This is a genomic window from Mesoflavibacter zeaxanthinifaciens DSM 18436, assembly GCF_000422365.1.
GTDB lineage: Bacteria > Bacteroidota > Bacteroidia > Flavobacteriales > Flavobacteriaceae > Mesoflavibacter > Mesoflavibacter zeaxanthinifaciens.
Window position 1 is genome coordinate 173015 of sequence record NZ_AULQ01000007.1, and the last position, 51488, is coordinate 224502.

The 51488-nt window shown below is 30.4% G+C and carries 42 protein-coding genes (1 of these 42 cut by a window edge); 29 read left to right on the forward strand and 13 right to left on the reverse strand.

All coding sequences use genetic code 11. The annotated features are described in order from the left end of the window. The 10 genes from H574_RS0108215 to H574_RS0108260 all read left to right on the forward strand — a co-directional run. Positions 1-1962, forward strand: the 3' portion of a protein-coding gene (locus H574_RS0108215; RefSeq protein ID WP_027880117.1) for a RelA/SpoT family protein. Its footprint begins 252 nt before the window's first position; the window shows 1962 of its 2214 coding nt (coding positions 253-2214); its start codon lies off the left edge, out of view; its stop codon occupies positions 1960-1962. 95 nt (positions 1963-2057) lie between these two features. After that, entirely contained in the window at positions 2058-2516 is a 459-nt protein-coding gene (locus H574_RS0108220) for a Fur family transcriptional regulator (protein ID WP_027880118.1), read from the forward strand. 5 nt (positions 2517-2521) lie between these two features. Then, complete coding sequence (locus tag H574_RS0108225; protein ID WP_027880119.1) at positions 2522-3793, forward strand: adenylosuccinate synthase; 1272 nt, start codon at positions 2522-2524, stop codon at positions 3791-3793. A gap of 128 nt (positions 3794-3921) precedes the next feature. Beyond that, a complete protein-coding gene (locus H574_RS14075) occupies positions 3922-5745 on the forward strand; it encodes an OstA-like protein (protein WP_155912622.1) in 1824 nt (607 codons plus the stop codon). Positions 5746-5749: 4 nt separating this feature from the next. Further along, on the forward strand, positions 5750-6931 hold the full coding sequence (locus H574_RS0108235; protein WP_027880120.1) for an aspartate aminotransferase family protein: 1182 nt from the start codon (positions 5750-5752) through the stop codon (positions 6929-6931). 203 nt (positions 6932-7134) lie between these two features. Then, entirely contained in the window at positions 7135-8469 is a 1335-nt protein-coding gene (locus H574_RS0108240) for a tetratricopeptide repeat protein (protein WP_420864510.1), read from the forward strand. A gap of 51 nt (positions 8470-8520) precedes the next feature. After that, positions 8521-9528 (forward strand): DUF368 domain-containing protein, encoded by a 1008-nt coding sequence (locus H574_RS0108245; RefSeq protein WP_027880122.1) that lies wholly within the window; start codon positions 8521-8523, stop codon positions 9526-9528. Beyond that, the gene (locus H574_RS0108250) at positions 9528-10544 is read left to right on the forward strand and encodes a DUF368 domain-containing protein (RefSeq protein WP_027880123.1); all 1017 of its coding nucleotides are present in this window, start codon (positions 9528-9530) and stop codon (positions 10542-10544) included. Before H574_RS0108245 ends, H574_RS0108250 begins: the two co-directional genes overlap by 1 nt. Next, positions 10537-11271 (forward strand): shikimate dehydrogenase family protein, encoded by a 735-nt coding sequence (locus tag H574_RS0108255; RefSeq protein WP_027880124.1) that lies wholly within the window; start codon positions 10537-10539, stop codon positions 11269-11271. The genes H574_RS0108250 and H574_RS0108255 overlap by 8 nt, the downstream gene beginning before the upstream one ends. A 77-nt stretch (positions 11272-11348) precedes the next feature. Continuing rightward, positions 11349-13241: a DUF349 domain-containing protein gene (locus H574_RS0108260; protein WP_027880125.1), complete on the forward strand. Its 1893-nt coding sequence runs from the start codon at positions 11349-11351 to the stop codon at positions 13239-13241. A gap of 453 nt (positions 13242-13694) precedes the next feature. Here H574_RS0108260 and mazG read toward each other — a convergent pair whose 3' ends face one another. From mazG to ruvX, 4 genes are all read right to left on the reverse strand, one after another. Beyond that, on the reverse strand, positions 13695-14468 hold the full coding sequence (mazG, locus tag H574_RS0108265; protein ID WP_027880126.1) for a nucleoside triphosphate pyrophosphohydrolase: 774 nt from the start codon (positions 14466-14468) through the stop codon (positions 13695-13697). A 112-nt stretch (positions 14469-14580) separates the two neighbouring features. Further along, entirely contained in the window at positions 14581-14997 is a 417-nt protein-coding gene (locus tag H574_RS0108270) for a DUF5606 family protein (protein ID WP_027880127.1), read from the reverse strand. A 55-nt stretch (positions 14998-15052) separates the two neighbouring features. Then, positions 15053-15643: a peptide deformylase gene (gene def, locus H574_RS0108275; protein WP_027880128.1), complete on the reverse strand. Its 591-nt coding sequence runs from the start codon at positions 15641-15643 to the stop codon at positions 15053-15055. A gap of 6 nt (positions 15644-15649) precedes the next feature. Then, positions 15650-16060: a Holliday junction resolvase RuvX gene (ruvX, locus tag H574_RS0108280; RefSeq protein ID WP_027880129.1), complete on the reverse strand. Its 411-nt coding sequence runs from the start codon at positions 16058-16060 to the stop codon at positions 15650-15652. Between the two features lie 191 nt (positions 16061-16251). Between ruvX and H574_RS0108285 the strand changes: the two genes are divergently transcribed. Next, entirely contained in the window at positions 16252-17067 is an 816-nt protein-coding gene (locus H574_RS0108285; protein WP_027880130.1) for a 2,3,4,5-tetrahydropyridine-2,6-dicarboxylate N-succinyltransferase, read from the forward strand. Positions 17068-17131: 64 nt separating this feature from the next. On the opposite strand, the gene H574_RS14080 is transcribed toward H574_RS0108285, so the two are convergent. Further along, positions 17132-17896, reverse strand: a complete 765-nt coding sequence (locus H574_RS14080) for a lipopolysaccharide kinase InaA family protein (protein WP_036227386.1) — start codon at positions 17894-17896, stop codon at positions 17132-17134. A gap of 90 nt (positions 17897-17986) precedes the next feature. Here H574_RS14080 and H574_RS0108295 point away from each other — a divergent pair, with 90 nt between their 5' ends. After that, positions 17987-19045 (forward strand): glycosyltransferase family 9 protein, encoded by a 1059-nt coding sequence (locus tag H574_RS0108295; RefSeq protein WP_027880132.1) that lies wholly within the window; start codon positions 17987-17989, stop codon positions 19043-19045. Positions 19046-19061: 16 nt separating this feature from the next. Beyond that, complete coding sequence (locus H574_RS0108300) at positions 19062-19652, forward strand: class I SAM-dependent methyltransferase (protein ID WP_036227388.1); 591 nt, start codon at positions 19062-19064, stop codon at positions 19650-19652. Here H574_RS0108300 and H574_RS0108305 read toward each other — a convergent pair. Both H574_RS0108305 and H574_RS0108310 read right to left on the reverse strand, forming a co-directional pair. After that, complete coding sequence (locus H574_RS0108305) at positions 19645-20463, reverse strand: glycosyltransferase family 2 protein (RefSeq protein WP_027880134.1); 819 nt, start codon at positions 20461-20463, stop codon at positions 19645-19647. The two genes, H574_RS0108300 and H574_RS0108305, sit on opposite strands and share 8 nt — an antisense overlap. Before the next feature lies 1 nt (position 20464). Beyond that, positions 20465-21286, reverse strand: coding sequence for a glycosyltransferase family 2 protein (locus tag H574_RS0108310; RefSeq protein ID WP_027880135.1), 822 nt, complete (start codon positions 21284-21286; stop codon positions 20465-20467). A 115-nt stretch (positions 21287-21401) separates the two neighbouring features. Between H574_RS0108310 and H574_RS0108315 the strand changes: the two genes are divergently transcribed. Beyond that, a complete protein-coding gene (locus H574_RS0108315) occupies positions 21402-22139 on the forward strand; it encodes a glycosyltransferase family 2 protein (RefSeq protein WP_027880136.1) in 738 nt (245 codons plus the stop codon). A 1-nt stretch (position 22140) separates the two neighbouring features. On the opposite strand, the gene H574_RS0108320 is transcribed toward H574_RS0108315, so the two are convergent. After that, on the reverse strand, positions 22141-22857 hold the full coding sequence (locus H574_RS0108320; RefSeq protein WP_027880137.1) for a polysaccharide deacetylase family protein: 717 nt from the start codon (positions 22855-22857) through the stop codon (positions 22141-22143). A 78-nt stretch (positions 22858-22935) separates the two neighbouring features. Between H574_RS0108320 and H574_RS0108325 the strand changes: the two genes are divergently transcribed. Together H574_RS0108325 and H574_RS0108330 are read left to right on the forward strand one after the other, a co-directional pair. Further along, positions 22936-23682, forward strand: a complete 747-nt coding sequence (locus H574_RS0108325; protein WP_027880138.1) for a glycosyltransferase family 2 protein — start codon at positions 22936-22938, stop codon at positions 23680-23682. Continuing rightward, complete coding sequence (locus tag H574_RS0108330) at positions 23683-24747, forward strand: glycosyltransferase family 4 protein (protein ID WP_027880139.1); 1065 nt, start codon at positions 23683-23685, stop codon at positions 24745-24747. It abuts the gene before it with no gap. Here the strand turns inward: H574_RS0108330 and H574_RS0108335 are convergent. The 3 genes from H574_RS0108335 to H574_RS0108345 are packed head-to-tail and all read right to left on the reverse strand — an operon-like array spanning position 24739 to position 27725. After that, positions 24739-25665, reverse strand: coding sequence for a glycosyltransferase family 2 protein (locus H574_RS0108335; protein ID WP_027880140.1), 927 nt, complete (start codon positions 25663-25665; stop codon positions 24739-24741). The two genes, H574_RS0108330 and H574_RS0108335, sit on opposite strands and share 9 nt — an antisense overlap. A 9-nt stretch (positions 25666-25674) precedes the next feature. Beyond that, entirely contained in the window at positions 25675-26589 is a 915-nt protein-coding gene (locus tag H574_RS0108340) for a hypothetical protein (RefSeq protein ID WP_027880141.1), read from the reverse strand. An 11-nt stretch (positions 26590-26600) separates the two neighbouring features. Further along, positions 26601-27725 carry a glycosyltransferase gene (locus H574_RS0108345; protein WP_027880142.1) on the reverse strand — a complete coding sequence of 375 codons (1125 nt, stop codon included), beginning with the start codon at positions 27723-27725 and terminating at the stop codon, positions 26601-26603. 108 nt (positions 27726-27833) lie between these two features. Here H574_RS0108345 and H574_RS0108350 point away from each other — a divergent pair, with 108 nt between their 5' ends. Continuing rightward, complete coding sequence (locus H574_RS0108350; protein WP_027880143.1) at positions 27834-28901, forward strand: glycosyltransferase family 2 protein; 1068 nt, start codon at positions 27834-27836, stop codon at positions 28899-28901. Here H574_RS0108350 and H574_RS14405 read toward each other — a convergent pair. Further along, positions 28898-29680, reverse strand: coding sequence for a glycosyltransferase (locus H574_RS14405; RefSeq protein WP_027880144.1), 783 nt, complete (start codon positions 29678-29680; stop codon positions 28898-28900). The genes H574_RS0108350 and H574_RS14405 overlap by 4 nt on opposite strands. A 124-nt stretch (positions 29681-29804) precedes the next feature. Here H574_RS14405 and H574_RS14090 point away from each other — a divergent pair, with 124 nt between their 5' ends. From H574_RS14090 to H574_RS0108380, 5 genes are read left to right on the forward strand one after another with little or no spacing between them, the layout of a single operon-like run. Then, on the forward strand, positions 29805-30779 hold the full coding sequence (locus H574_RS14090) for a polysaccharide pyruvyl transferase family protein (protein WP_036227391.1): 975 nt from the start codon (positions 29805-29807) through the stop codon (positions 30777-30779). 1 nt (position 30780) lies between these two features. Beyond that, positions 30781-31341 carry an L-threonylcarbamoyladenylate synthase gene (locus tag H574_RS0108365; RefSeq protein WP_027880145.1) on the forward strand — a complete coding sequence of 187 codons (561 nt, stop codon included), beginning with the start codon at positions 30781-30783 and terminating at the stop codon, positions 31339-31341. Between the two features lie 9 nt (positions 31342-31350). Beyond that, positions 31351-32766 carry a CCA tRNA nucleotidyltransferase gene (locus H574_RS0108370; RefSeq protein WP_027880146.1) on the forward strand — a complete coding sequence of 472 codons (1416 nt, stop codon included), beginning with the start codon at positions 31351-31353 and terminating at the stop codon, positions 32764-32766. A gap of 2 nt (positions 32767-32768) precedes the next feature. Then, positions 32769-33788 (forward strand): COX15/CtaA family protein, encoded by a 1020-nt coding sequence (locus H574_RS0108375; protein ID WP_027880147.1) that lies wholly within the window; start codon positions 32769-32771, stop codon positions 33786-33788. Positions 33789-33827: 39 nt separating this feature from the next. Further along, positions 33828-34343 (forward strand): IS1096 element passenger TnpR family protein, encoded by a 516-nt coding sequence (locus H574_RS0108380; protein WP_027880148.1) that lies wholly within the window; start codon positions 33828-33830, stop codon positions 34341-34343. Here H574_RS0108380 and H574_RS0108385 read toward each other — a convergent pair. Then, positions 34340-35398 (reverse strand): hypothetical protein, encoded by a 1059-nt coding sequence (locus H574_RS0108385; protein WP_027880149.1) that lies wholly within the window; start codon positions 35396-35398, stop codon positions 34340-34342. The two genes, H574_RS0108380 and H574_RS0108385, sit on opposite strands and share 4 nt — an antisense overlap. A 98-nt stretch (positions 35399-35496) precedes the next feature. Between H574_RS0108385 and H574_RS0108390 the strand changes: the two genes are divergently transcribed. The 7 genes from H574_RS0108390 to H574_RS0108420 all read left to right on the forward strand — a co-directional run. After that, the gene (locus tag H574_RS0108390) at positions 35497-36396 is read left to right on the forward strand and encodes an ABC transporter ATP-binding protein (protein ID WP_027880150.1); all 900 of its coding nucleotides are present in this window, start codon (positions 35497-35499) and stop codon (positions 36394-36396) included. Positions 36397-36423: 27 nt separating this feature from the next. Continuing rightward, a complete protein-coding gene (locus H574_RS0108395; protein ID WP_027880151.1) occupies positions 36424-37260 on the forward strand; it encodes an ABC transporter permease in 837 nt (278 codons plus the stop codon). Positions 37261-37330: 70 nt separating this feature from the next. Beyond that, positions 37331-40654: a T9SS type B sorting domain-containing protein gene (locus tag H574_RS0108400; protein ID WP_027880152.1), complete on the forward strand. Its 3324-nt coding sequence runs from the start codon at positions 37331-37333 to the stop codon at positions 40652-40654. A 33-nt stretch (positions 40655-40687) separates the two neighbouring features. Further along, on the forward strand, positions 40688-42529 hold the full coding sequence (locus H574_RS0108405) for a T9SS C-terminal target domain-containing protein (protein WP_036227398.1): 1842 nt from the start codon (positions 40688-40690) through the stop codon (positions 42527-42529). A gap of 104 nt (positions 42530-42633) precedes the next feature. Further along, complete coding sequence (locus H574_RS0108410; RefSeq protein WP_081653196.1) at positions 42634-47472, forward strand: T9SS type B sorting domain-containing protein; 4839 nt, start codon at positions 42634-42636, stop codon at positions 47470-47472. 60 nt (positions 47473-47532) lie between these two features. Next, positions 47533-49860 carry a T9SS type B sorting domain-containing protein gene (locus tag H574_RS0108415; RefSeq protein WP_027880155.1) on the forward strand — a complete coding sequence of 776 codons (2328 nt, stop codon included), beginning with the start codon at positions 47533-47535 and terminating at the stop codon, positions 49858-49860. 66 nt (positions 49861-49926) lie between these two features. Next, positions 49927-51488 (forward strand): IPT/TIG domain-containing protein (locus H574_RS0108420; protein WP_027880156.1); only part of this gene is annotated, 1562 nt, incomplete at its 3' end.

The following is a 51488-nucleotide window of genomic DNA, read 5'->3' on the forward strand; positions in this document are numbered from 1 at the left end:
CTTCATGATGTCGTAGAAGATAACGAAAACTATAGCATAAAAGATATAGAAAATCTGTTTGGAGAAACAGTTGCTAGAATTGTTGATGGATTAACCAAAATTTCGTCTTTAAAAAAAGACATGAATGTTTCTCTGCAAGCAGAAAACTTCAGAAAAATGTTACTTACTCTTAATGATGATGTTAGGGTAATTATCATAAAAATTGCAGACCGTTTGCATAATATGCAAACTATGGACTCTATGCGTCCAGACAAGCAAGAAAAAATTGCTAGCGAAACACTTTACATTTATGCACCTCTAGCGCATAGAATTGGACTTTATAACATCAAAACAGAACTTGAAGACCTTGGCTTAAAGTATACAGAACCAGAAGTATACAACAGCATCTTATTAAAGATGAAAGAAAGCAAAGAAGAGCAAGATGCATACATAAACGAATTTAGTGATCTATTAAAAAAATCTTTAGATAAAGAAGGTTTAAACTATATTATAAAAGGTCGACCTAAATCTATTTTTTCAATAAAGAAAAAAATGGATAAACAAGGTGTTTCTTTTGACGAGGTTTATGACAAATTTGCCATAAGAATAATCTATAAATCAGACCGTGATAACGAAAAATTCTTAGCTTGGAAAATATATTCGATTGTAACAGATCACTTTAGACCAAACCCAACACGCTTACGCGATTGGATATCTTCACCAAAATCTACAGGATACGAAGCCTTACACATAACCGTTGTTGGACCAAAAAGCAGATGGGTAGAAGTACAAATTCGTAGTGAACGTATGAACGAAATAGCCGAAAAAGGTTACGCCGCTCATTACAAATACAAAAACGTAGATGATAACGACGATAATCTTGATATGTGGATTAACCGTCTACAAGATGCTTTAGAAAACGCGTCTACAAATGCAGTAGACTTTGTAGAACAATTCAAACTAAACTTATACTCTAAAGAAATATTTGTTTTTACACCTAAAGGCGAATTAAAATCACTTCCAAAAGGCGCAACACCTTTAGACTTTGCTTTTAGCATTCACACCGAAGTAGGCAGCAAAACAAGAGGCGCAAAAGTTAACGGAAAATTAGTCCCACTAAGCCACGTTTTAAACAGTGGTGATCGTGTAGAAATTATCACTTCAGAAAATGCTAAACCAAATCCAAACTGGCTAGATTACGCTACTACAGGTAAAGCAAGAAGTAAAATTAAATCACTTCTAAAAGAAGACACTAAGATAATTGGTGAAGAAGGTAAAGAAATTTTAAGAAGAAAATTAAAACAACTTAAAATTGAGCTAAACGAAAAATCGGTTAACGAAATGGTTAATCATTTTAAACTAAAAACAAGTTTAGACCTTTTTTATCGCGTTGGTACAGGAAACATAGATAGTAAAGCATTAAAAGAATATGCTGCATCACGTAGTAATGCTTTAGTTAGTTTTATAAAAAATAAAATTAACAGAAAACAAACCGTTAATCAAGAAGACATTAATAAAGACGAAATCACACACAAATATGATTTATTAGTCTTTGGTAAAGAAGAAGAAAAACTTGATTACAAATTTGCAAACTGCTGCAATCCTATTCCTGGCGATCCTGTTTTTGGTTTTGTAACCATAAACGATGGTATTAAAGTACACAAAAAATCATGTCCTAACGCTGTTAGTCTTCAGGCTAATTATGCGTATAGAATTATGCAAGCCAAGTGGATAGACTCTTCTCAACGCGAATTTGCAGCTCAAATAAAGCTTTCAGGAATCGATAATTTAGGATTAGTTAACGAGATTACTAAAGTCATTTCATCAAACATGCACGTTAATATGAAAAGCATTAACTTTAGTAGTGATGATGGCGTGTTTTCAGGAAAAATAAATGTAGTGGTTCGTAACAATACACTACTAAAAAAGTTAATGGAAAACCTAAAAAAAATTAACGGTATAGATAAGGTATCAAGAATTTAATCTTCAAGTTGTTAATAACTATTAATAACACATCTTTTAATCCAACAAAAAATAGCATTTAACCACAAAAAAAAATGTAAATTTGTCGGATAATTATGAGTGCAAATACGGACATAAAAAATCAAGAAATCGTTAAAAATGTGTTTACAGCTTTTTTAGAAGAAAAAGGACACCGTAAAACACCAGAACGTTATGCTATACTTCAAGAAATATATTCTAGTAATGAGCATTTTGATATCGAATCTTTATATCTAAATATGAAGAACAAAAAATATCGTGTTAGTCGTGCAACACTTTACAACACTATAGATCTTTTGTTAGATTGTGGTTTGGTTAGAAAACATCAGTTTGGAAAAAATCAAGCACACTACGAAAAATCATATTTTGATAAACAACACGACCACGTTATTTTACAAGACACAGGAGAAGTTATAGAATTTTGCGATCCACGCATTCAAGCAATCAAAAAAACCATAGAAGAAGTGTTTGATATAGAAATTAATAAACACTCTTTATACTTTTACGGTAACCGAAAAAAATCACAAAACAACTAAATATAATGGCAGTAGATTTACTACTTGGTTTACAATGGGGCGACGAAGGCAAAGGAAAAATTGTTGACGTTTTAACCTCTAAATATAATATTATTGCGCGTTTTCAAGGAGGACCAAACGCTGGTCACACATTAGTATTTAATGGTAAAAAGCACGTATTACACACAATCCCTTCAGGTATTTTTCATGAAAACGCTACTAACTTAGTTGGTAACGGTGTTGTAATAGATCCTGTTATTTTTAAAAAGGAATTGGACAAGTTAGCAGAGCAAGACGTAGATTATAAAAAGTCATTATTAATTTCGCGTAAAGCGCACATCATTTTACCTACGCATCGCTTACTAGATGCCGCTAGTGAAGCCTCTAAAGGAAAAGCAAAAATAGGTTCTACTTTAAAAGGAATTGGACCAACTTACATGGATAAAACAGGTCGTAATGGTTTACGTGTAGGAGATTTAGAATTAGATAATTGGCAAGAAAAATACCGTAGCTTAGCAGACAAGCACGAATCTATGATAGATTTTTATGACGCTAAAATAGAATACGATTTAAAAGAATTAGAAAACGAGTTTTTTGAAGCTGTAAACGTTTTAAAAAGCTTAACATTTATAGATTCTGAAGAGTACGTTTTTCAAGCTCAAAAATCTGGGAAAAGTATTTTAGCAGAAGGTGCTCAAGGATCATTATTAGATATCGATTTTGGAACATATCCATTTGTAACCTCAAGTAATACCACTGCTGCAGGTGCTTGTACTGGATTAGGTGTAGCACCAAACAAAATAAAAGAAGTGTTTGGTATATTTAAAGCTTACACAACACGTGTTGGTTCTGGACCTTTCCCAACAGAATTATTTGACGAAGATGGAGCAACTATGGCTCGCGTTGGACATGAGTTTGGAGCAACAACAGGTAGACCAAGACGTTGTGGTTGGTTAGACCTAGTAGCATTAAAATACGCTTGTCAAGTTAATGGCGTTACACAATTAATGATGATGAAAGCAGATGTTTTATCTGGTTTTAAAACTTTAAAAGTAGCTACAGCATATAAGTATAAAGGTGAAGAGATTAAGCATTTACCATACAATATTGAACCTGAAAATGTAGAACCAGTTTACACAGAGTTTAAAGGTTGGGCAGAAGATTTAACTGAGATGTCTGAAGCCTCTACATTACCTAAAGAACTAAATGAATACATTGCATTTTTAGAAAAAGAATTAGAAATTCCTATCACAATAGTTTCTGTTGGACCAGATAGAAAACAAACTATTTTTAGATAAAAATTTCTTTTAAAAAAGATTTAAAAACCTGCTAACAATTTAATTAGCAGGTTTTTCAGTCTTAAATAAATACTAATAGATAATACTAAGTAAGTTAAATCGTTATTTTTGCATCAAACACATTAAAATTGAAGTCAATAAAAACAAAATATCTCCTACTCTTTCTAATAGTTTTTATATCTTATTTTGCATCTGCACAACGCAAAACTATCGAGATTAAATACGCTGGTTTTGGAGAAAAAGACGAAGAAAAATTTCCTGGTGCACAAATATTAACCAGAAATGATGCACAACAAATTCATATTTTTCATGATGGTATAGACATGTATTGTGACAAAGCCATTTTTTACGGAAAAGAAGATTTTGTTGAAGCCTACGGAAATGTAAAAATGGTTCAAGGCGACACCATAAACCTGAATTCAAAATACGCAGAATATTCAGGAAAAACCCAATTAGCATTTGCTTCTGGAGATGTTATTTTAACCGAACCACAATCTATTCTAACTACAGACACTTTATACTTTAACCGTGCTAAACAAGAAGCTTATTATAAAACAGGCGGTAAAGTTGTAAGAGATTCTTCTGGAACTATTACCAGTAAAATTGGACGTTATTTTATGCCAAGAAAAAAGTATAGATTTCAAGATAGCGTTAAGCTTGTTAATCCAGAATATACTTTAAAAACAAAAATTTTAGATTACTATACAGATACAGGTCATGCATATATGTACGGACCATCAACTATTGAAGATGCTGCAAGTAAAATTTATTGCGAACGCGGTTTTTACGACACCGAATCTGACACTGGTTACTTTGTAAAGAAATCAAGAATAGATTATGACAACCGTGTTTTTGAAGGCGATAGCATGTATTTTGACCGTAATAAAAACTTCGCTTCTGCAACAAACAATATTAAAGTCACAGATACATTAAACAATAGTATTGTTAAAGGTCACTATGCCGAAGTCTACCGTGCAAAAGACTCTGTTTTTATTACAAAGCGCGCATTAGCCATTACACTTCAAGAAAAGGATAGCATATTTATGCATGCAGATACGTTGATGGTAACTGGTAAACCAGAACACCGTATTACCAGAGCTTATTATAATGCCAAGATTTACAAATCAGATATTAGCGGTAAAGCAGATTCGGTACACGTAGATCAAAAAACAGGATTAACACAGCTAATCAATTTAGCAAGAATGAATAAAGGCGATGCGTTTTCAGCAGCAAGAAAGCCTATTCTTTGGAATGTAAAAAACCAAATGACTGGAGATACTATTCATCTTAAATCCAACCCAAAAACCGAAAAACTAGACTCTTTAATTGTATTTTATAATGCATTTGTTATCAGTAAAGACACATTAAGTGACGATGGTTACAACCAAATTTCTGGAAAGCGATTAATTGGTCTTTTTGATGATGAAAATAATCTGAAGCAAGTTGATATTCTTAAAAATGCTGAATCTATCAATTATAGTAGAAATGAAAATGGCGAATTAATTGGTATTGAAAAGTCAAAATCTGCAGATATTGAAATGTATTTTGAGAATAAAGAATTGACAGAACTAAGAAAACTTCGTCAATTTGACGGAAAACTTTACACCGAAGAAGATTTTCCTGCAAACGCAAGAAAGTTAAGAGGATTTGATTGGCGTGAAGACGAGCGACCTGCATCTGTAGAAGACCTTTTTGTAGATGATCCTACTTTAAACCTACCAATAATAAAAGGTTTAGAGCCATACAATGACGAAGAAGAATTTTTTAACGACGATTTAATTGGTCGTGTAAAAAAAGCAGATCAAGAAGCCGAAGATAAAAACTTGATTAAAAAAGACGAAAAACCAAAAGCGTCAAGAAACGTACCTAATAAGTTTTTAAACAAAAAGAACACTTCAAAAGAAAAAACTGGCAAAAAACTAAATAAAATACCTGATTTAAAAAAGGATTAAACTATTGAAAGATTTATTCTTTAAATATCAAGCGCAAACGTCGCCATTTCCTTTAGGTATGGAAGTTTCTTATGCCAAAGGAAGTTATATATATGATACCAACAACAATGCACATCTAGACTTTGTTGCTGGTGTATCTGCATGTACTTTAGGGCATTGTCACCCAAAGGTTATAGAAGCAATAAAACAGCAAGCAGATCAATATTTACATGTCATGGTTTATGGCGAGTATGCTCAAGGTCCTGCAGTAGATTTATGTCAATTTATAGCAGACCATTTACCTGATCCGTTAGAACAAACTTATTTAGTAAATTCTGGTACAGAAGCTATTGAAGGTGCACTAAAACTAGCACGTCGCGTTACTGGAAGAAGTCAAATTATTGCTATGAAAAATGCATATCATGGTAATACAATGGGTTCTTTAAGTTTAATGAATTATGAAGAAAGAAAAGCACCTTTTAGACCATTAATACCTGATGTGCATCATATTAACTTTAATAGTGAAACGGACTTAGATTTTATTACTAAAAAAACTGCTGCTGTTATAGCAGAAACTATTCAAGGTGGTGCAGGTTTTATAGAGCCAACTAATAATTACTTAGCTAAATTAAAAGCAAAATGCCAAAGCGTTGGCGCTTTATTAATTTTAGACGAAATCCAACCAGGTATTGGTAGAACAGGTAAACTTTTTGGTTTCGAAAACTATAATGTTATCCCAGATATTGTCGTTACCGGTAAAGGTCTTGGTGGCGGATTACCCATTGGTGCTTTTACAGCTTCAAAAAAGCATATGTCACTATTACAAGACAACCCAAAAATGGGACACATCACTACTTTTGGTGGTAATCCTTTAATTGCAGCTTCTGCTTTAGCAACATTAAAAGAAGTAATTAACAGCAATTTAATGCAAGAAACTTTAGAAAAAGAAAAATTGATAAAAGACCTTCTTTTACAACATCCTTTAATTAAAGAAGTGCGTGGTCGTGGTTTAATGTTAGCTGCAATTACAAAGTCTGCAGAAGCTACTAACCATGTAGTTTTAGAAGCTCAAAAACAAGGTCTGATTCTATTTTGGTTACTATTTGAACCAAAAGCCATACGCATAACACCGCCACTAACAGTCAGTAAAGAAGAGCTTAAAAAAGGCTGTGGCATTATTATTGACATACTTAATAAATTACTGTAATAAAGTTATCTTCTAACCGACTAAAGCTCAACTAAAAAACAATTAAAATAGTAATTGTTCATTACTTTGTTAAAAACAAATCATCTAAAAGTTTAAAAAAAGTACAATAGAACATTACATTTATTACGAGGAAATTAAAAACGCCTATGGAATTCAGTCAAGATAGCCCTAACAATAATGTTTCTCTAAATAAATTTGAGTCAATGCTAAAAACAAATAATGTATTGTTTTTTGACTCAGAAGAATTTGAAAACATTATACATCATTACCTAAATCAAGGTAAAGTTGCTCTTGCAAAAAAAGCAATAAAATTAGGATTAGAACAACATCCATCTTCAACTAATTTAAAATTATTTAAAGTTGAAGTATATGTTTTTGAAAACAAATTAAAAGAGGCTAATCAACTACTAGATGCACTTTATGTTTTAGAGCCATCTAATGAAGAAGTGTACATCCAAAAAGCTAATATTCTTTCTAAAGAAGACAAACATGAAGACGCAATCAAAGTATTAAAAATAGCATTAAACTTTTCTGAAGAAGTTTCAGAAATACATGCTTTAATAGGCATGGAATACTTGCTTTTAGACGACTTTGAAAAAGCCAAGCAAAGCTTTATGAGTTGTTTAGAAGAGCAACCAGAAGACTATTCTTCATTATATAATATTATATACTGCTTTGATTTTTTAAATGAAAATGAAGAAGCAATTACATTTTTAAATAAATACTTAGATTCTAATCCTTATTGTGAAGTTGCATGGCACCAATTAGGTAAACAATACTTCTCTATTAAAGATTATAAAAAGGCGCTTAGCGCATTTGACTTTGCGATAATTTCTGATGACCGCTTTATAGGTGCTTACTTAGAAAAAGGTAAGGTTTTAGAAAAATTAAAACGCTACAAAGAAGCGATAGAAAACTATTTACTTACACTAGAACTTGATGATCCAACTAGCTTTGCTTTATTAAGAATGGGTTGTTGTTATGAAAAGTTAGGTAAATTAGATTTAGCAAAACAATACTATTACAAAACAGTAAAAGAAGATCCATTACTAGACAAAGGTTGGATTGCAATTACTAAATTTTATTTAAAGCAACATAATTACCAAAAAGCATTATATTACATCAATAAAGCAATAAATATTGATGCAGAAAATGTAATCTATTGGAAACTTTATGCCCAAATAAATCAAAGACTTAACTTTTTAGAAGAAGCAGAAAAAGGTTATAAAAAAGCAATAGAATTAGGTAATTACGAACTAAACACCTGGTTGTCTAGAACAGATATACTTATTCAAATAGGAGAATTAGATGCAGCTAGTTTAAATTTAATACAAGCAACAGAATTTTATCCTGAAAATGCAGAAATAGAATTTAGACTAACCGGTATATACTATAAAGCTTTAGAAACTGAAAAAGGTAGTTATCATCTTAAAAACGCTATGACTTTTAATAAAGAATTCTTGTTTATTATAGAAGAGCTATTTCCTGAAGTATATCACTCTATTACTTTTCAAAAGGCGTTAAAAAAGGTACAATAACGTAATCTTGTTTCTAATTTTATATACCTTTGAAGCTTTAAAACATAAAAGATGCAAAGACGTTTAAAAGACTATCTTTTTATTAGCTTAAAAGGTGTTGCAATGGGCGCAGCAGATGCTGTACCTGGTGTTTCTGGAGGAACTATAGCATTTATTTCTGGTATTTACGAAGAACTAGTAACAACTATAAGTAATGTAGACTTTTCTTTATTTAAAACCTTAAAAAAAGAGGGCATTCTTCCTTTCTGGAAACAGTTAAACGGTAACTTTTTATTAGCGCTTTTAACAGGCATTATAATCAGCTTTATTTCCTTTATGAGATTGGCTAAATTTCTTTTAGAAGAACATCCTGTACTTATTTGGTCTTTCTTTTTTGGATTAATTATTGCAAGCATTTACTTTGTTGGCAAACAAATAAAAAAATGGTCATCATCTACTATTATTGCTCTTATTGCTGGTGCTGTAATAGCTTTTTACATTACAGGTTTACCGTCCTTAGCTAGTAATACTAATTCTTATTTTCTTTTTATTGCTGGTGCTATAGCTATTTGTGCTATGATTTTACCAGGGATTTCTGGTAGTTTTATTTTAGTTATTCTAGGTGCTTACAAGACTTTAAGTGATGCATTTCATGATTTTGATATCAAAAAAATAGCCCTTTTTGCATCTGGTGCAGTAGTTGGTCTTTTATCTTTTAGTCGTGTTCTTAAATGGCTATTTAAAAATTTTCATAATCTAACATTGGCATTATTAACTGGTTTTATTTTAGGCTCTTTAAACAAAGTTTGGCCTTACAAAAAAACCTTAAAGGTTATGGAAGATACCACAGGAAATATCATTGATTTTGAGACGGTATCAAATTTTGGAACATTAGGTATCTATCAAAAATCTATTCAGAATTTTGACAGTTACAAAATGGTAATAGAACAGAGTATTTCTCCTTCATATTACGCCGAAATTAATCAAGTCAATGCGCAACTACCGCTAGCAATTGGCTTAATGGTTGTAGGATTTTTAACTATTTTTATACTTGAAAAAGTAGGAAACAAACCAGAATAATGCAAAGCACCAGAACATTAAAAGATCGTATTTTTTTAGTTCTTAAAGGTTTAGGAATGGGCGCAGCAAACAAAGTGCCTGGTGTTTCTGGTGGTGTGGTTGCTTTTGTTGCAGGCTTTTATGAAGAGTTTATTTATTCTCTTCAAAAAGTAAATATAAAAGCGTTTAAACTACTATTTAATGGTCGTTTTAAATCATTTTATAATTATATAAATGGTAGATTTTTAAGTCTCTTATTTTTAGGGATGGTAATTAGTTACTTTAGTGTTTCTAAAATATTAGACTATCTAATAACCCACTATCAGCTTTATGTATGGAGTGTGTTTTTTGGGATGATTATTGGATCTATTTATTATATAAGTAAAGATTTTAAAGATTGGAAACCTACAACATACTTAGCATTAACTATTGGTATTGCTATTGGTTTAAGTATTAGCTTTTTAGATCCTGCAACACAAAATGATAATTTATTATTTGTGTTTTTTTGCGGGATAATTAGTGTATCAGGTATGACTTTACCTGGTTTTTCAGGTTCCTTTATTTTAATACTTTTAGGTAATTACGTGTTACTATTAGTAGACTCTGTTAATGCTTTGTATGACACTGTAACCGAAATTATAACCGGAGACTTTAGCTTTACATCTAATTTAGAGCGCATAAGAATGCTTAAGGTTTTAGCTGTTTTTACGCTTGGTTCTGTAGTTGGATTAGTCACATTTTCTCACGCATTAAATTATATTTTAAAACATTATAAAAGTGTAACTATCGCATCAATAATTGGCTTTATCGTTGGCTCTTTAGGCGTCGTTTGGCCATTTAAAGAAACCATTTATAAAACCAATAATAATACTTTTGTACTAGACTCAAGAGGAGAAAAAATCATCGAAAATTACAAACGTTATTTACCAGAACTAACACCAGAAACCTACTATGCTATTGCTTTTACAATAATTGGTATAGCTATAGTTTTAGCTTTAGAGTTTTACGGACAAAAAACAAGGCAAGCCAATGCGTAGATTTGGATTAATCGGTAGAGATATCTCCTATTCATTTTCTCAAAATTATTTTTCAATAAAATTTAAAGATGAAGATATTAAAGATGCATCTTACGAAAATTTTGATATAGAAAACATAAATCAATTTAAAACTGAGGTATTAAATCAAGATATAAAAGGTTTAAACGTTACAATTCCTTATAAAGAAGAAATTATTCCTCAATTGGATAGCTTAGATAAAAAAGCAAAAAAAATTGGAGCTGTAAACACTATAAAAATCTCAAAAAAAGGAAAAACAAAGGGTTATAATACCGATTGTTATGGTTTTAAAAAATCACTTAAACCTCATCTTAAAAAAAGACATAAAAAAGCACTTATTTTAGGTACTGGTGGCGCAAGTAAAGCTATAGCATTTGTTCTTAAAAAATTAGGGATTAAATACAAATTTGTTTCAAGAACATCTTCAACAAAAGCAGATTATACGTATTTAGATTTAACAGAAGACATCATAAACGACCACAAAATAATCATTAATTGTACACCTGTAGGCACTTATCCCAATATAGATAGCGCTCCTGACATACCTTATAATTTCATTTCTAAAAAACATATTTTATTCGATTTAATTTATAATCCTTCGGAAACTACGTTTCTAAAAAACGGAAAACTAAAAGGCGCAAAAATCATTAATGGTTACGATATGTTGGTATTTCAAGCAGAAAAAGCTTGGAAAATATGGAATAAATAGCGCATAGCTTATAATTTTGTTTGTAGTTTTTCAACTTGTTACTATCTTTAAAATCTAAATTTTAAAACATTTTAAAGATGTCAGAGCTAGATAACCTGCAAAACGCAGACGGAACGGAAGAACAAAAAGAAACTGTACAACCAACAACAGAAGACAATTCAAACAACGACGATGATAAAGTCTTAAATGAAATTGAAGACTCTAACGCAGAAGATGCCGAAGATGAAGGCAATAAAGACAGACATAATATTGAAGAAAAAGATTATGAGTCTTTAAACATGGAACAATTGGTTATAGAACTTGAACGTTTGGTAAAAAACGAAAAAGTACAAGCTATAAACAAACATGTTAATGCCTTAAAACAAGAGTTTGATAAACAATTTAATGACTTACTTGAAGAAAAGAAAGAAGAGTTTTTAAGTAATGGCGGTGTAGAGATGGACTTTAGATACAACTCTCCGTTACAACGTAGCTTTAGAGACACTTATAAAGACTACAAACAACGTCTAACTGCACACTACAAAAATTTAGAAAAAAACTTAAAGCAAAATTTAAATAATAGGCTAGAAATTATTGAGCAAATAAAAGCACTTACAGAAGATGCAGAAGACTCAATGAGTTCTAAATATAAGACATTTAAAGATTTACAAGACCAATGGAGAAATGCTGGTCCAATACCAAGAGATAAATATAATAACGCTTGGAATAGCTACCATTTTAATGTAGAACGTTTCTATGATTTATTACACTTAGATCGAGATTTACGCGATAAAGATTTTGAACATAATTTAGAACAAAAAACAAAAATTATAGAGCAAGCAGAAGCACTAGCTAAAGACGATAATATAAACAGAGCCTTTAGAGAACTTCAAAATCTTCATAAAATCTGGAAAGAAGAGCTTGGTCCTGTAGCAAGAGAACACAGAGAACCAATCTGGGAACGATTTAAAGAAGCTACAAAGAAAATTAATGAAAATAGACAAGAATACTTTAAAAGCTTAGATAAATTATACGAGCAAAATCTTGTAAACAAACAAGCTATTATAGACAAGATTGCTCAAATTTCTTCAGAAAATATAAATACTCACAAAGGTTGGCAAAATAAAATTAAAGAGGTAGAAGCTTTAAGAGAAGAATTTTTTAAAGCAGGAAAAGTACCTATTAAAGTTAACGAAGCAACATGGGCTAAATTTAAAGAAGCCGTTCGCACCTTTAATAGAAAGAAAAATCAATTCTATAAAGATTTAAAAAAGGAACAATACGTTAACCTAGAGAAAAAGCAAGAACTTATTAAAATTGCAGAAGAAAACAAAAACAACGAAGATTTTGAAGTAACTACACCTTTAATGAAAAAAATCCAAGCAGATTGGAAAAAAATTGGACATGTACCAAGAAAGGACAGCGACAAAATCTGGAAACAATTTAAAACTGCTTGTAACCACTATTTTGATAGAATAAAAGACCAACGTAATGCAGCGTCTGCAGAAGAAGAGCAAGCTTTTAAAGAAAAAGAAGCATTACTAGCCAAAGTTAAAGAGTTAAAATTAACCGGAGACCAAAAAGAAGACTTAGCTACTATAAAAGAACAAATTAATAATTGGAAAAATATAGGTCGCGTACCTAGAAATAAAAAACATATTGAAGGTGACTTTAATAATGTATTAGATGGTTTGTTTAAAAACTTAGATTTAAACAAAACTGAAGCTGAAATGATTAAGTTTGAAAATAAACTTCAAGATTTATCATCTACAGACAACCAAAAAGTAATTGATAACGAACGTTTTTACATTCAGAAAAAAGTAGATGAAATAAAAGGAGAAATTAACCAACTAGAAAACAATTTACAGTTTTTTACTAATGTTAAATCAGATAATCCTTTAGTAAAAGAAGTGCATAAAAACATAAAAAAGCATAAAGAGGAATTAGACATTTGGCTAACAAAACTTAAAAAAATTAAGTCTCTATATTAATGAAAGATAACGATTAATCATATAGTATTTAATTAATCTATTACTCATAATCATTAAAATTATAGGAAACATTTTCTAATAAAAAAACCAAACCCTATTTCTGAGAGGAAATAGGGTTTTGGCTCCTAACTAAACTAACCAATTATTTCTCTTCGTTTACAAGAAATAATTTTATTTTCTATGACACCTAATATGATGTATGCTATTAATCAACTTTATTCTATAATAAGGTAAGATTAAATGTCATATGCTTTATATACGACACATTTATTGTTTTGGATTTTTATAGATTATAAAAAAGTTGATTTTAACATATTTTTAAGTAAATCAAATAGTTAAAACGCTAATTAGGTATTAATTGACTTTTTATAAATTATTTTTTTTGAAAAATTATAGCAGTTTTTTGGCTTCTTCCCTATTGTAATATTTGAAAAAATCAGTGGATTTTTCCAATTACAGTTTTTTGGCTTCTTCCCAAAAAACATCCATTTCAGTAAGAGTCATGTCTTTTAATTCTTTATTTAAAGATTTTGTTTTTTCTTCCAAATAAACAAAACGCTTTGAGAACTTTTTATTTGTCCTTTCTAATGCATTTTCTGGGTTAATTTTTAAAAATCGTGCATAATTTACCATAGAAAAAAGTACATCTCCAAACTCGGCTTCCATAGCGTCTTGATTACCGTTTTGTACTTCTTCTTTAAATTCAGATAACTCCTCTTCTACTTTTTCCCAAACTTGCTCTGGTTGTTCCCAGTCAAAACCAACACCTGCAACTTTATCTTGTATTCTACTTGCTTTAACAAGCGCTGGTAAACTTTTTGGTACACCTTCTAAAACACTTTTTTTTCCTTCTTTTAATTTAAGGTTTTCCCAATTACGTTTTACGTCTTCTTCATTTTCAACTTTTACATCTCCATAAATATGCGGATGCCTATGTATTAGTTTATCGCAAACAGTATTTAGTACATCGGCTATATCAAAATCATTGGTTTCACTTCCTATTTTTGCATAGAAAACTAAGTGAAGCATTAGGTCTCCTAATTCCTTTTTTACTTCTTCTAAATCGTTATCCAAAATAGCGTCACCTAGTTCGTAAGTTTCTTCTATAGTAAGATGACGCAATGTTTGCATGGTTTGTTTTTTATCCCATGGACATTGTTCTCTTAACTCATCCATAATGGTTAACAAACGGTCAAATGCTTTTAATTGATCAGGTCTACTATTCATAAAAAAGGTTTTTGGTAAAAGTACAATGATTTATTATTGCGTAAAACATTGGCACAAAAAAATCCAGCTTTAAGGCTGGATTTTTTTTATATTTTAATAAACAAGTTTATTATTATTCTTCATCACTTGTTGTTAGGTCTTCTTCTAAGTTTAAAAGATCATTTTTAACAAGTAAATTATACCACTGAATTACTTTTTTAATATCACTAACATATACTCTATCTTCATCATAATCTGGTAATACTTCAAAGAAGTATTCTTCTAACTTATCTTTAGAGTCTTTATGGCTAATAGCTGTTTCTTGTCCGTTTTCTTTTTCGCTTATTTTTCTAAAAACATCTGCTAAAGGCACTTCTTCGGTTAAAGTATATATTGCTATCTCGCTTAATACACTTACATTTTGTTGTATACCAATAGATAATCTTTTTTGATCTATTAAAGATTCTGCTATAAAGCCCGTTCTTGTTTGAGTTACTAATTTGTATAATCCAGGTTTACCTGAAATTGCTAAAACTTTTTCTAAAGCCATAAATTTATTTTTAAGGGTCGCAAATATCTAATGTTACTTTGGGTTTTCCAAACGTTTAACGTTTCTTTTTCATTAACGGAAACTTCATTCGGTAATCTACGTTTATTTTTCCTTTAGAAATATTGGTTAGTTTTCCTTTAATTAAGCGTTTTTTAAGTGCAGATAATTTATCTGTAAATAATACGCCTTCTATATGGTCATACTCATGTTGAAATACTCGTGCTGCAAGACCTGATAACTCTTCTGTATGTGTATTAAAATCTTGATCTTGATATTGTATTTTTATATTTGGTTGTCTAAACACGTCTTCTCTAACATCTGGTATACTAAGACAGCCTTCGTTAAATGCCCATTCGTCTCCAGTTTCTTCTAGTATAGTTGGGTTAATAAAAACACGTTTAAAATCTTTTAATTGTTCTTGCTCTTCTTTTGACAAATCATCATCTTCTGCAAATGGTGATGCATCTACTATAAAAACTCTAATTGATAACCCAATTTGCGGTGCTGCAAGACCAACACCGTATGCACCATACATAGTTTCAAACATGTTATCTATTAATGTGTCAAGATTTGGGTAATCTTTTGTTATTTCTTTGGCTTGCTTTTTTAAAACGGGATCGCCGTAAGCAACTATAGGTAATATCATAAATTATTATTTATTATAAAGGTAACTTTGTAAGATAATAGTTGCACTAACCTCATCTAACAAAGATTTGTTTTGTCTTTGTTTTTTCTTTAATCCACTATCAATTAAGGTTTGCGCTGCCATTTTTGAGGTAAAACGCTCGTCTACTCTTTCAATAGGAATGTGCGGAAATGTAGATCTTAGTTTAGAAATAAATGGTTTAATTAAAGCTTCGCTTTCGCTAGCTGTATTATCCATTTGTTTTGGCTCTCCAACTAAAAAAAGCTCCACATTCTCTTTTTCTGTATATGTCTTTAAGTAATCTAAAAGCTCTTTTGTAGCTACAGTAGCTAGTCCTGATGCTATAATTTGCATATCGTCTGTAACTGCTAATCCTGTTCTTACTTTACCGTAATCTATTGCTAATATTTGAGCCATCTTAAAATTTTATGCAAATTTATGGTTTTATAGATTAACACCTTAAATATTATGCCATATTTTAATTTATAGGAATTATATTTGCGTGAAGGATTGAAGCGACATCCTTTTTTTGCTGCCATATATGGTAAAAAAAGATATAGCGTAAAGCCTGACCTTTAGGGCACGCCAAAAAATTGAAATTACAAAAAATGAAAGATTTACAACAAATTATTGAAACTGCTTGGGATAACCGAGAGCTTTTAACCGAGACATCAACTATTGAAGCAATTAGAAAGGTGATAGCGCTTTTAGATGAAGGTACACTTCGTGTTGCTGAACCTACTACAGATGGTTGGCAAGTTAACGAATGGGTAAAAAAAGCTGTTGTTTTATATTTCCCGATACAAAAAATGGAAACTTTAGAAGTTGGTATTTTTGAATATCATGATAAAATCCCTTTAAAAACTGGTTATAAAGAAAAAGGAATTAGAGTTGTACCTCATGCTGTGGCACGTCATGGCGCATATATTTCTGCTGGTACTATTTTAATGCCTAGTTATGTAAATATTGGCGCTTATGTAGACGAAGGTACTATGGTAGATACTTGGGCTACTGTTGGTAGTTGTGCGCAAATTGGTAAAAACGTACATCTTTCTGGTGGTGTTGGTATTGGTGGTGTTTTAGAGCCTTTACAAGCTGCTCCTGTAATTATTGAAGATGGTGCTTTTATTGGTAGTAGATGTATTGTTGTAGAAGGTGTTAGAGTTGGCAAAGAAGCTGTATTAGGTGCTAATGTTGTTTTAACTATGAGTACTAAAATTATTGATGTTACTGGTGATAAACCTGTTGAAATGAAAGGTTATGTACCAGAACGTTCTGTAGTAATACCTGGAAGTTACACTAAAGAATTTGCTGCAGGAAGTTACAACGTGCCTTGCGCACTAATAATTGGTAAACGCAAAGAAAGTACCAACAAAAAAACATCGCTTAACGATGCGTTACGCGAATATGATGTGGCTGTTTAAATGAAAGTTACTTAACAAAATGAATATAAAAAATCCTAAACTTTAAAGTTTAGGATTTTTTATATTATGATTTAAATTGCATTTTACGTCCAGATCTACGCAATTTTTTTCGGTTTATTTTATGTTGAAACGCCATACTATGCTTTAACATTAAATCATGGGTTTCTTGGTAAGGCTTTTTATATAATTCTGAATATTTTTCTGCAATTACTTTAATCATCGTTTTAGATAGCCACAAGCGTCTAAAATTATACATACGCTTATCAAAGGTCATGTTTTCAAAACGCATTCGGTTTAAATCTATAAGGTAGAATTTATAACCTTGCTCTGTTTTAACAACTAACGTATTGCCTGGTGAATGATCTAAAAAATTAATATTATTTTCATGTAACTTAAAGGTGAATTCTGAAAATTTCTGTAATATTTCTTCTCTGTTAGGGAATTTTGGATTGTGTATTAATGCTCTAAATTCAAAATCATAATTTATATGCTCACTTATATAATAGCTATTTTTTAATCCAAAAACAGATGTTTCTTCTATATAGGCAATAGGAAAAGGTGTTGATATTTCACAATCTATTAACCTGCTTGCATATTCAAAAGACCGTTTAGCTTTACTTGGTCGTATCCATTTGTAAATAAAACTATTAAAAGCATTTGGTTTTTTAAAGGACTTTATATTTAGCTTTAAACCGTTTACTTCAAAAGATTTAATAACATTACGTTGGCCAATAGTTACAGCTTCTCCTTTGTTATCAAAATCCTTAATTAAATTTTCAATTTCAGATTTTAAATGTTGATATTTTGGATGACAGTGTATGATTTTAATTAATTTTAAGTTGCTTCAAAGATATGTTAAACTAAATTTTAATAAAAGCCGATAAAATTATATTTTGCACTTAGGCAAAAGCCAATTTAGATGAAGAAGATTTTAATCATTCAAAATAAAAGAATTGGAGATGTGCTATTAGCCTCTTTAATTGCTACAAATTTAAAAAAAGTATTTCCTGATTCTGTAATAGATTACATGGTTTACGATTACACAACTGGTGTTATCGAACAAAACCCAGCAATTGATAATATTATTGAAATTAAGGAAAAAGAACTTAAAAAAATACCCGTACTTCTTAAAACTGCTTTTAATGTACGACGTAAAAAGTATGATATTGTTGTAGATCCTTACGCAAAATTTCAAAGTCGTGTAATTACTTTATTATCAGGTGCAAATACAAGAATAGGATTTAAAAAACGAGAAAAAAATCCACCTTTACCGTTTTACACACACAATATTTCGTTTTTAAAAGAAAAGTCTAAACCTTGCGGAAAATCTATTGAAGACAGAGTACATTTGGTGACTTCGGTTTATGATATTAAAAACCCTGTTTATGAGCCTAAGATATATTTAACTAAAGCTGAAGAGCAATACGATAAGCTTAACCAATACAACAAGCCAATAGTCATGTTTGGTATTTTGGGTAGTACACCACAAAAATCTATGCCTTATGATTATATCGTAAAGTTGATAGATTTTGTAACTGAAAATTATGATGTGTATGCCTTATTTAATTATGCACCACATCAAAAAGAAGATGCGCAAACTATATACAATCAATGTAAACATAAAAAACAAATTATTTTTGATATTTATGAAGAAAGTATCCGTGGATTTGTGTTACTTATGAATAAATGCAATCTATTAATTGCAAATGAAGGCGGCACAGTACACATTGCAAAAGCTTTAAACAAACCAACATTTACTATTTTTTCTCCTTATGTATTAAAAGAACATTGGGCAAGTTTTGAAGACGGTAAAAAACACACATCTATTCACCTTTTAGATGAAAAACCAGATTTGTTTTCTACAGATAGAGAACAGCGTAAAAAAATTGAAGAAGATCCTACTTTTCTTTATAAACAATTAACGCCAGATATTATCATCCCAAAATTAGATACTTTTTTAAAGCAACATTTTAATTAATTAAACTCTACAGATAATGAGTAAACTAAGCTTAATAGATCGATTTCATCACTGGAGAAGAAAAAACAGATGGAATAGACAATATAAAAAGGGAAAATGGGATTATCTTAATAATGATCGTGAGGACTTAAGATATCAAAAAATTGTTGAATTTATTTCTAAGTACGCTTCTAAAAACCCTACTATTCTAGACCTTGGTGCGGGAGAAGCTGTTTTAAACGGAAAGTTTGATAAAAATAGTTATTCTCACTTTTACAATGTAGACTTCTCTAAGAACTCTATAGACAAAGCAAAACAAAAGCAACTTCCAAATTCTACTAGTTTAGTTGCAGATATCCATAATTACAATCCAAATAAGACTTATGATGTAATTGTTTTTAATGAAGCTTATTATTACGTACATCATAACTTAAAAAAAGAAGTTCTAAATAGATTTATAGGTAAACTTAAACCTAATGGATTACTAGTAGTTTCTATCTACAAAGAAGGTTTAGATTGTTGGGAAATTATTGATGCAAATACAAGTATAGAAAAACTTGACTTTAACAAAGTTGAAACAGATAGAGAACAAACCTATTGGAAAGTTGGTGCTTACCGTGTTAACTAGTTTGTTTTATACCAAACTCTGTCCATGTTGTCTTTTTAGTTTTTGTCTGTTTTCTAATGGCTAAGTTTTTGGCTATAGCTTTATCATTTTTATAACCTCTTTCATGATAAAGATGTACGCATATAGCACTATATCTTATCTGTATGGGTTTTACACCTTTATTAACTAAACGTTCGCCTAACTCTCTATCTTCGCCTCCATATTCCATTCTCTGATCAAACCCATTAACAGCTAATATATCTTGTTTCCAACCTGATGCATTCATACCATCCCAAGTAGCTTTGGTTGGTGTTAACTTATTTAATAGAAACTGTTTTGTTCCTTTTGCAGTTAATTTATTTAGCTTAAATGAAGATTTTAAACCATGATCTAATAACCATTTTTTATCAAAACAAGATTGCTTGATGATATCTTTTTCAGTAATAATTTCAGAAATGTGTTTTGGTAATTTAAAGTAACCTCCAGATAAAAAGCAATTATCTTTTTTTAAATCATAATGTGTTTGCACAAAGTCTTTTCTAGGAATACAATCACCATCCGTAAATAGCAAATAATCTGCATTTGACTTTAAAATGGCTTTATTTAAAATTGTTGTTTTTCTAAAGCCTTTATCCTCTTGCCAAACGTGCTTAATTTTTAAGTTTGATTTACTAATAAAATTGTCTACTACAGTTTTTGTATTATCCGTAGATCCATCATCTGCTATAATAATTTCAAAATCTGTAAAGGTTTGCTGGTTATATCCAACTAAGACATTATACAGCCATTTAGGCTGATTATAAGTACTTATAATTACAGAGATTTTTGGCATACTATTTTTTAACAATACCGTAATCTGTCCAAGTACGATTTTCGTCTTTAACTGCTTTTCTAATTTTTAAATTTCGCTCTAAAGACTCTTTTGTTTTGTAGCCTCTTGGATGATCTAAGTGCAAAACAATTGCTTTATGTCTTATTTGTTTAGATTTAATTCCATAATTAAATAAACGTTCTCCTAGTTCTCTATCTGGTCCACCATATTGCATACGTTCATCATAACCATTTATAGCAATCAAATCGTCTTTCCAGGCGCTTGAGTTACAGTTGTTAAATGTTGCTCCTGTTGGTGTTGTAGCATCTAAAAAATCTGCCCAAAGTCCGTTAGCATTTAATTTTAAAGCTTGCTTAAAACTTACACTTCCGTTTTCTTTTAACCATTTAGTATCAAAACAATTTTCGTTTTCAATATCTTTCAACTCAATGGTTTCACTTGTTGGCATATCTAATTTTAAATAACCACCAGAAAGAAAGTAGCCTTTCTCTGCATATTTTGCATGAGTTGATACAAAATCTTTACGAGCAATACAATCTCCATCTGTCATTAAAATATAATCATGCTCTGTTTGCATGATACACTTATTTAATAACTCTTGGCGTCTATAACCTTTATCTTCATGCCAAATATGACGTAAATTTACAGGGTAATCTGCTTTAAAACGATCTATTAACTGCTTAGTTGTTTCACGCGAGCCATCATCTGCTATAATAACTTCAAAGTTATCGTAGTCTTGATATTTATAGCTTTCTAAAACTTTTTCTAACCAAGCTTCAGCGTTATAAGTACTAATTATTACAGATATAGGTAAACCACTCATTAATGTATTGTTTCAAATTGAATTGCAAAGATATACATATTTAAAATATTGCATGCTTTAGTTTTGTTTAAGAAGAATATAAAAACGTAAATTTGTCTTTTATTTATTGTTTTAAATGAAGAAATTATCTGTCATCATTCCTACCTTTAACGAGGAAAATTATATAGAAAAAGCTTTGCGTTCTGTACGTTTTGCTGATGAGATTATTGTTGTAGATTCTTTTAGCTCTGATAAAACAGTAGATATAGCTAAGAAAAATAATTGCACCGTTGTACAACGACAATTTGATAATTTTTCTAATCAAAAAAACTTTGCCTTACAATATGCAACTGGTGAATGGGTACTGTTTATTGATGCTGACGAGCGTATTCCTTTTGCTTTAAAACAAGAAATTTTAGAGGTTATTAAAAACCCGAAACATGCTGGATACAAGCTAAACTTTCCGCATTTTTATATGAATCGTTTTCTGTATCATCATTACGATTCTGTACTACGATTAGTTAAACGTGCTAATTGTAAATTTGAAGGTTTAGTACACGAAAAATTGATTATTGATGGTAGTATTGGTCAACTTAAAAATCCTGTACTTCATTTTACTTACAAAGGTCTAGAACACTACATTAGTAAAAAAGATAGTTATGCTTGGTTTCAGGCAGAACAAATGCTTAAAAAAGGTAAGAAAGCAACTTATTTTCATTTAGCTTTCAAACCTTTTTATCGTTTTTTTAGTAGCTATATTTTAAGACGCGGTTTTATGGATGGTATTCCTGGACTAGCTGTTGCTAGCATTAACGCTTACGGTGTATTTTCTAGATATGCCAAATTAATGTTACTAAAAAAAGGGATTAAATAGTTTAAAACAACTTACCTACTTTAAGTTTCCATATAAACTTTAGTAACGTATCTTCTCCTTTTATATCTAATCGTTGTACTTGATATTTATTTTTAAAAGGAAACTTATTAATTCTATTACCTATGCGTAAACCATAATCTAAATGGTTTGCTTTTAACAAGGTTTCAAATTGTTTATTTATTGGATTTTTTCTAGGGAATTTTCCGTAAGGATAAGCAATAGTGTTGGACAACTCAAATTCATTGTTTTTAATAAATTCTTGACATGATTTTAAATCTAACGCTATCGTATCTATAGAAGATAATTGGTAATTAATATGACCGTAACTATGCCAACCAAGCTCGATAATAGATGGATCTAGTTGCTTTAATTGTGCTACAGACATTATTGGTTTTTTACCTTCATCCCAATTATTTTTATTACCAACAAATTTAAAAGGCACATAAAAACAAGCTTTAAGATTATGTTTTTTAAACAATGGATATGCTAATTCTAATTGATTAACATACACATCGTCAAACGTAATAATTACAGATTTTTTTGGTAAATCTTTTGCAGTTTTAAAACGATCTAAATCTTTAAAATGAAGCGTTTTATAACCGTTATTTTTTAGATACAGCAACTGTTTTTCCAGCTTATCCACATGTATAGTCAAACCTTTAGCTTCATCTATTTTAGAAGTTACAGAATGATACATTAATACCGGTAATTTTGCCATACCAAAAATGATTTTTAACTACTCACAAATATATAAAGCCTATTGGTTATATTTGCCTAAAATCTTATTTTCTATAACATGATAAGCGCTTTAGCTATAACTTATAACGAAGAAAAAAATGTAGAATGCTACATTAAAAGCTTATCTTTTGCAGACGAAATTATCATAGTAGATTCTTTTAGTACAGATAACACCGTAAATCTTGCTAAACAACTTGGTGCAAAAGTAATACAACGTAAATTTGATGATTTTTCTACACAAAAAAACTACGCACTAAGTTTGGCTAATAACGATTGGGTTACTTTTTTTGATTTAGATGAAATTGTGACTCCTGAATTGGCTGAAGAAATTACAAACACCATAAAAACAGACCCTAAAAATGAAGCTTTTAAAGTAAAACGAAACTTTTATTTTATGGGTAAACGATTGAAATATAGCGGATTTCAAACGGATTATGTTGTTAGACTATTTAATAAAAACAACAGCAAATACAACGGTAAATTAGTACACGAAGCTATAGAAACAGCTTCAACTATTAAAAAATTAAAACACAAAGTAGATCATTACACGTATAAATCTTTTGACGGTTATAATTTAAAACTTACCAAATACAGTAAATTAAAAGCAGAAGAATTATATAATAAAAATGTACGACCAAACCTATATCATTTTTTATTTAGACCTTGGTACAGATTTATGCACCAATACTTTTTAAGACTTGGTTTTTTAGATGGAAAAGAAGGTTTTATAGTATCTTATCTTAGTGGTTTTATGGTGTTTAAGCGTTATATTCAGCTTTGGACTATGTACAGAAATATTGAATAGATGAAACACGTTTTTTTAGAATCTCATAACATAAAAAATCAATTTAACGGTTTTGGGCAATTTAATTATCATCTAATTAATGGGCTTTATAATGCGCAAATTGAAGATTTTAAAATAACACTTAATGCTAAAAACACAACGCCTTTAAAAGATAAATACGGTAATTATTTTAACTATAAAACTTATAAATCTTTAAGCCGAAAACCTTTATTCAGAATAAAAAAGAAGTACGATGTTTGGCATAGTTTAAATCAAAATATAAAAGTAGAACCATTTTTTAATATTCCGTATGTATTAACAATTCATGACGTAAATTTTGTAGATGAAGTTTCTAACGATATGGATCATAAAGTGAATCTTAGATTTAAAGAAAAATTAAAACGAAGTCACGCCATTACTTACATATCTGAATTTACTAAACAATCTACACACAAACATTTTGATGTTCCAAACGTGCCAGAATATGTAATCTACAATGGTAATCCTATAAGCAAACTCCAAACCGATTTTAAAGCGGTTACACCAGTAACCCAACGACCATTTTTATTTTTTATTGGCGGATTAACAGCACGTAAAAACCCACATACTTTAGTGCAAATGTTAGAGCATTTACCAGATTTTGATTTGGTACTTGCAGGATCAAAAAAAGACGATTATACAACCAATGTTTTAGAAACTGCAATTGCAAAAACTAATACAAAAAGCCAAATCCATATTTTAGGTAAAATTAGTTCAACCGAGAAACATTATTACTATAAACATTGTGAAGCGTTGGTGTTTCCTTCATTATTAGAAGGTTTTGGGTTACCACCAATAGAAGCGATGTCTTATGGTAAACCTGTATTTTTATCCAACCTTACATCGTTACCTGAAATAGGCGGTAAAGATGCATTTTACTGGGATAATTTTGATTCAAAATACATGGCTAACGTCTTGATAGAAGGATTACATAAGTATGAAACCAACAAAGACTTTTATATAAATGCATATCAAAACCGTGCTAAAAGTTTTAATTGGAATACTGCTGCATTACACTATGCAGACGTCTACAGAAGCTTATTTTAAAACAATTTGTTGTTTCTGCTTTAAAGAATATTTTAAAGGCGCACCTTGAAAAACTATCCAAAATAATTTTGCTCTATTCTTACTGGTCAACGCTTTTAAAGCTAACTTTAGTAAAATAATAAATTGTAAACATTTATATTTTAAATAAGAATAATTTTTACGGTATATGTAAAGCCTAGAAATCATTAACTCTTGCTTAATTAAAGGATTTGCTTTTACGGTAGCACTTTCTAAATGTTTAAAAGTAGATGTTGGTACTAAAACACTTTTGTAGCCCAATTGTTTTAACCTAAAACACAAATCCATTTCTTCAAAATATAAAAACAAATTAGTGTCAAAACCTCCAATTTTTGCAAAAACTTCAGCCTTAAAAAACATAAAACAACCTTGTAAAGCTGGTACTTCAAAAGGTGTTTTATATGGTAAATCTTTTCGTTTTGGATGATTTTTTATAAATTTTTCTATAAAACTTCTACCAAATAATTCTTTTCTAAACCCTTGAAAATAATCAAACCCAATTACAGGTTTATTATCAATATTTAATTGTTGTGGTGAACAGACTGCAACATCATCGTTTGCTTTTAAATAGTCTATTAAAGGAGAAAAACAATCTTCTGTAATTATTACATCGTTATTTATAAAAGCCAAATATTTACCTTTTGCAAACTGAACACCTAACATATTTCCTGCTCCAAAACCTAAATTTATAGCACTTTTATGAAATATTATAGGATAATCTACTGCATTAAAAGTAGTTACTAATTGTAAACTTAAAGGTTCTGTAGAGGCATTATCAATTACAATAACTTCATAAGTATAATTTTTAGGAAACTTAGCTACTAATGAGTTTACAAAATCTAAAGTCAATTTTGCATTATTATAATTTACTGTAATTATAGATACATCTACCGTAGTCATTAAAAAATATTAAGCGTTATACATGGTTTTAAAATAAGCTTCAAAATGCTCTTGAAAATAAAAGTCTGCTCCATTAGTTGTTGTTGGAAACATTACAGGATAATCTGGATATGCTTCTAATAGTCTTGGCACTTTTAATCCTTCGGCAATCGCATAAGCAAAAGTTTGATTACTTAAATAAAACTTACATGATTTTATTATTTGTGCTAGTTCTAGAAAGTCTTTAACATCATAAAATTCTAGATTTGGTACGCTTTGCTTTAAATCTTCATATTCATCTTTTGTGCCCAAAAACAATAAGTTATCGTAGTGTTTTAAAAATGAATAATCTATAAATACATTACGTGCTCTAAAGGTACGTACAATTACAATTTTATCTTTAATAGTCTTATGTGGTTTTACATCTAAATAAGGCAATGTCATATCGGCTTGTTTTCCTACAAGATGATAATACCATCTAAATGAATGAAATTGATTTGAAATAGGTAAAGCTCTAAAAAAATCTAAATCAACATCTATAGTTTGGTTGGTGTAAACTATTACGCTATTTAAATACGATTGTTCTTTTAATAATGGCAAAAGCATATTAAAAGACCTTTCGGAAATCATAATATTTCCTGATGGATGTTTAAAATATTGTCCATTATATGGCTGATTAACTTTAACTATTAAATTGCAAGTTTTTGTTTTTGACAACTCTTTTATAATGGGTAAAGCATATATCAAATCTCCTAAATGTCCAGAATGTGATAAATTAATTTCGGTTTTAGAATTGATATTATCTTTAAACTGTTTTAAAGTTTTTAAAACTTCAGGATTTAAAGTAGCACGTTTTTTCTGCTCGCGTTTTGCATGCTTAACTTCTAAATATTTGCTTTTATTGTTGGTAATTTTATACCAGAATTTTAATATTTCAGAGTTCATAAAACAGTCGATTAATTTAAAATTTGGTCTAACGTACTATACACAGCTTTTTCACTTAAAAACTCTTCGTAAAATAGATTTGCCTTTTGCTTGTTGGTTTCATAAAAACTAGAATCATTAAGTAATTGCGTTGTGTAAGACGCAAATTTAGTTGCATTATCTGTTACTAAACAACCATTATCTACTTTATTAATTAATCCATCTACGCCTCTTGTATTACATACAACTGGCAAATTAAAGGATAACGCTTCTACAACTTTAATTTTTAATCCTGTACCGCTTAGCATTGGACAAATTACAACTTTTGAAGCATTGTAAGTTGCAGATAAATCTTCAACATAATTAATTTTAATTACGTTTGGATAATCCTTAATATGCTTATTTATTTTTCCAACTACGGTTATAGATATTTTAGTCTCTAATAAAGGATAAACTTTATTAAAAAACCATTGTGCTGCTGCTATATTATGTTCGTTTTCACTAGCTACGTATAAAACATCTATAGTTTTTGTTGTGCTTTGTATTTTACTAGTTGTTAAATGTGGCACTAAATGCACTGGTGTTTTTATAAATTGCTCAAAAAGGTATTTTTCTTCTACTGAAATTGCCCAAACTTGATCAACACTGTTTAAAAGTTTCATTTCGCCTTCAAAAAATTCACCTAGCTTAAAATCTTTTCGGTTTTTAAATTGCGAGGTTAAAAAATCGTGTGTATCTACTATTGTCGTTGCTCCTTTTAAGTATGGATTATCTAAAACCAAAGGTACCCAACAAGAATAACTAACAATTATTTTATCGTATGTTTTATTTTGCAACACCTTATTAAAAGCTTGTTGTTGATTTAATTGTCTACGATCAAAAGGTTTAGGTATTTTACTAAACAATTTGGGCATAGAGACTTTAAAAAAATAACTTAAACCTCCTTTTTTTTGCTTTGGTAAAAAATGTACTTGATTAACTAATTTTTCAGATTTAAGTACTTCTACATCTTGTTCTGTAAAGTGTTGATCGGCTTCTGCTACTAAATCTAAGGTTATATTTTTTGCCTTAAAATACTGTAAAAGCGTGTAAGCTCTTACGTGGTTACCTTGTGAACGTACCAACGGATTACCTGGAAAAAAATATAATACTTTCATTAAATTACTTACAGAAACAGCTCCAAAAATAGCATTTTATAATTTATTAGCCATTATATTTTATTTTTGAAGATTTGCAACTTAATTTTACAATCTATTTTAATTTTCATGCAAGAAACGCCTTTAATTTCAGTAATAATTCCGTGTTATAATGGAGAACAATATATTGAAAAAACTCTTCAACATATAATAAATCAAACGTTTACAAATTGGGAATGTATTGTTGTTGATGATGGTAGCTCGGATAATTCTAAAGAAATTATTACCGCTTTTGAAAATCTAGACAATAGAATTATTTATTATTATCAAGATAACCAAGGTCTTTCTGGTTCTAGAAATTCTGGAACAAAAATTAGCAAAGGAAAATACATCTATTATTTGGATGCAGACGATTTGGTTGATAAAAACACGCTTCAAAATTTTGTTAATTTAATACCTCACAACACAGATATTATTTTTGGCAAGACTGCATTAACAGATGGACATAACAAAAACATTATAGGTTATTTAGAACATTTTCTACCAGTAAACCATAAGTTATCAAATACCAATTACAAGTTAATACCAATGGTATTAAATGATAAAGTAAGTTGTGTTGCACATAATAGATTATACAAAAAAAACTTTATTACTAAGCATAACCTTGCTTTTAAAGACCGATTATTACATGAAGACGAATTATGGTTTTTTGAAACCTTAATTAACTGCCAATCTATTATATTAAGTGATCAAACAACATATTATTACAATACTGGAAATCAAAACTCTATTACCAATAATTTTAGCATTAAAAACACCAAAGCATATTTAGATATTTTAGATACTATCTATCAAAAATATTATCTAAACGCAGAATCAACTGAAGCAAAAAACGTTACAAATCTATATCTTAATTATTTTAAAATGACCATAATAACACATTGTTATTTTAACACGCCAAATCAAGATAAAGAAGACGTTAACACGTTAATTACAAATGCTTTTAAAGCTGTAAAACTACCAGAAGCTAGTTACAATAATCTAAGTAACAGCTTAAAACAATTGCACCAAAATTTTAAAACAGTATTGCCTTTAGGCTTAGATAAAACGCTTAACTATTTGCGTTGGTATAGATCTAAAAGTCTAAAAAAGATAATAAAACGCCAACTAATATTAATACAAGCTAAGATGGCTTAAAGATATTTTCTTTTAAGTTGTTCTATTAAAGATTGCGAATCAAAATCTGCATTTTTATCAAAATTAGGCTCGCGTCTAGTCATTTCATTCCAAAGATGAATTGCGTAAGTATCTTTAAATAAATCCGCACTATTTTTAAAAGTGTTATCGTAAACTGTATGCCAGTTAGAAAAATGTATTGGAAAAAAATAGGTAAATGGTTTGGCTTTGTCTTTTATTTTGAAATAATCTAAAGCTTTAGTAAAACCTTCTGGTCCGCCAGATTCGCCCCATTCTATATGCTCTCTACCTTTACCCCAAAATTTACGTTTACGCTTTACCTTTTTTTGGTGTTTACTATCGTAAGGCAAAATAGTATTTGGGAATTCGCAATTATGACTTAAAAATTTACAAATCTCATGTCCTGGTTTAAATCCTAAAACAGCAGGACAAACAAGATCTATAGATTCTGAGCCATACACTTCATCTTCATCAAAATCAAAGGGTTTAATACATATCACATCTGTATCTACCCAAAAACCTCCTTTTTTATATAACAATTCCCATCTAAACCAATCGGCAAAACCAGCATAACTTCCACCGTTGTAGGTAAAAATTTCAGATGAATTAATAATTTCATTTGCATCTTTTACTGTTGTTCCTTCAGGAATATTTTGCACTTCTCCATAAGTATACAAGTGAAACTCATGATTGTTTTTTAAAAAAGAATTAATGCAAAGCTGTTCTATTTTTGATAAAGAACCGCCAATCCATAAAGATTGAATAATAGGTAAAGCCATATAAAATTTTAAAGTTCAAAATTACAATTTTTAAACTTTAAGATTAAAATTTAAAGAATTGTTTTTTAAGATTATTGGCGTTTAAGCTTTATTACCATAATTTTACACCAAAATAAATAGGTTAATGAAATACGCACTATTAAAATATAGAGATCAAGAAACAAACATTGGCGATTACATACAAAGTCTAGCTGCAAAGCGTTTTTTACCACAAGTAGATGCGTTGATTAGTCGTGAAGCATTGGATGAAACCACTGAAAATGCTAAAATCATTTTAAATGGTTGGTTTATGCATCACCCAGAACATTGGCCACCAAGCGAGACTTTACTTCCTAAATTTGTTTCGTTTCACATCAACGATTTTGCTAAAAAACCTTTAACAAGTCCAGAAGCTATAGCCTATTATAAGAAGCATCAACCAATTGGTTGTCGTGATAAATTTACACTTCAAAAATTAGAAGAAAATGGTGTAGAAGCTTACTTTTCTGGTTGTTTAACACTTACTTTAGAGAAAGAAAAATATCAAAATACAACAACACCAAATGCTATTGTTTTATGCGATATTTTATCACATAAAAACGACGTGTCCGATACTAACAAAAAAAGTCTTTGGAAAACCATTAGAAATCCACACAAGCCTATTATAAATGCTACTAAATCTTTTTTAAAAGAATACAAAGAAAAAAAAGAGGTTAAAAAAATTATAGAAAAATTAATTCCTAAATCAATATTAGAGCAAAGTATAACCGTTTCTAATCAAGATTTTAATGCAACAACGCATGAAGAAAAATTTAAAAAAGCAGAGCAGCTATTAAGTCTTTATGCATCAGCAAAACTTGTAGTTACTTCTAGAATTCATGTTGCATTACCATGTTTAGCTTTTGGTACTCCTGTAATTTTTGTAAGACCAGATAGAGATACCAGTAGATTTGAAGGTATTACAGACTTTTTTAACACCTTTACAATAGACCAAATCTTAAATACCGAAAAAACAGAATTACAACAACAGTTTACAAATTCAAGTAAAATAGTAAGAACAGAACATTTAAAATACAGAGAACAACTTATAAAAGACGTTAGTCAATTTATTAATTCTTAAAATGGAGCAGCAAATAGCTACTACAATACAGCACCTTAAACAAGGTAATACCATACTTTACCCAACAGATACGGTTTGGGGAATTGGTTGTGATGCCACAAATTTTGAAGCAGTAAAAAAAATCTATCAATTAAAACAGCGTGAAGCCTCTAAAGCATTAATTTGCTTGGTTAGTGATTTAAAAATGTTAGAAAAATATATTCAAGAGGTACCAGAAGTTGCTTACCAAATAATAGAGTTTAGTGACAAACCAACAACTATTATTTATGATAACCCAACTGGTTTAGCTACTAATCTAATTGCAGAAGACAACACGTTAGCTATTAGAATTCCTAAAGACGAATTCTGTCAAAAACTAATCCAGCAATTTAGAAAACCAATTGTCTCTACCTCAGCAAATATAGCTGGAGAACCAACACCAAATTCCTTTAAAGAAATAAGCACGCCTATTTTAAAAGGTGTGGATTATGTTGTAAATTTGCAAAACGAAAAAAACAATACCAAACCATCTACAATTATCAAGTTATCTAGTAATGGTGAAGTAAAGATTATTCGTGAGTAAATTTACCTGATGAATTACAAACAAGCACTACAAAACCCAATATTTAAAATAATCTCTCAAGCCTCTAAAAACCTTAACTTAGATAGTTATGTAATAGGTGGTTTTGTAAGAGATTTTATTTTAAAACGTGGTAATGCAAAAGATATAGATGTGGTTGCAATTGGTAGTGGTATAGCACTTGCAAAAGAAGTGTCTAAATTATTACCAAACAAACCAAAAGTTCAAGTATTTAAAACCTACGGAACAGCAATGCTACGGTATGAAGATATCGAAATAGAATTTGTTGGTGCACGTAAAGAATCCTACAACGAAGATAGTCGTAATCCTGTTGTAGAAAATGGTACGTTAGAAGACGATCAAAACCGTCGTGATTTTACTATAAACGCATTAGCTTTAAATCTTTCTGAAGCTAATTTTGGAGACCTATTAGATCCATTTAACGGTATTGAAGATTTAGAACAAAAAATAATACGTACGCCATTAGATCCAGACATCACGTATAGTGACGATCCATTGCGCATGATGCGCGCAATACGATTTGCTACACAATTAGATTTTAAAATCGAAAATCAATCGTTAAGAGCCATTTCTAAAAATAGTGAACGCATTAAAATTATCACTAAAGAGCGTATTGTAGTAGAACTAAATAAAATTTTAGAAAGTCCAACACCTTCAATAGGGTTTTTACTTCTTGAAAAAACTGGACTTTTACAAATAATTTTACCAGAGTTAACCGCTTTAAAAGGTATTGACGAAAAAGAAGGACAACGTCACAAAGATAATTTTTATCACACTTTAGAAGTTGTTGATAATATCGCAAAACATACCGAAAATGTTTGGTTGCGTTGGGCTGCATTATTGCACGATATTGGTAAAGCACCAACAAAAAAGTTTAACAAAAAAGTAGGTTGGACGTTTCATGGTCATGAATTTGAAGGTTCTAAAATGGTATATCACTTATTTAAACGCTTAAAAATGCCTTTAAATGATAAGATGAAATACGTCCAAAAACTAGTCTTTATGAGCTCTAGACCAATTGTTTTAGCTCAGGACATCGTAACAGATTCGGCTGTTAGACGTTTATTATTTGATGCTGGAGATTATGTGGATGATTTAATGACGCTTTGTGAAGCAGACATCACGACAAAAAATCCTAAAAAATTTAAAAAATATCATAACAACTTTAAAATTGTAAGAGAAAAATTAGTTGAAGTTGAAGAAAAAGACTCTGTAAGAAACTTTCAGCCACCAGTTTCTGGAGAAGAAATCATGGAGACTTTCAACTTAAAACCTTCAAGAGAAGTTGGATTAATAAAAGAAGCTATAAAAGAAGCAATTTTAGAAGGCGACATTCCTAATGAACATCAAGCTGCTTTTAATTTAATGCTTGAAAAAGGTAAAGCTTTAGGTTTAAAAACTGAATAGTTATGAAAAAGAAAGACAACAAAAAAGTAATTTATTGGCTACTAACAGGCTGTTTATTAATTTTTATAATGGTTATTGTTGGAGGCATCACACGTTTGACACATTCTGGTTTATCAATTTCTAATTACAAATTAATTTCTGGTACAATTCCTCCAATGAATGACGCCGAATGGAATGCTGCTTTTGACCTTTACAAGCAATATCCAGAATATCAAAAACTTAATAACCATTTCACTTTAGAAGATTTTAAAGACATCTACTTTTGGGAATGGATTCATCGTGTTATTGGTCGTGTTATTGGATTAGTATTTTTCTTTCCTTTTGTATACTTTTTAATTACAAAACAACTCACCAAACAAACTATAAAAAAAGCAATAGGCTTGATGTGTCTTGGTGCTTTTCAAGGATTTTTGGGTTGGTACATGGTAAAAAGCGGTTTGGTAGATCGACCAGATGTTAGTCATTTTAGATTGGCTGCGCATTTAACCACTGCATTTATCACTTTTGCTTTAACCTTTTGGGTTGCATTAGATTTAATATTTCCTTTTAACAAGGTTACAGATTCTGCTTTTAAAAACTTTTTACGAGTAACTACATTTGTGCTATTAGTACAGATAATTTATGGTGCTTTTGTTGCTGGTTTAGATGCAGGTTGGATACATAACCATTGGCCAATGATGAGTGAAGGTAAATTTATTCATGAAACTGTGTATACCGAACAAAATTCGCTTTTATTAAACCTAACCGAAGGTAAAAGTGGTGTACAGTTTGTACATCGTACACTTGCTTATTTTGTAGTTGCATTAATACTAATAGTATTTTTTAAAGGACAAAAATTTGTAGAAACCAAATACCAAAAACTAGCTTTAAATAGTCTTGTAGGCTTAGTATTTTTACAATTTGTTTTAGGTGTATTGACCCTATTATTACAAGTTCCGGTTTGGTTAGGTGTTGCACATCAAGTTGGTGCATTTTTCTTATTAACAGCAATGACATTTACTTTACATAGATTTAGCAAATAAGGATTAAAACCTTATCTTTGTAAACTTATTTTTTTAATTATGATTTACCGTTTTAGAGCTATTTTAGACAACGATACAGAAGAAGATATCTTTAGAGATTTTGAAATTCGTGAAAACGATACTATGGAAGATCTACACAACGTTATCACTCAATCTTTTGGGTTTGATGGTACAGAAATGGCGTCTTTTTATATTAGTGATGACGAATGGAATCAAGGTGAAGAGATTAGCCTTTTTGACATGAGCGATGGTTTTAATCAAGTTAAATTAATGAATGAAACGACCATTGCAGACATCGTACACGAAGCACAAACTAAACTTATCTATGTTTACGACTTTTTAAGTATGTGGACATTTTTTGTTGAATTAGCTGAAATTGTTGAAGAAGCGCAAGGCACAGATTATCCTAACCTAATGTATGTGCAAGGTCAAGTTCCTACTGAAGCTCCAGAAAAAGTTTTTGAAGCCGATAGTGACGACGACTTTAATGAATTTGACGACGACTACGATATTGATGATTATGAAAGTTTAGATTTTGATGAAAACTGGAATTAATACCCTTTGGTATTAACATCTTGATAGTTTCGTTTTACAAAATCTAAAGCATTTTTTAAGATTTCGCCCATATTTTTGCTGCGCTTAAACTCTAAATCCATAGTATATTCATAGATTTTAGATTTAAGCAATTCGATATGTTTTTCAATAGAAATAGTATCGTTAGTCATACAATCTAACAACTCTCCTATTCTATCTTGATAACTAATCATACGTTTTGCTATGGTAGACCGTTCTTCTATTTTATATTGATCAATAGAGTCTTTAGTAAGTTTTTCTGCAACTAATGCTACCATTTTATTATTCTCTTTAAAAAATTGCGGTCGGTAAACATTAAACTTACCTTCATAACATTGCTGATCAAAATCTATAGCTCTAATTTTAAACACCACGTGATCAAAATCGTGCGTTGGTACAATTACATAATTGTATGCGCGCATATCACCAAGTAATCTAATCATGCAACGCTCGTTAAACTTTACAAACTCTTTTGCAATTTGAGATTTTTCTGAAGGTAAACACTCTGATAATTTATTTTGAATAAACTCATCGCCTGGTATACCTGCAATATGCTCTTCTATTAAGGTATTTTTATAGACTAAAAAATTTAAATTGTATGGCGAAAGCATATGTTCTAATTCTAATCCATAGATTCTAGAAGCATCTGCTTTTTTTACATAAAAATAAGTGTAATTATCATTTAAAATATTTCTAACTTTTACTCTAAACGGTTTACTATTACCAAAGGTGCAATAATCTACAGCATCTACATTTAAAAACGGAATGGTTTTTTCGTTTCCGTCAGAGTGTAATTGTGTGTAGACTTTTTTTAGGTTAAGATCAATTTCTGCACGATCAAATTCGTTATAATACACGCGTATCCAAAGCGTATCATTATCGTCTTTATCATAAACTGTCACAGAACCTTGAAAACGCAACAAATCTTCATATAAAATCGAAATTTTTAAATTTCTATTATATTCATTTAAATACTTGTGTAATTTTTCATTTACAGGATATGATGGTTTCTTTTTAGAAATTTTTAAATCTTGCATAGACCCTAATTTACTCAAATTTAGTAACAAATTTTATAAATTGTAACAAAACCAGGCAACAATCGTCTTACTTATATCAATCAAAAACCAAAAATATTTTGAGCACAATTTTAACCATCTCAAACCTTACAAAAAAGTACGGATATTTAACCGCAGTTAACAATCTATCTTTCACTATTGAAAAAGGAAATGTTTACGGAATTTTAGGACCTAACGGAAGTGGTAAATCTACTACTTTAGGCATTACACTTAATGTTGTAAATAAAACTTCAGGAAATTTTCAATGGTTTAACGGAGATTTATCTACACACGAAGCATTAAAAAAAGTTGGAGCTATTATAGAGCGACCAAATTTTTATCCCTATATGTCTGCTTACAAAAACCTTAAACTAGTTTGTAAAATTAAAGACATTGCTGAAGAAAAAATAGACGAAAAATTAGAACTTGTTGGTCTTATTGAAAGAAAACATAGTAAGTTTAAAACATTTTCTTTAGGGATGAAACAACGTCTTGCTATAGCTAGTGCGCTGCTTAATGATCCTGAAATTTTAATTTTAGACGAGCCTACAAATGGTTTAGATCCACAAGGAATACATCAAATTAGATCATTAATAAAAGAGATTGCAAATAAAGGTACAACTATACTTTTAGCATCTCATTTATTAGACGAAGTTGAAAAAGTTTGTACTCATGTTGTCGTTTTAAGAAAAGGCGAAAAACTATATGAAGGTCCTGTAGACCAAATGATTACTAGTAATGGTTTTTTTGAATTAAAAGCTGAAAACACAGATGCATTAATTAACTTTTTAAATACTAATCCTAACATTAAGGATGTAAAAGTTAATGGAGATCTAATAACTGCGTTTTTAGATCAACCTATGTTATCTAGTACTTTAAACAAACTGTGTTTTGATAATGGCATCAACCTATCTCATTTAGTTTTACGTAAAGAAAGTTTAGAAGAGCAATTTTTACAACTTACAGACCAATTATCTTAAACAAACCCAACCAAAAAACCGACAATAATGTTACGACTTTTAAATATAGAATTAATCAAACTTTGGAATAACCGATCAAGTAAGGTGCTTATTTTAGCATACTTTATATTATTAACATCAATAGCACTAATAGCTTCAATCAAATTTGATATTGGACCTGTTAAGTTTCATTTAGCAGAACAAGGAATTTTTGACTTTCCCTACATTTGGCATTTTAATACTTATGTTGCTGCCTCTTTAAAATTTTTCTTAGCAATTGTTATTGTGTCTATGATGGCTAACGAGTATAGTAACAAGACCATTAAGCAAAACTTAATAGATGGTTTAAGTAAAAAAGAATTTATCGCCTCTAAGTTTGTAACCGTAAGTGTTTTTGCTTTAGTATCAACCGTTTTCGTATTTATAATTACACTAATATTAGGATTTGCTTTTTCTGATATTACAGAGCTTTACCACGTGTTTTCGGACACAGAATATCTTTTAGCATTCTTTGTTAAATTAGTAGGCTTCTTTTCTTTCTGCTTATTTTTAGGAATTTTAATAAAACGATCTGCATTTGCATTAGGCTTTTTATTTGTTTGGTTTATTATAGAAAAAATAGCATACGGATTATTACGTTGGGAAATAGAGTTAACCGAAAACTCTTGGAGAACAATTACACAGTTTTTTCCTTTAGAAAGCATGTCTAATTTAATAGTAGAACCAGGTTCAAGACTTGGCGCAGCTAAAGAACTTGCCAAACAAGTTGGCGAAGATTTTAATTTTGATTACTCTGTACATTGGTATCAAATTGTTATTGTTTTAGCATGGACAGCTTTATTTATTTACGGTTCATACAAGCTGCTACAAAAAAGAGATTTATAGGTATTTAACATTTTATATCTTTTCTTTTTTCATTTTTGTAATATCTTTACAAATCTGGCTATACTAGATTATGAAAAAGATATTACTACTAACATTTTTGCTGTTAGTGTCATTTGTTCATTCTCAAAATGAAGCTTCCAACTGGTACTTTGGTAACAATGCAGGAATAAATTTTGATCTTTCAACAAATACCGTAACAGCACTTACCAACGGTCAATTAGCAACAGATGAAGGTTGTACAAGTATTTCTGATGGAAATGGTGATTTATTATTTTACACAGACGGAATAACTGTATACAATAAAAACCATCAGGTAATGGCTAATGGAAATGGTTTAAAAGGAAATCCTTCTAGTACACAATCTGCTATTATAATACCAAAACCTCAAGATTCTGATATCTATTATATTTTTACTGTAGATACAGAGTTTCAAGGAAATCCTGACGAAGGTTTTCATTATTCCGAAGTAGACATGACAGCTAATGGTGGATTAGGCACTGTTACTGCAAATAAAAACATTAATCTTTTAAACAATACTTCAGAAAAACTAAGCGCTGTCTTAAAAGACTGTCAAACAGAAAATATTTGGGTAATAACATTTGCAGATATTAATGGTGACGAATTAAACAACTCTATATTTGCTTACGAAGTAACTGCTACAGGAGTAAATACTACACCTGTAATTTCAGACCTAAATATACTTGTTCCAGAAAGAAGAGGCTATCTTAAAATTTCACCTGACGGAACAAAAATAGCATGTGCTAATATTGCTTCCGGCTTATATCTTTTTGATTTTGACACCAATAGTGGTCAAGCTACTAATGCTCAACAAATAAATATTAATTTAAATCCATCTGGAAAAACTCAAAGACCTTACGGTGTAGAATTTTCTCCAAATAGTCAAATCTTATATGTTTCAACCTATTTTGAAACTCCTCAAGATGACTTTAATAATGCTAATGCACAATATGGAGCCTTGCTTCAATATGACTTAAACGCCAACAACATTAGTGCTTCTGAAGAAATATTGGATCAAAGAATTATGTATAGAAGTGCTTTGCAACTTGGACCTGATGGTAAAATTTATAGATCATTAAGTGCTACTTATAATCAAGGTACGCCTTTTTTAAGTACAATAAATTCTCCTAACAGCTTAGGGCAAGCAGCAGATTATCAACACCAATCTGTAGATCTAAATGGATTAGTTTCTAGACAAGGCTTACCACCATTTATCGCATCCTTTTTTGTTGAAAAAATTGATATTATCCCAACCGACAATACTAATACTGTAGATTTACCATTATGCACTGGAGACGACTACACACTTATTGCAGAAGATATTCCTGGTGCAACATATACTTGGTCTCAAGATGGTAATGAGATAGCAACACCAGCAATTCCTAATGAATTATTAGTGACACAAAACGGAAATTACGAAGTTATAATAGACTTAAATAACGGTGATTGTGATACAAAAGAAGGACAAGCAATTGTAACCTATTATGATATTCCTACCGCTACAACACCAAATAACATTGTAATTTGTGATGATAATAATGATAATATATGGGACTTTAATCTGACTGATCTAAACACAGAAATATTAAACGGTCAAGATGCTGCAATTTACGAAGTTAAATACTTTAAAAACCAAGCAGATGCAGATAGCAATCAAAACGAAATTACCGGTAATTACCAAAACACGTTACCACAAGAAACAATTATTGCTCGCGTAGAAAACATTAATAACCCTAACTGTTATGCGACAACTAGTTTTGATATTTCTGTTTTTCAAACACCGGTAATAGATAACTTAAATGACTTTGAAGTTTGTGATGATTTATCTGACGGAGACGATACAAACGGTCAAACAACTGTAGACTTATCAAGTTATAATAGTCAAGTTTACAACGGACAAAACACTACTTTATTCAATATTAGTTATCACGCTAATTTAAATGATGCAGAAAATAATTTAAGTCCATTAAACCTAAACTACTATAACAACACACCTTTTCAAGAAGAAGTATATGTAAGACTAGAAAACAGTAATAACACAGACTGCTATGCAGTTAATAGCTTTAATTTAATTATCAATCCAGTACCAGCATCTTTTGACCATACGTTATTACAATGTGACGAAGATGGTATACCTGATGGGTACACTATTTTTAATTTAGAAGAAGCTATAACTAATATAACTAACAACAATGCTAATCTAACTGTTGTTTTTTATGATACTTTAAACGATGCTAATAATGAAGTTACACCAATTACTAACCCAACATCTTATAACAACTTAAGTAACCCACAAATAGTTTATGCGGTTTCAAAAGACAGTAATACTGATTGTGTAAACATTACAGAACTAACACTAGAAGTTAGTACCACTCAAATTAATAATTATGAATTTGAAGTATGTGACGAGTTAGGCTCTGAAGATGGCATTAACACTTTCGATTTTAATGAAATAAGCACAAACATGACATCGTCATTACCAGGAAATATTTCAATTAATTTTTACGAAAATTACAATGATGCGCTAACAGAAAGTAATGCCTTACCTACAACTTTTACTAACAGTTCTGCTTACTTTCAAACTATATACGCTCGTGCAGAAAATAATAACAATTGTTATGGTATTAGCGAAGTCGATTTAATTATTAATGAAAGACCTGATTTGGATGAAGACGAAACAGTTTTTTACTGTCTTAATTTTTTCCCAGAAACTATTACATTAAGTGCTACTTCACCTATTAATAATAACTATTATTTTAATTGGTCAACAGGACAAAACACAAATAGTATAGAAGTAAACCAACCAGGTATTTATACCGTAACTGTTACATCGGTTGAAGGATGTGAAAAAGTAAAAACTTTTACTGTAGAAGCATCTAACATTGCTACAATTGAAAATATCGATATTTTAGACGGAAATACGACTAATAATCAAGTTAGTATTATAACCTCTGGAGAAGGTACTTATGAATACGAATTAATCAATAGTGAAGGAGAAAGTACAGGCTTCCAAAGTGACTCTGTTTTCACTCAAGTACCACCAGGAATATATACTGTTAATATTATTGACGTAAAAAATGATTGCGGATTAATTTCAGACACATTATCTGTTATTGGTTTTCCTCAATTTTTTACTCCTAATAACGATGCAATTAACGATTATTGGCAAGTTTATGGTGTGTCAAGTCAATTTCAACCAAATTCTAAAATATATATTTTTGATAGGTACGGTAAATTATTAACCCAAATAGATCCTAAAAGTAAAGGTTGGGACGGTACTTATAACGGACAACCAATGCCAAGTAATGATTACTGGTTTTCTGTAACACTACAAGATGGGCGTGTTTTTAAAAGTCATTTTACTTTAAAAAGGTAGTTTTTTGTAATTTTAGAAAGTAATGTCCTAAATATGAAAAACTTTACTTTCTTATACTTAGTAATTTTACTTTGCTTTTTTAATACTTTAAAAGCTCAGGATATTACATTATTTCAGCAATTTAATGGTAGGTATGATTACACCGCTATTGGTAATACTTTAAATCCTGCAGAGAATAACCTTGACAGTAGTTTTTGTACGTTGCCTACTTCTGCTTCAGCTAATTTAAACTTACCTAATAATGTTAATATAATTGCGGCTTACCTGTTCTGGTCTGGCTCTGGTAATGGAGATACTCAAGTTTCCTTAAACAATATAACTATTAATGCTCAAGACACTTATAACGTAAATTATGATGCTGGTAGTAATGGACAACTCACTTACTTTGCCTGCTATGCAGATGTGACAAATCAAATAATTAACGAAGGTAGCACAACATATAACCTTTCTAATTTAGATGTCAATTCGGTCCTAATAAATACACCTGGCTTTTGTAATAATCGTACTAATTATGCAGGTTGGAGTTTATACGTTATCTACGAGGATAGTAACTTACATCTTAATCAAATTAATCTTTTTCAAGGTTTAGAAATTATAAATTCTGAAGTTCAAGAAAAAACAATTATCCTAGACAACATTGATGTTTTAGATAATGACAATGCTAAAATTGGTTTTTTAGCTTGGGAAGGAGACAATGCTTTAAACTACGGAGAAAGTCTTTCTATTAACGGAAACATTCTATCCAATCCACCTTTAAACCTACCAGATAATGCTTTTAATGGCACAAACACTTTTACAAATTCGACAAACTTTTACAATGCAGATTTAGATGTTTATAATATTGAAAACAACATATCTATAGGCGATACACAGGTTACCATTAAAATGACTACTGGCGGTGTGGACCAATTTGGAATTTTTAGAGCAGATTTAATTATTCTTAACAACATAATTACTGTTTTAAACAGTCAATTACCAGACGCCACAATTGCCATAAATAATTATGATGTGTTTTGTGCAAATCGGGAAATAGATATAAATTACACCGTTTATAATACTAACAGCACAGATATTTTACCTGTTAACACACCAATTTCATTCTATATTGACAATACACTAATTGGGCAAACTACAACACAAAATAACATACCAATCAATGCTTCAGAAAATAACCAAACAACCTTAACAATACCGCCTAATTATCCCGATAATTTTATTTTAGAAATCGTGGTTGATGATAATGGATCTGGCAACGGAATTGTTACTGAAACAAATGAAAATAATAATAACACGTTTCAAACTATTCAATTAATCCCATTACCAGAGACGATATTACTAAACCCTATATCTGCTTGTAATCAAGGAGAAAAGAAAGCCAATTTTGATTTAACACAAGTGTTTAGCCAAATAAATGAAACAGAATATAACAGCTTTAGTTTTTTTGAAAGTTTAGAAGATATAAATGAAGATTACCCAATCCTTTCACCAGTAAATTACATTTCAAACTCTACGCCTCAAACAATATATATAACTGCAGAAACAGATGAGTGTTTTGATATTTTTCAATTTGATTTACAAACTGAAAACTGCCCACCTTTTGTTCCGCAAGGATTTTCTCCTAATGGAGACTCAAAAAACGATTTCTTCAATATACAAGGATTATACGATATTTTTGAAAACCACGAACTATTAATATACAATCGCTACGGAAAGCTTATTTTTAAAGGCAATAATAATCTAAAGTGGCATGGTCAAACCAATCAAGGCATATTAGCTTTTAGTGATGTTGTACCAACAGGAACATATTTTTACGTATTAAAACTTCATGATCCTAAATACAAAGATTTGGTTGGCTGGGTATATCTTAATAAATAGTTAATAACATTTTAACGCTAAAATTTGCATTTTATCGATTAATTAAATACGTTTGTTCGCAACATAAACATACCCCAAGTTTATTTAATTGACTGATACATAGCATGAAAGCGCATAAAACCTACAAAAATAGTCTAATATTTTGGCTAACAGTAACTCATTTTTTTATTGGTTACTTATCTTTTGGACAACAAATAACTGTAAATGACAGTTTTACCTCACAACAACTTATTGAAAATAATTTAGTACAAGGTTGTGTAGAAGTTAGTAACATAAACTCTAATTATAATGGTCAAGTTGATGGTTTTGAAAGTTTTGGATATTTTGAAAGAGCTAACTCAAACTTTCCTTTTGAAAATGGTATTATTTTATCTACAGGACAAGTAACTTCTGCAGGAAATACAACTAACACTAGTGCATTAAACGAAGGTAGCGATAGCTGGACTACAGATCCTGATTTAGAAGCTGCACTTGGAATAAATAATACCCTTAATGCTACATCTATTGAGTTTGATTTTGTTTCTACCTCAAGTACAATTTCTTTTAATTACATATTAGCATCAGAAGAGTATTTTGCAGATTACCCATGCCAATACTCAGATGGATTTGCTTTTTTAATTAGAGAAACAGGAAGTAGTAACCCATATCAAAATATTGCATTGGTACCAGGCACATCAACACCTGTAAACACGAATACTATTCATGATGAAATAGTTGGTTTTTGCCCAGAAGAAAACAGTAATTATTTTGAAGGTTATAATATTGGAGACACTAACTTTAATGGTCGCACTACTGTAATGACAGCTTCTGCAAATATTACTCCTAATGTACAATACAGCATAAAACTAATTGTAGCCGATCAAACAGACAGAAACTTTGACACTGCAGTATTTATAGAAGGAAACAGCTTTACAGACTCTGTAGATTTAGGTGAAGATATAACAACTTGTGATGCATCTATAACTTTGGATGCAAATACTAACAATCCACAAGCTAGTTACCAATGGTACTTAGACGGAAATATAATTAATAACCAAACGGATAGCACTTTAAATGTTACTACAGATGGTAATTATACTGTTGAAGTTACAGTACCTCTTAGCGCAGATTTTTGTTCTTTTCAAGATAGTATTAATGTTGTATTAAACACCATTCAAAATGGACCAACAATTTCTGATATTGAAGTTTGTGATGATGCTTCAAATGATGGTACAGAAATATTTGATTTAACACCAAAAACTTCTGAAATAGAAGCTACGCTTCCACCTTCAACATACGACATTACTTTTCATACCTCTCAAAATGATGCAACTAATGACCAAAACCCAACAACATCTGTAACTAGTACTACAGCTGTTCAACCTATCTTCTACAATGCTCAAGATACCACGTCTGGTTGTATTTATATAGGGACTTTCAACTTAATAATTAATCCATTTCCTACCATAGTTAATCCATCACCTTTATCTGTTTGTTCTGATGGAGGAGGAAATGTAGATATGACTGTTAAAGATGATGAAATAACGTCTTCAAACACAAGCTATGTAGTGTCTTATCATTTTTCTAATGCAGATGCTTTAACAGGAGACAATCCAATACCTCAACCTTATACACCTTCTAACCCAACCGAAACTGTTTTTGTACGTGTTGTAGATATAACTACAGGCTGTTTTACAACTACAACGCTTGATATAGAGGTTAATACAAATCCGCAAATTAATCCTGAAACTGTTCAATTAGATGCTTGCGAACAGGATGGAGATGGTTTTGACACATTTGACCTTACTCAAGAAATTGATCAAATATTACAAGGGTTAACAAACGTAACAGTGACTTATCACGAGTCTCAAGAAGATGCTAATAATGGAACAAACCCAATAGCTAATCCAACAAGCTATGATAATATAGACCAAGATGTACAAACTGTTTTTGTGCGTGTGGAAGACAATACAACTGGTTGTGCTTCTGTTGTACCTATGGAGCTTCACGCATTTCTTTTAGAAACAGGCACAAATATTACCGATTTTTATGAATGTGATGATGCATCAAATGATCAAATTGTAGATTTTGATTTATACCATATTGGATTAGAGATTATTAATGATTTAGAAAATGTTACTATTGATTTTTATGAAACAGAAACAGATCAAATCAATAATACCAATGCTATTAATCAATCTGTACCTTATACTATTAATGCTAGTCCTACTCTATTATACATAACCTTAAATAGTAGTAGCTGTAGTCATTTTTCAAATATTCAACTATTAATAAACGAAGGTTTTGAAGTAGTTTTAACAGATACACAAACTTACTGCGATACAGATGACGACGGATTTACAAGTATAGACTTAACTTCTTTTGATGCATATTCTGGTAATGGTATACCAAATCCATCTGTAGATTACTATTTAACTCAAGCAGATGCAGATAATAATACTAATAGCTTGCCTGCATTTTATACTAATACGACAAATCCTTTAACCTTATATGTACGTGTACAAAATACCATGACTGGTTGTTACGCAACGTCTTCTTTAGATATTGAGGTTTTACCAGCTCCAACCATTAATCAACCTTCAGATATCATCATTTGTGATGATGATCAAGATGGTTTTTTTATAGTAGATTTAGACGCTAAAATCCCAGAAATTGTTAATACCACTACAGATAGAGCTTTTAGTTTTCATACCTCACTAACTGATGCAGAAACTAATAGCAGTCCGATTACAGATACGCAAAATTATAATGCTAATACACAAACTGTATATTGCCGTGTAGAAAACACTAATACCGGTTGTTACGCTGTGCAATCTATTACTATAATAGTAAACACATTACCCATATTTACACCAATAGAAACTTATACCAATTGTGAAAATGATGGTAATCAAACCGCAGACTTTATCTTTCAAGAAAAAGATGCAGAAATTTTAAACGGTCAAACAGGAAAAGAAGTTTTATATTTTGAAACTGCTCAAAATGCTATAAACAACGTAGCTCCTATTGATAAAACTGTTGCATATCAAAATACATCTTCGCCTCAAACTATTTTTGTTAGAGTACATAATATTACAGATCAAAGCTGTTACGATACAACTTCTTTTGATATAGAAGTTGGCGCTTACCCAATTTACAACACGCCAACAGATATATTTGTTTGTGACGACAACTCTAATGATGGGTCAGAAACTTTTAATCTAGATGATATTACTTCAGAAATCACTCAAAGTTCATCAGAAAACTTAACAGTTACTTATCATTTATCTCTAGCTGAAGCTGAAGCGCAAACTAATCCATTACCAAATTCTTTTACAAATACAGTAAATCCTCAACAGATTTTTGCTGTTGTAGATAACGGTACTTATTGTAAAGGTATTTCTAGCTTTGAGTTTAATGTTATACAAGTCCCGTTAACAAACACACCAAATAGTTTAGAGACTTGCGATAATGATACAGACGGTTTTACAACTTTTGATTTAACCGTTTCAGAAATTGAAGTATTGCCAATTAGACAGAATAATACAGAGATTGAATATTACACAAACCTTATAGATTTAGAGCAAGGCACAAACCAGATTACTAACCCAGAAAACTTTACAAATACAATAAATCCACAGACAGTGTTTATAAAAGTTGTGAATACTATTTCTAATTGTTATGCAGAAATTCCTTTAGATTTAATTGTTGAAGTACCACCTGTTATTAATCCAAATGTAACTACTCAAATTTGTGAAGAAAGTACTTTCTCTTATAATTTAAACAATACATTACCAGATTTAGTAGACACAACACAGTCTATTGAAACTGAGTTTTATTTATCTTTAAACGATGCTCAACTTCAACAAAATACTTTAGACTCAAATTACAATTACAACGTTGGTAATCAAACTATTTTTGTAAGAGCTAATTTTACTGGAAGTAACTGTTTTAACATAGAGTCTTTTATACTACGTGTAAACCCATTGCCTACAGCAAATAATATTCAAGATTTAGAAACTTGTGATGATGATTATGACTTGTTTGCTAATTTTGATCTAGGTGAGCAAACTCCGGTTGTATTAGGTAATCAAAACTCTTCAAACTTTACGGTAAGCTATTATACATCTCAATTAGATGCTAATAATAATGAAAACGCCTTAACAGATTTAAATGTACTTAGTGAAGATGGAACAACATATTTTATCCGTATAGAAAACAATATTACAGGCTGCTACAACACAACAAGTTTTAATACAATTGTACATAGAAAACCAGAATTAGATATTGAAGACCAAGTACTTTGCTTAGATAATTTACCATTGTTAGTTTCTGCTGAAACCAACGCACCAACAGACAGCTATTTATGGTCTAACGGAAGTACAAATTCTTATATTGAAATTAATCAAACTGGAACATATTCTGTAACTATTACAACACAATTTGGTTGTTCTACTTCTACAAGTTTTTCTGTTTCTCAATCTGAAGCTGCTACTATTGACTTTACAGAAACTATAGATTTTTCAGACCCAAACAATGTTACTGTAGAAGTTTCAGGAATTGGAGATTATTTATATCAATTTGATGATGAAGATCCACAAGAATCTAATTTCTTTAACAATGTATCAATTGGTCCTCATACAATAACTGTAATAGATTTAAACGGATGTAATTCGACTTCAAAAGACATAGTAATTATTGATGTACCTAAATTTGTAACACCAAATAATGATGGCTATTTTGATACTTGGCATATTACAGGTGTAGAGCAGTTAGAAGGCACAATAGTACATATCTTTGATCGTTACGGTAAACTTTTAAAAACATTAAATCATACCTCTCAAGGTTGGGACGGAACTTATAACGGAAATCTATTACCTGCAACAGATTATTGGTATGTTGCTAATGTTAAAAAAGGCGCTATAGAATTTGAAATTAAAGGGCATTTCGCTTTAAAGCTTTAACATTTTTATAGTCTTAATAATTAGATTTGTTACGTACATTTGCATGCCAGTTTAAAATGTATGAGACAAGCATTTATTTTATTTATTTTACTAAGTATAAATTTAGCTGTATCACAAAATGTAACTACAGATTGGACATCTTACACACCACAACAATTAATTGAGGATGTTTTAATAGGTAATGCGTGTATATCTAATGTTCAAGTCACTAATGTTGTTGGTGGTAATTTTAACACAAACGACTTAAGTTACGGGTATTTTAATGCAAACGGATCTTCATTTCCATTTCAAGAAGGTGTTGTTTTAAGTACAGGTAAACTCTCTAACGTAAACGGACCAAACACTTCACTAAGCGATGATAATGCTAGTAATTGGCAAGGAGACACAGATTTAGAACAAATTTTAAATGAAAGCAATACGATTAATGCTACCATTATAGAGTTTGAATTTACTGCACCTGCAAACCAAATAAGCTTTAGATATTTATTTGCTTCAGAAGAATATCAAGAAGGTAATCCCAACACCTGTCAATATTCAGATTTATTTGGATTTTTAATTAGGCAAAGTGGCACACAACAGTACGAAAACATCGCTTTAGTACCAGAAACTAACACTCCGGTTAAGGTAACAACGGTACATCCAGGAATACCTGGTGCTTGTCAAGAAGAAAACCAAGCTTACTTTGGTAGTTGGAATAACAGTAATGCACCAATAAATTTTAATGGTCAAACAGCTGTACTTACTGCTATTGCAAACACAACTCCTAATGTTACTTATGAGGTTAAATTAGTTATCGCAGACGAGCAAAATTTCCGTTATGATTCAGCAGTCTTTTTAGAAGCTAGTAGTTTTGAGTTATATACAGATTTAGGCCCTAATTTACTTCAAAACACAAATAACGCATTATGCGAAAATGACACCACAACATTAGACGCCTCACAACCAAACGCAACAGCTTATGCTTGGTTTAAAGATAATATTTTGCAACCTGAAATTACTTCTAATTATATAGTAGATTCTCCAGGAACTTACAGTGTAGAAGTTACTTTAAATAATGGATGTATTTCTTATGGTGAAGTTGTTATTGAAGAGTTTCAACAACCTATTGTTCAAAACACATCATTAACAAATTGCGATATTGATCAAGATGGATATACCACATTTAACCTAAACTATGCAGAGCAGACTATTATAAACAATGATAGCAATTTATTTGTAGTAGATTATTTTACTGATTTTAATGATGCGCAACAACAAATTAACCCAATACAAACGCCTGATAGTTTTAATAACACACAAATAAATCAAACTGTATTTGCACTGGTTAGCTCTACTCAGTCTAATTGTTCTAGCATAGCAGAAGTTAACTTAAGTATTTCAAATAATACATTACCAAGTTTTTCTTTAGACGCTTGCGATGAAGGTGAATTAGACGGTTTTACAACCTTTGATTTAACCCAAGTACAATCGCAAATTGCTAATGCTGTTCCTGCAAATTCAACAATAACATTCTATCAAAATTTAGATAACGCTTTCGCGGAAACAAACCCTTTACCTTTAAGCTTTGAAAATACCGAAGCTAATTTTCAAACCATATTTGCTAAAGTTACTAGCAATGGTAATGAGTGTTTTGCAGTTACTAATGTAGATTTATCTGTGTTATACACACCACAAATAGAAGCAGATCAATCTTTAGATTACTGCTTAAATAATTATCCTGAAACGATAACCCTTTATGGTGGAGTTTTAAATGACTCGCCAAGCAATTATTATTACCAATGGTTATTAAATGGAATAGATACAGGAGTTAACACAAGTTTTATTGATATTAATGAAATTGGTACCTATACCGTAATTATTACAGATCCTAACGGTTGCTCAAACTCAAGAAATATAATTGTAAATCCAATTGAAGCACCAATAATAGAAAGCATAGATTACACAGACTTTTCTAATAACAATACAGTAACTATTAATTTAGAAAATACTGGAGAATTTAGTTACGCTATAGACGATCAACCTTATCAAAACAGTAATACATTTACTAATATTTCAGCTGGTATACATACTGTTTATGTTACAGAAATTAACGGCTGTCAAACGATAGAGCAAACTATAGCAATAATTGGTTTTCCTAAATACTTTACACCAAATAATGATACAATTCATGATTATTGGAAACCATACGGAATGACAGATGGTTACAACACTAATCTTGATGTTAAAATTTTTGATCGTTACGGTAAACTTATACATATTATTAACCCAAACACAAAAGGCTGGGACGGAACTTATAGAGGACGGTTAATGCCAGCAAATGACTATTGGTTTTTACTTACAGACACCAATGGTAGAACATATAGAAGTCATTTTGCTTTAAAAAGATAAACAACTAACTTTTACTTAACACAAATAAGATAAAATATTGTTTTATTTGCCGTCCAATTTATACAAATGAAACATATTTATTTTTTATTAGCATTAATAGTTCTTTCTAGTAATACGCTTTTAGCTACAAGTTGTCCAGACCCAATAATTAATACAATTAACCCTAGTTCTGGTCCTGCAAACACATTAATTACTATAAATGGCAGCAATTTTTCTACAACATCTCAAATAACTATTGATGGTATTTCTGCGACTTATAACATCATTGACAATACTCATATAGAAGTTTTTATTCCTACAGGAACTAATGGTTTATCAGATTTAATAATAAATACTTCTGGAGGCTGTTCTACAACAGCAGCAACGCAAATAAATGTATTAGATTCTTCTTGTAATACAAGCGAGATTTATATTTCAGAAATATATGACTCAGAACCTGGAAGTTATGGAGTTATAGAACTTTACAACCCTTCCAACACCACTGTAACTTTAGATGACATTTATGATATAGAACGCTACGGAGATATTGGTAACGCTACACCTTCTATAACTGTTCCTTTAGTTAACACCATTGGGCCACAACAAACTTATATCTTGCAAATGGGTAGTAATGGAAATACCTGTTCTGTTTCTGCAGACGAAAGTGTTGGTTCTGGTTTTAACGATAATGATGAATTTAAATTACTTAAAAACGGTGTTGTTATCGATGCTGTTGAAGCTTTAAACGAAAGAGGCTATAGTTTTATAAGAAACCCTAATGCTATTGCTCCTATTAGTATTTTTAACGCTTCAGACTGGTCTATCTCAGGGACAGAAAATTGTAGTGATTTAGATAGCCACACAACTAATTTTAATAATAGCAACCCAACGATAACTCATCCAAACTCTCAAACAATTTGCGATAATTCAAATATAAGTTTCACAACAAATGTAGATACAGGTTCATATACTTACCAATGGTTTTCTTTAAATTCTGTTGGTGTTTGGGTTCCATTAAATAACGACTCTACTTTTTCTGGAGTTAATACCAATACTTTATCAATTACAAATGCAACAGTTTCTTTAGACAACAGTCAATATTACTGTCAAATGGTTTCTGCAGATTGCAATTTATACAGTAATACCGCCCAACTTTATATCTTAAATCCACAAGTTGATACTCTTTCAGATCAAACCGTTTGTCAAGATTATACATTACCTACTTTAACCAACGGTAATTATTTTTCTGGTGCTAATGGTAGCGGAACGATGTTAAACGCTGGCGATGTCATTTCTACATCGCAAACCATCTATATTTATAATGAAATTGGTACTGCACCAAATACTTGTAGTAACGAGTCTAGCTTTACGGTAACAATATCCGGTAATCCGCCAGTTGATACAATCTCAGATCAAACCGTTTGCCAAGATTATACCTTACCTACTTTAACTAACGGTAATTATTTTTCTGGTGCTAACGGTAGCGGAACGATGCTAAACGCTGGCGATGTCATTTCTACATCACAAACTATCTATATTTATAATCAAATTGGTACTGCGCCAAATACTTGTAGCAACGAGTCTAGCTTTACTGTAACAGTTTCTGGTAATCCGCCAGTAGATACGATTGCTGACCAAACCGTTTGTCA

Bases quoted from the DNA above. Each gene is read 5' to 3' on its own strand.
- H574_RS0108395 (WP_027880151.1), top strand. From the start codon at position 36,424: ATGTTACGACTTTTAAATATAGAATTAATCAAACTTTGGAATAACCGA.
- H574_RS0108305 (WP_027880134.1), bottom strand. From the start codon at position 20,463: ATGCCAAAAATCTCTGTAATTATAAGTACTTATAATCAGCCTAAATGG.
- H574_RS0108335 (WP_027880140.1), bottom strand. From the start codon at position 25,665: ATGACTACGGTAGATGTATCTATAATTACAGTAAATTATAATAATGCA.
- H574_RS0108295 (WP_027880132.1), top strand. From the start codon at position 17,987: ATGAAGAAGATTTTAATCATTCAAAATAAAAGAATTGGAGATGTGCTA.
- H574_RS0108240 (WP_420864510.1), top strand. From the start codon at position 7,135: ATGCTAAAAACAAATAATGTATTGTTTTTTGACTCAGAAGAATTTGAA.
- H574_RS0108345 (WP_027880142.1), bottom strand. From the start codon at position 27,725: ATGAAAGTATTATATTTTTTTCCAGGTAATCCGTTGGTACGTTCACAA.
- H574_RS14090 (WP_036227391.1), top strand. From the start codon at position 29,805: ATGAAATACGCACTATTAAAATATAGAGATCAAGAAACAAACATTGGC.
- H574_RS0108410 (WP_081653196.1), top strand. From the start codon at position 42,634: ATGAAAGCGCATAAAACCTACAAAAATAGTCTAATATTTTGGCTAACA.
- H574_RS0108300 (WP_036227388.1), top strand. From the start codon at position 19,062: ATGAGTAAACTAAGCTTAATAGATCGATTTCATCACTGGAGAAGAAAA.
- H574_RS0108380 (WP_027880148.1), top strand. From the start codon at position 33,828: ATGATTTACCGTTTTAGAGCTATTTTAGACAACGATACAGAAGAAGAT.
- H574_RS0108320 (WP_027880137.1), bottom strand. From the start codon at position 22,857: ATGGCAAAATTACCGGTATTAATGTATCATTCTGTAACTTCTAAAATA.
- H574_RS0108310 (WP_027880135.1), bottom strand. From the start codon at position 21,286: ATGAGTGGTTTACCTATATCTGTAATAATTAGTACTTATAACGCTGAA.
- H574_RS0108385 (WP_027880149.1), bottom strand. From the start codon at position 35,398: ATGCAAGATTTAAAAATTTCTAAAAAGAAACCATCATATCCTGTAAAT.
- H574_RS14405 (WP_027880144.1), bottom strand. From the start codon at position 29,680: ATGGCTTTACCTATTATTCAATCTTTATGGATTGGCGGTTCTTTATCA.
- H574_RS0108220 (WP_027880118.1), top strand. From the start codon at position 2,058: ATGAGTGCAAATACGGACATAAAAAATCAAGAAATCGTTAAAAATGTG.
- H574_RS0108260 (WP_027880125.1), top strand. From the start codon at position 11,349: ATGTCAGAGCTAGATAACCTGCAAAACGCAGACGGAACGGAAGAACAA.
- H574_RS0108415 (WP_027880155.1), top strand. From the start codon at position 47,533: ATGAGACAAGCATTTATTTTATTTATTTTACTAAGTATAAATTTAGCT.
- def (WP_027880128.1), bottom strand. From the start codon at position 15,643: ATGATATTACCTATAGTTGCTTACGGCGATCCCGTTTTAAAAAAGCAA.
- H574_RS0108370 (WP_027880146.1), top strand. From the start codon at position 31,351: ATGAATTACAAACAAGCACTACAAAACCCAATATTTAAAATAATCTCT.
- H574_RS0108405 (WP_036227398.1), top strand. From the start codon at position 40,688: ATGAAAAACTTTACTTTCTTATACTTAGTAATTTTACTTTGCTTTTTT.
- H574_RS0108285 (WP_027880130.1), top strand. From the start codon at position 16,252: ATGAAAGATTTACAACAAATTATTGAAACTGCTTGGGATAACCGAGAG.
- H574_RS0108225 (WP_027880119.1), top strand. From the start codon at position 2,522: ATGGCAGTAGATTTACTACTTGGTTTACAATGGGGCGACGAAGGCAAA.
- H574_RS0108325 (WP_027880138.1), top strand. From the start codon at position 22,936: ATGATAAGCGCTTTAGCTATAACTTATAACGAAGAAAAAAATGTAGAA.
- H574_RS0108250 (WP_027880123.1), top strand. From the start codon at position 9,528: ATGCAAAGCACCAGAACATTAAAAGATCGTATTTTTTTAGTTCTTAAA.
- H574_RS0108270 (WP_027880127.1), bottom strand. From the start codon at position 14,997: ATGGCTTTAGAAAAAGTTTTAGCAATTTCAGGTAAACCTGGATTATAC.
- H574_RS0108340 (WP_027880141.1), bottom strand. From the start codon at position 26,589: ATGAACTCTGAAATATTAAAATTCTGGTATAAAATTACCAACAATAAA.
- H574_RS0108375 (WP_027880147.1), top strand. From the start codon at position 32,769: ATGAAAAAGAAAGACAACAAAAAAGTAATTTATTGGCTACTAACAGGC.
- H574_RS0108255 (WP_027880124.1), top strand. From the start codon at position 10,537: ATGCGTAGATTTGGATTAATCGGTAGAGATATCTCCTATTCATTTTCT.
- H574_RS0108330 (WP_027880139.1), top strand. From the start codon at position 23,683: ATGAAACACGTTTTTTTAGAATCTCATAACATAAAAAATCAATTTAAC.
- H574_RS0108400 (WP_027880152.1), top strand. From the start codon at position 37,331: ATGAAAAAGATATTACTACTAACATTTTTGCTGTTAGTGTCATTTGTT.
- H574_RS0108350 (WP_027880143.1), top strand. From the start codon at position 27,834: ATGCAAGAAACGCCTTTAATTTCAGTAATAATTCCGTGTTATAATGGA.
- H574_RS0108245 (WP_027880122.1), top strand. From the start codon at position 8,521: ATGCAAAGACGTTTAAAAGACTATCTTTTTATTAGCTTAAAAGGTGTT.
- H574_RS0108315 (WP_027880136.1), top strand. From the start codon at position 21,402: ATGAAGAAATTATCTGTCATCATTCCTACCTTTAACGAGGAAAATTAT.
- mazG (WP_027880126.1), bottom strand. From the start codon at position 14,468: ATGAATAGTAGACCTGATCAATTAAAAGCATTTGACCGTTTGTTAACC.
- H574_RS0108365 (WP_027880145.1), top strand. From the start codon at position 30,781: ATGGAGCAGCAAATAGCTACTACAATACAGCACCTTAAACAAGGTAAT.
- ruvX (WP_027880129.1), bottom strand. From the start codon at position 16,060: ATGGCTCAAATATTAGCAATAGATTACGGTAAAGTAAGAACAGGATTA.